Consider the following 57671-nt stretch of genomic DNA (forward strand, 5'->3'; position numbering starts at 1 on the left):
CGAGCTTGTGCAACTTGGTCAAGTGCCCCGCACCCGTCGTGAGTCGATTCGCGACTGTCTGCCACAAAGATCGAGCCGATGGCAGCGCATAGTCATAGCCGCTATCGAAGAATCCCATTTCTACTAGCGGTGTCTTGTAGCGGCCGCTGACACCGAGCAAGTTCTGCCGGACGAGTATATGAGCCTTGGACTCATGGCTAAAGACCAGTCGAGGGTTACCCTCGCTCTCGTCCCACTTGCGACGGGCCTTGGAAATACCAAGAACGCCGCCAGTCTCCACGCCTGCCAATTCCTGCGCGTCCATGATGCAATATACGAACAGATTCTCTAGGTAGAGCAGACACGCTTGCTTAAAGGCCTGCGCATTCTTTCCTTTGCCTGCGTAGGCCTTTTCTCCGTGCAGGCCCTTGCCTAGCTGAACCGAGTCGTCGTCGACGATGCTCCTGATCACCCAATGATTGAACAAATTGAGTGTGTAGTTGCGAACATCGTTAGAGATGGAGCTGATGCGATTGCGAAATATCCTCTGGCCGTAGGCAGACCAAATAACTTGCACGCCAAGCGGGTCGAGGTTTAGTTCGCTACTGATGCGATCATCGAACTCCGTGAGGATGTCTCGCAGCAAGTCCGGCGGAGCCATATCGATAGTGCCTTTCCAATTTGAATTTTAATCAAAATGACTCGATCAATCTCAAGCGACGAAGTTACATGCCCCAGTCGCGGACATTGGTCTCGCCGGTCTGGTAAAACTTTCTAACCAGCTTGATGTATTCCACAAAGTCCCGATTCTCTTCCGCGAGCCGATTACACGTGTCCCAATCGACGTTTGGTCGCTCTCTCGCAGGAATTAGCACCTGGCTTGCGGAAACATCTGTCACATCTAACTGAATGACACCGATTCCGTGTGCAGTCGCCAAAAGCCGCAACTCCTTCATGATGTCAGGCCCTTCAATTTCGGCTGCAACCAAGTAACTAAAGTTTGCCCAAGAGGCGTTGGAGACGGTTTGGAAGAAGCTCCGGCGAACATTTGACCTGTTGAGCAGCAGCTTTACCTCGAACGCCCAGAGCTTCGTTCTGGTATCCGCATGTTCTCGCACGCAGGCTCGAATCTCGGGAGCCCATTCGGTGGAGAGATCCTCCATTCCAACCACATCCGGATGCAACCATTCATTGGCGCCCGACCCAACTCGGTTACTAGATCGCTTCTCATCGATCCGCATGGAATGTACGTTGTGCTCGGTCCAGAGATACTCTGAGAGAAGGGGATACAGCGAATGCTCGGTCCGCTTTGCCCCCTGCACCGGGCTAACCGCCCCCTCCGCTTCGGCGACCTCCGTTTCGTCGTCTTTGGTCGACCAGAAGAAGCGGCGAGGCCGCCCCTCCGTGGTCTTCAACGAAGGATCTTGCCGTTGCCAGCTGCGCTGCGATCCATAGATCTCTGCGCGAAGCTGCGTCAGAAGCTGATCGTCAGTCTCCATCACGGTGCTGTTCGCAAGCTTTAAGGCGCACTCCTCAGGGTAGTTCGCCATGATCCATCGGCCAATCTCTGACGCCGTCAGCTTTTCACCATGAGCGGATTGCAGGCACTCCAAAACACGCTTTCGCAACTCGAGCTTCAAAATTCCCCCGTCGGTCATTGGTTCTGCTTGCCTGATTTTATCTCGACCATCTAGCACGGTGAAAGTCGTGTTCGTCTCGTCGCAGTCAATGCCATACGTGAAATCCTCCGCGCCCCCTTGCAGATCTCCCACTACAACTCGACGACCACGCCGGGATCGAACTGCGGATTAAGGTGTCGCGGCGAGTACCCGCGCGGATTACAAATGACGCGCGTCCCACGTACGGCGGCATCATCCTTCGGAGACTCGACGTAATCGAAGCTCGTATGCATATGCCCGTGAATCCATAGATCGACGGCAGGACCCATCAGATCAGATAGATTCGAAGCGTATGCTGGTGTCAGCGAGTCTCCATCGTACTCAGGATCAACCGACTGAATCGATGGTGCGTGGTGGCTAATGACGACAGTCTTGCCGTCGAACGGTTCGGCTAGTTTATTGCGCAGCCATGCGCGCGAGACCTCATGGCGACGGACAGTGTCTATTGGATAGAGCTTTCGAAACGAGGAGGTCGCTCGAATCAGGCGGAAGTCGCTCATCGAACTTTGAGCGTCTCGCATGCTTACCCCGGGAGACACTTCGCCTTCGTACAGCTTGAAATCGGTCCACAGCGTGCAACCGATCAACATCGTGCAGACGCAGATGATGAACGTTGAGTACACGGACAACAGCCACAACGATATCCGATATCACAAAGTCACGGCGATTGAGACTCGGGCACGTGAATACCGCCATATCTACGACATGTTCATGAGCGAAGAGACGCGCAGACGTCTGAACTTGCACTAGGCCATTCGCAGACCATTCGTAACGAGTGCGCACGTTGGCACGTAACGTTGAAGAGGATGAGCGGCCCCAAAGTGGCTTTGGTGCGATAGAGTCGTCAAATCCAATCGCGTTTGATAACGGAGGATTCTTCGATGGTTGACCCGCCCGAAGGGATGAAGCCTTTTCAGGCTGCGCTGCTGCGTGGCGAGATTCAAGTGAAGCCGGGGGCGGTGCACCCCGACTCGCAAGACGCAAAGTGCAATCCAGCCGAAGACGACGAAAGCGACGCCAACCGTGTGTTCGAGTTTCGCAGCGACGCGGTTACCAGAGCCTTCGAACGCGCAGTGGCACGCGCCCGCACGCTTTACGTCGATGAGTGCCGTGCGGCCAAACTTAAGCCAGATGGCAAGTTTCTGACCGACCTTCGCTTTCACGACTTACGGCACGAGGCGACTTCCCGCTTGGCGTCAATTTTCCCCATGCACTAACTGACAAAGATAACGGGCCACAAAGACCCACGTATGTTGATGCGTTACTACCATCCGCGAGCCGAGGATCTAGCAAAGAAACTGCCCTAACTCCAGGAGCAGCTTGCAGGGCGTCATGCCCCCAGATGCCCTCTCTTGGTGTTCACCTTGCCATCAAGGGCATCGGGAAAACCGTCAGTCGTTCCGCTTGGCTGCACGGCGGGCGCTTGGTGCTTACCGAAAATCCGATCTAGTGTCGCTGGTATCAGGGCGGTATTGGACTGACGGATGGCGGCGTGCTTGACCTTGAGAGCGCCGATACTCCCTTTCAGGTCGCGCAATTTTGTCTGCACCGGCATGGGAGGTACAGACATTTCATATTCGAGGAAAACCGAAGGTTGCAGACGGCGGCGGCGAATATTTGTGCCGCCGCTCAGAGCTGCAAGCTGCGGCCAGACCGACGGCGTGCGGAAATAAATGTCTAACACTTCAGGAAGGACTGCTTTGGTATTCACGGTGAAAACGGGAAATTCCGGCGAAACAACCATGCCATCGCACTCCGGTGGAACAACGCCGAGCGCGCCTTCCCAAGCCATCAATTTCGGATAGGTGAAATCGCCAGCCTTAACAGTACTCAATCGCTCGTAGGCGAAATCGCTGCCACTTTTCACCGCGCTGGTGAATACGCCGCGCCCGAAGGAATATACACCAGCGAAGCGGTATTCCCGTGTGTTGTCCACGGCCACATCGGTCGACCGCAACGACACCAACTCTGACATCTTCCGTTTTTCATAGCAATCCGCTTGTTCGCCAAACATGTAAGAGCGAATCAGCGCATCGGCATCTGCTTCTACCGCGTCCAGATGCGCGTTGAGTTGGGTCGTCTTGTTGCTCAACTCGCCCAGCTTGGCGACGATAGCGCGTTGTTCTGGCAGCGGTGGGAGTGGAATTTCGATTGCAAGGAATTCACCGGGCTTGATGCGATTCTTTCCGCTAGTACCTTGCGCCTTCTCGTCACACGCTCGCCAAAAACCACGCCACTTGGTGATCAGTCGCATCCACGCAGGCAAAATCCTCTCGCCATCGAGCGTATACGTTGGAAATTCCGTGCTGACGTAGCCGCCACAAAGTTCCGTCGTGGCAACTGCCACGCTGCCGTTCCGCGCCCAAATCTTGTTGACTATGAGGTCATCAGACTCGATCCGGTTGAAGTTGGAGTACTTCGTGTTCGCACCATCAATGCTTTCGCGTTCGTAAGCACCTTCACCCCACAACCGAACACCAATTTGTCGATAAATAGTTCCAGCCTGCGGCGCTTCAAACCGCAGCGCAGGCTGGCAAACATCCCCAAGCGGAACCAAAGGCCAGTCGCTCATGCTGTCACCTTGCCGACCAGCGTTTCGATTTCACCCAGCAGGCGCAACACCTCGACCTCGTGCTCACGCATCCGCGCCACCAGCTCCTCAGGCGCAATGTGCTCCAACTCCTGCTTGATATTCGGATTTTTCACATCGAGGTTGTAGCCGCGTGCAGCAACGTTGCTTGCGCTGACCTTCCACGCCTGCTGTGTTTCCTTTCGGTCGGCCCACCACGCTAGGCATTCAGCGAACTCCTCGAACTGCATGGGCGCAGTCTTGGAGTATTTCTTGCGGCCTTCCGGCAGCGGGATTTCGTAATACCAAATGTCCTGCGTCGGCTCGCCGCGCTGGAAGAACAGCAGGTTGGCCGGAATATCGGTGTATGGCGCGAACACGCCCTGCGGTAGCCGCACAACGGTGTGCAGGTTGAAATCCTTGAGCAATTGCTCCTTGATGACCGCCGCCACGCCATCGGCGAACAGGGTGCCATTGGGCACCACCACCGCCGCCCGACCGCCATGCTCGGCGCGGTGCGCCTTTATGTGTCCAAGCTTCGGCACCATCACATCCTTGAAGCGCAGCTTGCGCATGATGTATTGCAGGAACAGCAGCGCGGTTTCGCTGGTTTGCATGTTCGGCGGGAAGTTCGCCTTGATGCCCGCCTCTTCCTCACCGCCGAACGGCGGGTTGGTCAGGATCACGTCCACGCGCTCATTGTGGCCGATGTCGTTGAGCTTGATGTCCAGAGTGTTGCCGTACCCGATTTGCGGCGTTTCCAGCCCGTGCAGCAGCAGGTTCATTTCAGCCAGCATGTACGGCAGCGGCTTGGCTTCCTTGCCGTACAGCGTGTCGTTCTGCAACATCGCGCGCAGCTTCAGGTCCTTGCCGACCTGCGTGCGCAGATGTTCGTAGGCTTCAACCAGAAAGCCGCCCGTGCCGCACGCCGGGTCGAGCACAGCTTCGCCCAAGCGCGGATCGGTCACTTGCACCATGAAACGCACAACCGGACGCGGCGTGTAGAACTCGCCGGAATCGCCTGCCGCGTCGCGCATCTCGCGCAACATGGATTCGTACAGGTGCGAGAGGGTGTGGATTTCCTCGCTGGAGGTGAAGTGGATGGCGTTGATTTTGTTGAATACGTCACGCAGCAGGTAGCCACTGACCATGCGGTTCTGCACGCCCTTGAACACGTTAGCGATGACCCGGCGCTGGCCGTTGCGGTCGTCGCGGTCGCCCTGCCCGCGCAGATAGGCGAACAAGCCTCGCCCTCGCTTGCCATCCGGGCGCACGGCTTCGTCGTTGCTCAGGAACGCGAGCAGTTCATCTCCATTGATGCCATCGGGCTTGGCCGCCCAATCGCGCCAGCGATATGGCGCTTCGATGAGCGGTTCGTAGTCTTCGCCATCGAGCGCGGCGGCGTCTTCGCGTGCTTGCTCAAGGTCATCCAGGAACTTCAGGAACATCACCCACGTCAGCAGAGGCAGACGGTCGGCATCGCCGTTCAGGCCCTTGTCCTTGCGCAAAATCTGACGCACGGACTTGATGAGGGCGGAAAGCTGTTGCGCTGTGGTTTGCGCAGGTTTTTCGGTTTTTGCTTTACGAGCCATAATTTCTTTCGTTTACTGATACAAAGCCGACTGCAAACTGCCAAATGCCGCGCGCAGTGCTTTCGGGCCACCAAAATAAGCGGCGATTTCAGAAGGTTTGCCGAAGCTGTCGAAGGGCTCCACCGCCAGCAATTCGGAAGGTTTTTCGAACTTGGCAAGGCCGCGCTCGATATATCGATCAACTACCAGGCCAAGGATTTCGCGCGCGATGTCACCGTATTGCGCGAACAAGTTGGGATGCAGCCTCCTCGCGCGCTCGGCCCGCTCGCGGCGGGTCAACAGAGGTGCATTCCATGCCAGATGACACAGCAAGTCCAGCGGATCGGCATCGGGTTGGCCGGTCGCGGCGATGAGCTCATCGAAACTGATGTGACGCTCAGCCAGTTCGTGCAGCACTTCGGCACGGGTGTCCGGCGTCGCCCATGCGCTTTCCAGTTCCTCGCGGGTGGGGAACAGCGAACGCACAGAGCGCGCAGTGTATTCGGTATAGCGCACCACTTGCAGCTTCTTGCCGTCTGCGTCGAGGTCATAAACCAGATGGCCGATGACTTCGACGTCGCCACCATCGACGTAATATTTGCGCGGTTCGGTCGGCTCGTCGACGCCGCCGATTTCGCCGCCTTCGCCTGTTTCGGATTCCTCATCGGCGCTATCGGCCGCAGGAATGTCCAACTGCTCCGGCTCGCTACTTTCGGTGACGTTGCCGTCATCGTCTACTGTCTGTTCTTCCAATAGCGCCGGGAAGCCGTCGAAATCCGGGTCGGCGAAGTGCTGGGTTGCCGTGCCGGTGTAGTCGATGATATTAAAAAACTCTTTGCCGTAGTCAACACGCAAGCGCGTCCCTCGCCCGATGATCTGCTTGAACTCAGATTGCGAACCAACGACGCGGGCGAGCACCACGTTCTTCACCGTGGCCGCGTCCACGCCAGTCGTGAGCATTTGCGAACTCGTCAGGATGGTCGGGGTCGGCTTGTCTAGGTCCTGAAAATTAGCGAGGTAGGCGAGGCCTATGTCACCCTCGTCACTGGTAACACGGCACACATAGTCCGGGTACTCCTTCACCAAGTCGGCGTTGATGTTCACCAACTCCTGCCGCATTTCGGAAGCATGTTCCTGATCGACACAGAACACGATGGTCTTCGCGAAGCGGTCGCTACCACGCATGAAGCCAGTCAGGTGCTTGGCGATAGCCTTGGTGCGAGCACGTAAAGCGACGACGCGCTCGAAGTCCTTGGTTTGGTACTCGTCGTCGGGAATGGCTCTGCCATACCGATCAACCTCGCCTCGGGTCGGTCGCCAGCCTGCGGCGTCGGCGTTAGTGATAATGCGATGCACACGATACGGTGCGAGAAAACCGTCCTCGATACCTTGCTTCAGGCTGTATAGGTAAACCGGATTACCAAAGTAATCGTAGGTGTCCCGAGACTCGTCGCGCAACGGCGTGGCGGTCATGCCGAAGTGGGCTGCGTCGGAAAAGTAGTCCAGCACTCTTCGCCATGTGCTCTCGTCGCGGGCTGCGCCGCGATGGCACTCGTCGATGATGACGAGGTCGAAGAAATCAGGACGATATTGGCGGAAAACGTCCTCATTCGCTGTCGTCAGTGCCTGATAGATACCAAAATACATGTCGCGCGCCTGGCTGGCATCGCCGCTACTGATCTTATGGCGCGCATCGCCGAAGTGGATGAAGTCCTTGTCCTTCGGGTCGTCCACCAGAATGTTGCGGTCAGCGAGAAACAGGATTTTCGGGCGGCGATATTCACCATTGCGATTCCACCGGCTGTTCCAGAGTTTCCAGCACACCTGAAAGGCGACACTGGTTTTACCTGTGCCGGTGGCGAGCGTCGCCAGCACGCGCTTCTTTCCAGACAGGATGGCCTCGACCACGGAGCGGATGGTCGCGTCTTGGTAGTAGCGTGGCGTCTTGCCGGAGACGAGGTTGTACGGCTCCAACAGAGTTTGCTGTGCGGTTTCCGTAAGCCCTGTGGATTGATTCAAGCGCGTCCATAGCTCTTCGGGCGTAGGGTAACGTTCAACTTCGCGTTCAGTACCTTTGGTGTAGTCGATCTCGATGATGCGCTGACCGTTGGTGGCATAGGCGAAGCGCAGATTCATCATTTGCGCGTATTCGCGAGCCTGCTGCACGCCATTCTCGGCAGGCAACCCGGTTTCCTTGGCCTCGACCACCGCAACTGGGAAATCGCGGCGGTAGTAGAGGATGTAGTCCGGCTTGCGCACCTTCGCCCGCCGCGCCTTGCCACCGATCAGCAGGATGCGCCCATCTGTAATCGACCTCTGCTCGCCAATGGCATAGGGAGCGTCGCCCCAGCCTGCATCTTGCAAAGCAAGGGTGACGTACTCGCGGCATGTGTCGGCTTCGGTCAATGCCGCTCCCCTAGCTTTGTTTATATCGATGTCAGCGCTAATCTTGGTACTTGTCGCTCGATTTTTCTCCATATGTTGTCGAGCAGTTTCGACTCTTAATTTGTCTGCTGCTGTCTTAGCCAGCAAATATGCCTCTTCCGCCATTTTTCCCGCGAGCTCTAAAGATGCGTCCGACTTCGTGTCGTCGAGCAGATCCTTTTCCGGCGCTTGGAGAAGTTCGTCGATATAAAGGTCCGCAATCAGCCTGATTTTGCTATGGGGGTCCGTTGGCTTAATCGTCATCACACATTCTCCCCAAGGTTCAGCTTGTCTAGCCGGCGCCGGATCAACCGCAACACGCTTGCATATTGCACCGGTCCGAGTCCTGTCATCGACTGGATTTCGTGAGGAGTCAGGCCGTCCGCCTGTCCCGACAAGACTACCTGGGCCATCTTGTGGTCACCGAACATTTTGTCGATCGCAACCAGCGTCTGATTTGCAAGCAAAATTTCGTCGGGCGTCGCCTTGTCGTGTTGGTGGACCAGAAGTTGTGCCTGCGCTTCATCGTCGGCATCGACGATGACGGCCTGTGCAAGTACATCTCTACCCCGTGCCTTAAGAATCGCATCCTGATGGCTCCGCATCGCATTAACAAGAAAAACCATCACGGGAACGCTACGGGGGCAGCGCCGCTTGCCTGCCAAGGCGCGGGTAAGTGTCTCTTGCAGCAGGTCTTTCCCTTCGAGAGCCAATCCCCAGCATAGAGCGTCAGCGGCCCTGCCGAGCTTGATCCAGTCTCCCGGCAAAAAAGTATCAAGCGCACTTTTCAGCTCATCCGTCGAAAAGACGCCTTCTTGTACGTCAGTCATCCGGCCCCTCTATATATCTAGGCTCTCCCGTTAGCCCGTACAGACATCCGAAAGAATATTTTGATCGGAATGTCTGCGGCCACTTTTTTTGCAGCCATCACTAGTGAGGACGTCGTTTTCGCTTCCTCACAACACCGGAATTTAACATTAAGGAAATCGCTATGGCAGACGTCCAGATCACCTGCATCACCAAATCCGTTCCGCATGGAAGTCATGAACACATTACTCACGTGGGTAATCGCGCGGGTAACTGGAAATGGCCCGTCGAGAAAGTAATCAACAGCATCGACAATAAGACCAATACATTCTTCGTTCAGGATCCGCGCTCGGGCAAGCGCGCGACCGTTGGCGTGATACGTCCCACCGGCCAGCGACCGTACCTGCGGACCTATGCTGACGGGGTGTGGAATGACAACCTCCTCGCCCAGTCGCAATGCGTCTAGCAGGCTACGAGCTGCTTACCATGAGCAAGGCGGTATCGCCATCTTGCAATCATCTTTACAAGGACGGCATATGCCACGCTATCGAGTTGCTCACGTTCGGGAACAGGGGATTGACCTGATTATCATCCCGTTGGCCAGCGATTTTGGCCATAAGGGAGGTGCGGTACAGCAAGAAATCATGGCAGAACTGCAGGTCCGCGCTCGAGCTGCCGGTCTGGCCGGAACGGTAGTGCCAGTATGGAATTCCGGTGGCCGGTCGAACTTCATCGCGCCAACAAACTGGCATCCATTTTTCCGAACCCTGAGCCCGGCAACAATTGAAGCCAGCGTTAACAAGGAGATTTACTGGTGATCTGGCAGCTGCACCCATCGCGCTGATCGGCGCAGATCCACTAGACGCGGATCCGCGCCACCTCATCACAGCTGGTGTCGTCTCGATGCTTGATAGAGCCGCGTGGCGTGCTTCTAGGAGTGGTTCGCCATCGCAGCACATTCTCGAAGATATCTCCCGTTTTTCAGGTAGGCCATTGCGCGAAACGTGCGATGACCGGGTTTTCGTGCCGTGTACCGCCCACCTTTTTGTAAGCGCACCGCAGCCGCCTATTCTCGAAATAGACTTCCTCAACCTTCCGTCATCTTCGCCGTTGATCGCAGATTGTCCTTGCCATCGGGGCCACGCGAAAAAAAGCCCGCTCGAGGCGGGCTTCCAACAGGTCACGGCGAAAGACAACGTCTTGACAACTCGGTCATCTTTTTTGACTACGAACAATGTAGGGCAGTCGTACCAACTTTGTCGTACAGTCGCAAAACTGTGGCGCCAGTCGCACATACTCTGGCGCCCTACGGGCACACCATCAATCAAACATCAATATTCCCAGCACGCAGCGCATTAGACTCGATGAACGCGCGACGCGGTTCTACGTCGTCACCCATCAGCGTGGTGAAGATGCCGTCCGCCGCGATCGCGTCTTCGATCTGTACACGCAGCAGGCGGCGCACCGCCGGGTCCATCGTGGTTTCCCACAACTGCTCCGCGTTCATTTCGCCCAGCCCCTTGTAGCGCTGCTTCGAGACCTTGCTTTCCGCATCGGCCATCAGCCACTTCATCGCCGACTTGAAGTTCGTCACCGGTTGCGAACGCTCGCCGCGCTTGATCATCGCACCTTCGCCAATCAGGCCCTTGAACGTCTCGGCTGTCTTCTGCAACTGCGCATAGTCCGCCGTCTGCAGGAAGTCCTGATCGATGACCGTCACCTTCACGTTGCCATGATGACGGCGCTCCACGCGCAGCGACGGCGCCGGTTCGGCATTCTCCACGTCTTCCATCACCGCCGTGATCGTGATCTCCGGAGCGAGCGGATCGTTGCTCAATGCCGCCTCCAGCGCCTTGGCCGAGGCCTGTGCCGACGCTTCGCTACCGAGATCGATCTCGACACCTTCGGTCACTGCCGTGAGTACCGACGACTCGTAAATGCGGCTCAGACGCTCGATCACGCCATCAGACAACTGGTAGCTGCGCGTCAGCTCGCCCAGTGCGTCGCCCGTAATCGGCGCAGCGCCCGTCGTCGGCATCAGCTCGGCATTGTTCAACGCAAGCTTGAGCATGTACTGTCCCAGCTCGCTTTCGTCCTTGATGTAACGTTCGTCCTTGTTGTGCTTGATCTTGTACAACGGCGGTTGCGCGATATACACATAACCGCGCTCGATCAGCTCCGGCACCTGACGATACAAGAACGTCAGCAGCAGCGTACGGATGTGCGCGCCGTCCACGTCAGCATCGGTCATGATGATGATGCGGTGATAACGCAACTTGTCGATGTTGTAGTCGTCTTTGCCAATACCGCAACCCAGCGCGGTAATCAGCGTCACGATCTGTTCGCTCGAAATCAACTTGTCGAAACGCGCCTTCTCGACGTTCAGCACCTTGCCGCGCAGCGGCAAAATCGCCTGGAACTTACGGTCGCGACCCTGCTTCGCCGAGCCGCCCGCCGAGTCGCCCTCGACCACGTAGATCTCGCACAGCGCCGGATCCTTCTCCTGACAATCCGCCAGCTTGCCCGGCAGACCCACGCCGTCGAGCACGCCCTTACGACGCGTCATCTCACGCGCCTTACGTGCAGCATCGCGCGCACGCGCCGCCTCAACGATCTTCCCGCAGATGATCTTCGCGTCGTTCGGCGTTTCCTGCAGGAACTCTTCCAGCGCCTTCGCCACGTACTCTTCCACCGGCGCACGCACTTCCGACGACACCAGCTTGTCCTTCGTCTGCGACGAGAACTTCGGCTCAGGCACCTTCACCGACAGCACGCACGTCAACCCTTCGCGCATGTCGTCACCGGTCGTCTCGACCTTGGCCTTCTTCGCCAGTTCGTTCTCGTCGATGTACTTGTTGATGATGCGCGTCATCGCCGCGCGCAACCCCGTCAAGTGCGCGCCACCATCACGCTGCGGAATGTTGTTCGTGAAGCACAGCACCGTCTCGTTGTAGCTGTCGTTCCACTGCATGGCGACTTCCACGCCGATACCGTCGCGCTCGCCCGTCACATGGAAGATCGTCGGGTGCAGCACCGACTTCGACTTGTTGATGTACTCGACGAAGCCCTTCACACCACCGCCAAACGCGAAATCGTCTTCCTTGCCCGTGCGTTGATCCGTCAGACGAATCCGCACGCCGTTGTTCAGGAAGGACAGCTCGCGCATACGCTTGGCGAGAATGTCGTAGTGGAATTCGACCTTGCCGAAAATCGTCTCGTCAGCCAGGAAGTGCACTTCCGTGCCGCGCTTGTCCGTGTCGCCCAGGAACTTCAGCGGCGACGTCTCGATACCGTCGACGACTTCCAACTCGCGGTTCTGCGGCACACCACGGTGGAACTCCATGAAATGCTTCTTGCCATCGCGACGCACGGTCAGCTTCAGGTACGTGGAGAGTGCGTTCACGCACGACACACCCACGCCGTGCAGACCACCCGACACCTTGTAGCTGTTCTGGTCGAACTTGCCGCCAGCGTGCAACTCGGTCATCACGATTTCCGCAGCGCTACGCTTCGGCTCGTGCTTGTCGTCGAACTTGATGCCCGTGGGAATGCCGCGACCGTTGTCCGTCACGGAAATGGAATTGTCCGCGTGAATGATCACGTGGATGTCGTCGCAGTAACCCGCAAGCGCCTCGTCGATCGAGTTGTCCAGCACCTCGAATACCAAGTGATGCAGGCCCGTGCCGTCCGACGTGTCGCCAATGTACATGCCGGGACGCTTGCGCACAGCCTCCAGACCTTCAAGGATCTGGATGGAGGCTGCACCATAGCCGCTGTCGGCCTGCTTTTGCTGTTCGCTCATGACAATCTTCCGGTTACTGCGTCATTAACTGACGAATTACTGCTTCATGACCCGCCACCCCCGCGTGCTTTTGGCGCCGCGAAGGCAGGCTTATCCCGCAAAAGGATAATTCTCTAGAAACGCCAAAGGGGCGCTCGGCCCCTTCGCGCATATGACGGCGCGTATGGCGGAATATCCGCTCAAATGCGCATCGGCATGACGACGTATTTGAATTCGTCGTTGTCCGGCAAGGTAATCAAGGCGCTCGAGTTGGCGTCGCCCAGACTCACCTTTACCTGTTCGACCTTGAGGTTCGACAACACGTCGAGCAGGTACGTCACGTTAAAGCCGATATCCACCGACTCGCCCGTGTAATCGATCTCGAGTTCTTCCTGCGCTTCTTCGGTTTCCGCGTTGCTCGCGCTGATCTTCAGCAGGTTCTCGCTCACCAGGAAACGCACGCCCTTGAACTTGTCCGACGTCACGATGGCCGCACGCTGCAACGAGCGATGCAACTCTTCGCGGCTGATGACGAAGCTCTTGTTGTAACCCTTCGGGATCACACGGTTGAAGTCGGGGAACTTACCCTCGACCAGCTTCGAAACCAACTCGACATTCGCGAAGGTGAACTTGACCTGGCTCGGCGCCACATCGATCTTCACCTTGTCGTCGATGTCCTCAAGCAGACGCTGCAACTCGAGAATCGTCTTGCGCGGGATGATGACTTCCTGACGCGCGAAATTCTGACCCTCGATCGTGGTGTTGCAGTACGCCAGACGGTGACCGTCCGTTGCCACCGCTTCGATCTTCTCGCCCTCGACCACCAGCAGCATGCCGTTCAGGTAGTAACGGATGTCCTGCTGCGCCATGGCGAAATGCACCATGCCCAGCAATTGACGCAGCGCACGCTGCGGCAGCTCGAAGCTCGCGGCATAGTCCTTCGCTGCGGCCACGGTCGGGAAATCTTCGGCCGCCAGCGTCAGCAACTGGAATCGGCTCTTGCCGGCCTGCACCGTCAGACGCTTGTCCGACAGCGACAGCGCCACTTCGGCATCCGGCATGTTGCGCAGAATGTCGAGCAGCTTGCGCGCCGCCACGGTCGTCGCCACATCATCGGCGCCGGCACCGCAATCGGCGGTGGTCGTGATCTGCAACTCAAGATCGGTCGACAGGAAGGAAATGTCCTGTCCGTGCTTGCGAATGAGCAAATTGGCCAGAATCGGCAACGTATGGCGACGCTCGACGATGCCACTCACAATTTGCAGCGGCCGCAGCAGATTGTCTCGTTGAGTTTTGACCAATTGCATATTTATCCTTCGTAGTAACTGTTAACGGGTATCAGTTTCTGCTGAAAACCCGAAGATTCCCTTATCAATCAATCGCTTGTGGAAGGGATAACAGGGCGGAAAACACTGTGGACGAACAGGGGACGCATTGTGCGCCGATCCGCTATTGTGCCCGAAAACGCCAGTTCCCCCCAAACCACACCCAGCTTATCCACAGGGACGCGGACAACCCCGCCCGCCATCCCGCGTATCCGCCGGTTTTTACCCCTTGAGCGTCTGCTCCAGCACGTGCAACTCGTGATTGAGCTGCGCGTCCTTGCCCCGCTCTTCCGCAATCTTGCGTACCGCGTGAAGCACCGTCGTATGGTCGCGTCCGCCAAACAGTTCGCCGATTTCCGGCAAGCTCTTCTGCGTCAGTTCCTTTGCCAGATACATCGCAATTTGCCGCGGCCGTGCAATATTGGCAGGCCGTTTTTTCGAATACATGTCGGCGACCTTGATATTGTAAAAATCGGCCACCGTCTTTTGAATGTTTTCGACAGAAATCTGACGATTCTGAACCGTCAGCAGATCTTTCAGCGCTTCCTTCGTCAGTTCGATCGTGATCTCGCGACCATGGAACTTCGAGTACGCGAGAATCTTGCGCAGCGCACCTTCCAGCTCACGCACGTTCGAGCGCAAATGCTTGCCGACGAAGAACGCTACGTCCTCCGACAAGCCCACGCCCTCGGCCTGCGCCTTCTTGATAAGAATTGCCACGCGCATTTCCAGCTCGGGCGGCTCGATGGCCACCGTCAGGCCGGAATCGAAACGTGAAATCAGGCGATCGTCGATCCCGGTGATCTCCTTCGGGTACGTGTCGCTCGTGATGATCACCTGCGCACGGTTCGCGATGAGCGCCTCGAACGCATAGAAGAATTCTTCCTGCGTACGGCTCTTGCCCGAGAAGAATTGAATATCGTCGATCAGCAGCAAATCGAGCGAGTGGTAATAGCGCTTGAATTCGTCGAATGCCTTGCGCTGGTATGCCTTGACCACGTCGGACACGTACTGCTCGGCGTGGATGTACCGAATGCGCGGATTCTGCTTTTCCGCCAGCAACTGGTTGCCGATGGCGTGGATCAAGTGGGTCTTACCCAGACCGACGCCGCCGTACAGGAACAACGGGTTATACGACGTGCCAGGATTATTCGCGACCTGAATCGCCGCGGCGCGGGCGAGCTGGTTCGATTTACCCGTCACGAAATTGTCGAACGTCAGCACGGGGTTGAGCTTCGAGCGCTCATAGATCGACTCGACCTCCCCAACCTGCGCCGGCTCTTGCGGCGTGACCCGCCAATTGCGGCGCACCGCCTCGGCTTCGCTGGCTTCGAGATCGGGACGCTCGCCGTCGAGCGACGCCGTATCGTTGCCATGTCCACCGGCCACCGCAACCTGTGCCGCAGCGGGCGCCGGATTCGCACGCGCCACGCCGGCCGGCACCGCCGCAGGTGCGGCGCTCGGCGCAGGTGCCGGGGGCGGCGCGGGCGTCGACGACGGCACGCGCATGCCTGCCTTCGGATCGAGCACGAATGTGACCTCGATCGGTGCATTCCAATAATCTGCCGCCATGCTCTGGATCCGCCCGGAGAACTGGCTCTTCACCCAATCCAGCTTGAAGCGGTTGGGGGCGCCGATCTTGAGCGTGCGCGCCTGTTCATCGAAGTCGAGCGGCGCCAGCGGTTTGATCCAGGTGCGGAATTGCTGGGGCGTCAGCTCTTGTTCGAGTCGAGTCGCACAGTGTTGCCAGAAATCATTCATGCAGCGTGTGTCCAGGTGGCGCGGAACCTATCCGACTGCTTCGGTTGGCGCTCTTGCCGTCCACTATCCGTCACACCAGATATGGGGGCAGAACGTCGCAAACCAAGCCGGTAACCCCCGTCCCCAAACAGGGTTCAGATAGGCAACCGGCCGAGGTCGAGTCAGACCGGCGGCGCATTGCAGACGTCCGGAAACACACGAACCATGGCGCTGCGTTCGGATTTTGCCTCGCGCGGTGCGGCCGGCTTCGGCGCGCGCAGACGACAAAACCCGGCGCGCTATCCACATGGCGGCGTCACCGGTACTCTGCTGGGAAAAAATAGATGGAGGATTTTAACGCCAAAGCGTCGGCAAAGCGAGTTATCCACAGGAATGCCCACAGCACAGGCATCTCCGGGCGGGCGTGCCGCGTTAACCCGCCTGACTTTGCGCGCATGCTGCGCAAATGCCCAGCAATTGCGACGATTTGCCGCGACCGCCGGGATATCTCCCTCGCCAGACATTTATCCACCGACGGAAACTGATGCCGGAGGCAATTTCTGCCATTATCCACAGCCGGAAGGCCGCCGGGTGGTGAATCCAGGACATCAACAACACCGCCGGCGCGCGAGCGCGCTGCGGGCGATGGCTAACCTATTGACACACAACGGAAAAGCCGATTAAATAGCGGGTTCGTTAGAAAGACAACCGGATTCTTATCCAACTCCCGACGGCTGGGCCGCGCGTGAAAGTCCTTGAATTTGCAGGTTTTCACGGTGTCCATGTGGCGTTTCACGATGCTGCTGCGCGGGAATTTTTCACACAGTGAGTGCATCATGAAACGTACTTTTCAGCCTTCCGTGACGCGCCGCAAGCGCACCCATGGCTTCCTGGTTCGCATGAAGACCCGTGGTGGCCGCAAGGTCATCGCCGCTCGTCGCGCCAAGGGCCGTAAGCGCCTGGCCGTTTAATCGCGGATCTCGGTCGTACCGCGGTTTGCGCGTCAAATCCGCAAGGCGCGAAGTCCCGGCAATGGGGTTTCCCAAAGCTGCGCGACTTCTCAAAACGGATGAGTTTTCATCCGTTTTTAGTTTGCGCCCCCTGCGTCGCAGCGCGCACTTCGTGTTGTACATGCGCCGGCGTGAAACTGCGCCGGACACCCCTGTCGATGCCACGTCTGATGAAGGCCGCATCGGCATTGTCGTCGGCAAGAAGCACGCGCCCCGCGCGGTCACTCGCAACCTGATCAAACGTCAGGCACGCGAGATGTTCCGCCAGCGCCGCGCGGCTTTGGCTGGCTGGGACTTCGTACTGCGACTGACCCGGCGCTTCGACAAGGGGACGTACACTGCGGCGGCGGCACCGGTGTTGAACACACTGGTTCAGGCCGAATTCGCGCAGCTCTTCGATGCGGCCGAAAAAGCCGCCCGCAAGCGCCGCACGACCGACGACAAGACGGAAGGTAGTTAGTCCCCAAACGGTAGCGCCCGAACCTGGGCATGCGCCGCCCACCCGGCCACCTCGGCCGGACTGACAGGCGGAATCGAGATGCGAAGCGTGCTGTTGTTGCTCCTGCGCGGTTACAAGCTGGTGATCAGTCCCTGGCTGGGGAACCGTTGCCGCTTTCATCCGAGCTGCTCCGACTACGCGCGCGAGGCCATCGTCGAGCACGGTGCCGGTTACGGCACTTATCTCGCGGCCCGGCGTCTATGCCGCTGTCATCCGTTTCATCCCGGCGGTTTCGATCCCGTACCGCCGGCTCGACACGTCTGCAACGCTCCCGATCCTACCGCCGAAGGCGCCGAGAAGGCCGCCGGAAGCGACACGTCGCGAACCAAGCAGGCGGTCTCGTCCGGGCCCGCGGCCGCATCGGCAGTTACGCGCCGCGCGCCGGGCCATTCCTGAGTTTCGTCCACCACGAGTTACCGCATGGACATCAAACGCACCGTACTCTGGGTCATTTTCGCGCTGTCTGTCGTGATGCTTTTCGACAACTGGCAACGCAGCAATGGCCATTCGTCGTTGTTCTTCCCGTCGCCGGAGGTGTCCACCCCGGCCGCCACGGGTAGCAATCAGACGCCGGCCAACGACCTGCCTCAAGCTGCCAACGCCGCTGCCGCTGCGGGTAGCGCACCGGGCAATGCGCCCGCCGCTGCCACTGCGCAGAAGGTGCGCATCACGACGGATGTCTTTGAGGCCGACATCAGCACGCAGGGCGGCACGCTGTCGTTCCTCGCACTCACCAAGTGGCCTGACGCCGACGAAGCCGACAAGCATGTCGTGCTGTTCGACAACACGCCGAGCCATCAGTACTTCGCTCGCACGGGTCTGATCGGCGGCGACTACCCGAACCACAACGACATCTTCACGCAAGTGCCGGGTCCGACCACGCTGACCGGCGACTCGCTGACCGTGAAGTTCGAATCGCCGGTCAAGGGCGGCCTGCAGTTGGTGCGTGCTTACACGTTCCATCGCGGCAGCTACGTGATCGACGTGTCGAACACGATCGTCAACAAGACCGACGCCGCGATCAAGCCGACGCTGTACATGGAACTCGTGCGTGACGGCCGTGAAATCAGCGGCGCGAAGTTCTCGCACACGTTCACGGGCCCGACGGTCTACAGCAGCGACGAGAAATTCCAGAAGATCACGTTCAGCGACATCGACAAGGACAAGGCGAAATACGTCAAGCAGTCGAGCGATGGCTGGATCGGCATGGTGCAGCATTACTTCGCCACGGCCTGGATTCCGAAGGAAGGCGCGACGCGCGACAACTACATCGGCAAGCTGGACAACGGCCTCTATCGCGTGGGCGTGAAAGAGCCGCTCGCGAGCATTCCGGCAGGCGGCACCGAGACCGTGGATGCGCGTCTGTTCGCCGGTCCGCAGGAAGAGCACATGCTCGAGCAGATTGCGCCGGGCCTGGAGCTGACGAAGGACTACGGTTACTTCACGATCCTCGCCAAGCCGCTGTTCTGGTTGCTCTCGAAGTTGCACGGACTGATCGGCAACTGGGGTTGGGCGATCATCGCCGTGACCGTCATCATCAAGCTGGTGTTCTTCCCGCTGTCGGCCGCAAGCTACAAGTCGATGGCGCGCATGAAGGAAATCACGCCGCGGATGCAGGCACTGCGTGAGCGCTACAAGAGCGATCCCCAGAAGATGAACGCAGCGCTCATGGAGCTGTACAAGACCGAGAAGGTCAATCCGTTCGGCGGCTGTATCCCGATCGTGATTCAGATTCCGGTGTTCATTGCGCTGTACTGGGTGTTGCTGTCGTCGGTGGAAATGCGCGGCGCGCCGTGGCTGGGCTGGATTCACGACCTCTCGACGCAGGATCCGTATTACATCCTGCCGGTGCTGATGGCCGTGTCGATGTTCATCCAGACCAAGCTGAACCCGACGCCGCCGGACCCGATGCAGGCCAAGATGATGATGTTCATGCCGCTGATTTTCTCGGTCATGTTCCTCTTCCTGCCTTCGGGCCTGGTGCTGTACTACGTGGTCAACAACACGTTGTCGATCGCGCAGCAATGGTCGATCAACCGGATGCTCGGTACCAAGAAGAAAGAAAAGGCGGCCTGACGATTCAGGTCCGACCGTCTGACTGACACTGCCGCCCGCGAGTCTCTCGCGGGCGGTTTTGTTTGGTGCATGTCAAAATAAGCCTCTGTTTTTCAAAGAATCGTTCCATGAGCGCCACCGTCTCGACTGTCCCGATCGCCGCCGTTGCCACCGCCCCCGGACGCGGCGGGATAGGCGTAGTGCGCGTGTCCTTCGGCAAGCACCGCGGCGACGCCGTGCAGCGCGTGATCGCGCGTCTGGTCGGGCAGCCGCTCAAGCCGCGACACGCGTCGTATCTGCCGTTTCTCGACGCCAGCGGCGAGGCATTGGATCGCGGCATTGCGCTGTACTTCCCTGGTCCGAATTCCTACACCGGCGAGGACGTGCTCGAACTTCAGGGCCACGGCGGGCCTATCGTGCTGCAATTGTTGTTGCAACGTTGCATCGACGAAGGCGCGGCACTGGGGGTTCGTCTGGCGGAGCCGGGCGAATTCACCCATCGCGCGTTTCTGAACGACAAGCTCGATCTGGCGCAGGCCGAGGCCGTGGCCGATCTGATCGAAGCGAGCACCGAAGCGGCGGCGCGCTCGGCAAGCCGCTCGCTGGACGGGGCGTTCTCGCGCGAGATTCATTCGCTGGTGGATCTGGTGATTCATCTGCGCATGCTGGTGGAAGCGACGCTCGACTTCCCGGAAGAGGAAATCGATTTTCTGGAGGCGGCCGACGCCTTCGGGCAACTCGAGCGGATTCGCGCGCAACTGGCGCATGTGCTGTCGCAGGCGAAGCAGGGCGCATTGCTGCGCGAAGGGATCAACGTGGTGCTGGCCGGGCAGCCCAACGTAGGCAAGTCGTCCTTGCTCAACGCACTGGCCGGTGCAGAACTGGCTATCGTCACGCCCGTCGCCGGCACCACCCGCGACAAGGTGCAGCAGACGATTCAGATCGACGGCATTCCGCTTCACATCATCGACACGGCGGGTCTGCGAGAAACGGAAGACGAAGTCGAACGTATCGGCATCGCGCGTAGCTGGAGCGAGATCGCCAAGGCGGACGCCGTGCTGCATCTGCTCGACGCGCGTTCGGGAATGACACCGGAAGACGAAGACATCGCGAAGCAGTTGCCCAAGCACGTGCCCATCGTGCGCGTGTACAACAAGACCGATCTGGCGGGCGAACCCGCGACCGTGTTGCCGAAGGAGGGCACAGCACCGCTTGGCGTGCGATTGTCGGCGAAAGGCGGGCAGGGGATCGATCTGCTACGCGCAGAGCTGCTCAAGATTGCCGGCTGGCAAGCGGGGAACGAAGGCGTGTTTCTTGCGCGCGAACGGCATTTGTCGGCGCTGCGTGCAGCCCGCGATCATATCGAGATGGCGGATGCACATGCGCGGCAGAATGCGAATGCGCTCGATCTCTTTGCCGAGGAATTGCGGCTCGCGCAGGAACAACTCAGCACGATCACCGGCGAGTTCACGTCGGATGATTTGCTCGGGGTGATTTTCAGCCGATTCTGTATCGGGAAATAGCCGGTTTTGAAGCCGGGTCTGGCAAAGCCGGGAAAGCAGTCCATCGCTACCGTTCGGCGGACTTCGGGCACATCACCCATTTTTCTCGAAAATTCCCGTAAAAAACGTAATGCTTTGAAACACTTCTAACACGTACCGTCATTGCTCCGGGAGGGGTACGGGCCTAGACTCGGAAGCGTCAGCTCCAGGGCGGCGTTGCGGCACATTTGGGGACATCCACCTCCTTGCGACGCGCGTACGCGAGGCGGAATCCACCGTGCCCGGAGTTTGTTCTTCGAGGTCCGTGTCGTGAAACGTCTTCCGGTTGTCATCGGCTTCGTTGCCGTGGCGGCTGCCCTGGTCAGTGGCAGCGCCTTTGCCTGGCGAGGTGGCGTACGTGTCTGGGTCGGTCCCGGCTACTACCCCTATCCCTACGCCTACCCGTACTACGGGCCCAGCTATTACGCGCCCCCGGTCGTCGTCGTGCCCAGCCAGCCTCAGCAATACATCGAGCAGCCTCAGCCCGGCGCCCAGAACGCTCAGCCCGGCGCAAACAGCGACACCTGGTACTACTGCGACAAGGCCGGTGCTTACTATCCCTACGTGAAGACGTGTCCGAGCGGATGGCGCGAAGTGCCCGCGCAGCCGGTGAACTGATCTGGAGACGCGCCATGTCATTTGAATCGCCCCTCGTCTCCCAACCCCGCAAACCGTCGACGGCCATCGCGGGTGCCGCACACCACGTACGCGCCACCCGGCGTCTCGCTGTGCCCTTGACCATCGTCGCCGCCGCCGCCACACTCGCCGGTTGTGCCGTGGCACCTGCCGGCCCAAGCCTCATGGCATTGCCGGGCACCAACAAATCTTTCGATCAGTTCCGTCAGGACGATTTCAACTGCCGCCAATATGCCTCGGGCATGAATGGCGGTCTGGATAGCGCGACCGCCGCCAACAACAGTGCCGTCGGCAGCGCCGTAGTCGGCACGGCCATCGGCGCCGCAGCCGGTGCCGCCTTCGGAGGTGGCTCCGGGGCGGCGATCGGGGCCGGTGCAGGCCTGCTCGCCGGCAGCGCCGTGGGTATGGGCAACGCCCAGTCGTCTGCATATATGACGCAAAGCCGCTATGATCAGGCCTACGTTCAGTGCATGTATGCGTCCGGCAATCGCGTCCCCGTTCGCGGCGACATGGTATTGCCGCAGCCGGCGCAGCGCTATGCGCCGCCGCCGCCTCCGCCCCCGGGCTGGAAGCCGCCTCCCGGCACCTACTGATCCCACATAAGACGTGACGCCGGCATCGCCCCCACAAGGTGACGATGCCGGCGAAATTGCGTCGCTTCGCCGAGACACCCAATGACCCACGATTCGATTGCCCGCGCCGTTCGCAACATTTCCCCCCTGCGCAAATGGGGCTGGGGAATGCTGCCCGGCGCTATCGCCGCCGTGCTTGTGCTCACGCCGCATGCCCACGCGCAGAACACGCCTGCGCAGGCGAACCAGGCCGCGCCGGGGAGTGGGGCAGGAACGGCAGGCGCCACAGGCTCGGGCACCTTCAATCCGAGTGCCGACATCTCGCGCGCGGTCTCTCGCGACACGACCGACACGGCCATTCAGAACAACTGGAACAGCATCATGCGCCCGCCCGTGAAAGACAACCCCGAAGACAAACCGGTAGCGACGCCGCGCCGCGGTCGCGGCATCACACCGGGTATCTCGACAAACTGACACGAGCGGCATGCCACCCGCTGCGTAGCGTCCGCTCCCGCGGGTGACACCCGCCAAAGGGGTCCACACGACACCCCGCCCCCCTCGGGGCCCGGCTGGCATTCGCCCAATCGCCCGACTACTATGAGAATCATCAGCAGGACCCAACCTTTGGTGTTCTCATGCGACTTTTCCTTGCCCTATGGCCCGGGCCGGGTGTACGCGAGCAGCTTCACGCATGGGCCGTCTCGGCTCATGCGGAATGCGGCGGACGTGTGCTGCGCGCCCAGACTTTGCACCTGACGCTGGCGTTTCTCGACGAGGTCGATCCCGCCCGTCTCCCGGTACTGCTTGCGCTCATGCAACGCACACCGCTCGTTCCGCTCACGCTCACCTTCGATCATCTTGGCTACTGGTCCGATCGCAAGATCGTCTGGGCCGGTGCGCCCGCAGTTCCCGACAGCCTCATCGCCACCCGCGACACGCTGCTGTCTCAATGGCGTGCGACGGGTGCCCGAGTGGTGACGCAGTCGTTTCGCCCGCATGTCTCTCTCCTGCGCCATGCGCGTCGCGCGCCGTCGGATCCGTATCCGCGTCCGCTGATCTGGCATTGCGACGGCTACGTTCTCGTGCACTCGGTACGCACGCCGCGCGGGCCGCACTACCGCGTGCTCGCGGAGCATCGCGGCACCTTGCCCGATGGATTTTTCTTAACGTCGACGGAGAAATCGGCGATAGCCACAACGCAATACGGTATATTCGGATGACGATGCGCCGACCGGTTGGCGCGTCGGTTTTTCGTCATTCGCAGGAGGCTCAAGTGCAAGTCGGATCGATCGTCAAATCCAATCACATCGCAGTGCCGCGTGGTGCCATTGGCATCGTCACCCGCATGCTGGGAGACATGGCGATGGTGTGCTGGTACTCCGGCCAGCCCGGTGCATCGAAACAACTCAACACAGAACCGTTTTTCATTGTCGACCTGATCGAAACAGGCGATGTGATGCCCGTCGGGGGAAGCCCCATCCTGCACTGAATAGTGTGTTGCGCCGAGAGGCGCTCGGATAAGAAAACGCCGGCCCGTCTTTCGATGGGCCGGCGTTTCGTTTGTCAGGGAAACGGAACGGGATTCACACCTGGTCCGCGCGCTGGCGCATGAGCGCATCGAGTCGCGCCGCCATCCGCTCGCGCCGCTTGCGCGATGTGCGATGCAGCAGCACGCCCATGGCAAGCAACACCACACACGCAATCAAGAAGACGCCGTAGGGCAGCATATCGCCATGCAGACGCATGCTGACTTGCACGGGCGTCGCGGCCGTGCAGATGATCGTGCCCGCGCGCATGCCCGTGTAGTGCATGCCACACACGGCCACCGCCATGACCAAGGACGCCAGCCCGCGTTGCAGCGTCGTCTCCAGATGGAACGCCAGCCACAGCGCGACACTCGCCGCCACAATCGCAATGAGCACCGACAGCGCAACGATCGTCGCGTCCCATTCGAAGTACGCCTGCGTGCGCATGGCGCTCATGCCCAGGTAATGCATGCCGGCCACGCCCAATCCGCCCGCCACGCCGGCGATCGTGCATTGCAGGCCATTGCGATACGGTGCGCGGGCGACATACCAGAGCGCCGCCCCCGAGACCACGACCGCCAGCAACAGACTGCCCAGCGTCGGCCAGAGGGAATACGCCACGGGGAAGGGCATGCGTTGCGCAGCCATGCCGATGAAGTGCATACCCCAGATGCCAATGCCTCCGAGGGCCAGAGCCGACACCACGAGATAACCCAGACTGATGCGTCCGTCGTCGTCGCGAATACGCGATGCGGCCACCAGCGCGACATAGGCCCCCAGCGCCGATATCACGAAGGAAAGCAGAACAAGAAGCTCGCTGTATTGAAGGGGAACGACGCTGCCTGGCTGCATGGGCTTATCCTGTGGTTTCGCTGTCGCCCCGGCGCCGGAAGCGCGGGAGAGAGAGAACTTTATTGAGCCTGCACACACGCCCAGGGGACTGCGACGTGGCATCGTGCACGTCGGGCGTCAGCGCCGATTCAATCTTGCTCGCCCACTCGCGTCAAGGGATAAAAGCGTCTTGCGTTCGCAAGACGAAGGCGATTTGCCGCACCCGGCTGACGCGCGATGAAACGGCCCCGCTGGAAACCCTTACGGGACGCGTGATTCGCGCAACGCCGGCGGATTCGAGTGGCCGACGGGCGGGTTTCCTGACGATTTAGAGCACGGTTTCCAAACTCACGTCGCACACGATTGCCGTTCTGCGGCACCATCCGGTGAAAGATTTCGGTCGCGGTCCATCACGACGCGGCCGTCATTTCAGGGAGACGATGCATATGGCAGACGCCGCCACGGCAAGCGCCACCGCCGCGCCGCAAGGGGCGCCGCTGACCGGTGCGCGACTGGCGATCCTCACGATAGGCCTCGCACTGGGCACCTTCATGGAAGTGCTCGACACATCCATCGCCAACGTTGCCGTGCCGACCATCGCGGGAAGCGTAGGCGTGTCGAACAGTCAGGGCACCTGGGTCATCAGCTCGTACGCGGTGGCCGCAGCTATCGCGGTGCCGCTCACCGGTTGGCTGGCACGACGCGTGGGCGAAGCAAGGTTGTTCGTGTCGTCGGTCACGGCCTTCACGGTGGCGTCGATGCTCTGCGGTCTGGCGCCCAACATGGAAACGCTCGTCTTCTTCCGTTTGTTGCAGGGCCTTGTGTCCGGCCCGATGGTACCGCTCTCGCAGACCATTTTGCTGCGCAGCTTCCCCGAGAAAAAGCGGGGTCTCGCGCTCGGGCTGTGGGCCATGACCGTGATCGTCGCGCCAATCTTCGGTCCCGTCGTGGGCGGGTGGATCACAGACAATTACACATGGCCGTGGATCTTCTACATCAATGTGCCCGTCGGCATCTTCTCGGCGGCGTCCTGTTTCCTCCTGTTACGCGGGCACGAAACAAAGACGCAGAAGCTGCCCATCGATCTGATCGGCCTGGCGTTGCTGGCCATCGGCGTGGGGTCTTTGCAGATGATGCTCGACCTCGGCAAGGACCGCGACTGGTTCAACAACAGCCTGATCGTCACGCTCGCGCTCTCCGCCGCGATCTGCCTGTCGTTCCTGATCCTGTGGGAGCTGACATCCGATAAGCCCATCGTCGACCTGACACTGTTCAAGGATCGCAACTTCGCGTTAGGCGTGGTGGTGATTTCGTTCGGCTTCATGACGTTCTTCGCCTCGGTGGTCATCTTCCCGCTGTGGCTGCAAACGGTCATGGGCTACACGCCGGGCAAAGCCGGGCTGGCGACGGCGCCTGTTGGCCTGCTGGCGCTAGTGCTCTCACCGCTCATCGGGCAGAACATGAATCGGCTGAACCTGCGGGCAGTCGCCTCGTTCGCGTTCGTCGTGTTCGCCGGGGTGTCCTTCTGGAATTCGCACTTTGCGCTGAATCTGTCGTTCGCGAAGGTCATCGAGCCCCGGCTCGTTCAGGGCATCGGTATCGCATGCTTCTTCGTGCCTGTGACGACCATCACGCTTTCGAGCATTTCAGACGATCGCCTCGCCGCGGCCTCCGGGCTGTCGAACTTCTTCCGCACCCTGTCGGGCGCCATCGGCACCGCCGTGAGTACGACCCTGTGGGAAGACCGGGCGATCTACCATCACGCAAGGCTCGCCGAGAGCATCACCCCCTATTCCGACGCCACGACGAGCTATCTCGACCAGTTGCGCCAAGGGTTGGGGCTCGCAAACGGGGCCGACTTCGGCATGCTCAACGATCTCGTCACCCGGCAGTCTTTCATGCTGGCTACGAACGACGTCTTTCACCTCTCGGGATATGTCTTTCTCGTCATGGCGGCGCTCGTCTGGCTAACCCGCCCCAAGCGGGGCACCCAGGCTGCGATGGGTCACTGACATCCGCTTTCCTCCGGCCCGCACCGGCGATCGTTCCGGAAAAGCAACAATACGTTCCGGCATCCTGGCTTCTGGCCGTCACGCCCGGGCGCTAACATGCGATATTGCGCTCATTCGCCAACAGGTACCCGGCATGCTGTTCGATCTGATCGCCCGCTACGGGCTCTGGCTGGTCTTTCTGAATATCTTCGGACAAGCGCTGGGGCTGCCGCTGCCGGCTTATCCCACGCTCATCGTCACGGCGTCGACGTCGCTCTTCCCGGCGGCGTTGATTGTCGCCCTCGCGGTTTTCGCTGCGCTGCTGGGCGACACCCTCTGGTTCCTCGCCGGACGACGCTATGGCCACCACATCCTGCGGCTGATGTGCCGGCTGTCGATCTCTCCTGATACGTGCGTGAGCCGCACGGAGGGTGCGATGGGACGCCATGGCGTGCGAGTGCTGATGTTCGCCCGCTTCGTGCCGGGACTCTCGGCCCTGTCGGTGCCGATGGCCGGCGCGCTCGGCGTGTCCTGGCGCACGTTCCTGATGTACGACGCCATCGGTGCGGTGCTCTGGTCGGGTGTCGCCGTAGCCCTCGGGTTCGGCTTCGCGTCGCGCATCGTGGCCGTACTCGACGCCTTCGATACGCTCGGCCGTGGCGTGCTGTGGCTGGTCGCGCTGGTCTTCGTGCTTTATCTGCTCAATCGATGGCTCAACCGTTACCGCCTGCTGCGCTCGCTGCGCATGGCGCGTATCGGCGTTCAAACGCTTGAGGCGTGGATGAACGACGAAGTGACGCCGGTCGTGATCGACGTGCGCTCAGCCGCTCGCCGGGCGATCGATCCGTTCACGATTCCCGGTTCGATCGCGATCGAGCCAGACGAAATCGCCGAGAAACTGCGGGATATTCCGCGCGATCGCCGGATTGTGGTGTTTTGCGCTTGTCCGAACGAGGTGACGGCGGCCCGTCTGGCGCAGCAACTGCGTGCGCAGGGCTTTGCCGAAGTGCGTCCGTTGCTTGGCGGCCTCGACGCCTGGCGAGATGCCGGCTACACCGTCGAGAAGATCGACGGCATCGACATGCTCGTCCCGGCACATTGATATTCCGCCGCTAGCGCAATGCATTGCGCACCACTGAATGACGCGCGCTTATCCGCAAGGAAGCGCGCGTCTTGCTTTGCATCACGCTTCGTTGAGGACTTCGCGAAGTTGGAGAAGCAGGGTTCGCAAGGTCTTCTGCGCCGCATCGGATTGCCCGGTGACAGCCTGCACCTGTGCAGGCACCAAACGCGCCTCTCGACGTAGGTTCACACCTCTCGGTGTCAGGTCGATGAACACCTGACGTTCGTCGGCCTCTCCACGGCGACGCGTCAAAAGCCCCATGGTTTCCAGTCGTTTCAGCAATGGCGTGAGTGTGCCGGAGTCGAGTCCGAGACGTGCGCCAAGCTGATTGACGGCGAGATCGTCTTGCTCCCAAAGCACCGTCATCACAAGATACTGCGAGTACGTCAGACCCAATCTATCGAGCATCGGCTTGTGTGCTTTTGTCATGGCAAGCGATGCCGAGTACAAGGCGAAACCCAACTGCTCTTCGAGACGCACGGGCGATTTTTGTGCGGCTTTTTTGCTCACTGCCATTCCGGTATGACTTCTCAGTTCCAATTCGATTGCGCGCCATTCTATTTCACCGCGTGGAATGTGACCAGTTCGAAAGACGAACCGAATGACGCGCTTCTCGAGAAATTTCAAGGGAAGTCCATGCGGCCTGCGCGCGCGGCATACGAAGCGATGACACCGGGTCGGGAGGGATGGCGGTAAGGGGCAGGGCGGTGCTTTCGTGCCGGCACGCCAACACCGGCGGTGAAACTGGCCCCGGAACACAGTGAAGAAAAGTGTCCTAACCTTGCGCCAAGCGCTCGGAATTTACCTTTATCTGAATAACGTTCAGAAAATCCCCACGGAGGTGGCTATCGCTGGCACCCAAAGCGGCGAAAACGCGGGAAGCGGGTCAAACGCTCGCCGCATCGCAGTCGCTCGAAGCGTGTGGCGGACCGCAATCGACAGGGCTTAAAAACACCTTATCTGAGCATGCCTCAGTTTTTCCGATGGAATCGGCGGTGTCGATGGCATTCACGGCGTTCGCAGCGCAATGCTGAGACAGGCGCCGAATTCCGGTTAGCGGATGGTCATCTATGAAATCGCTTCGTCACTTGGCAATTCACGACGGAATCCCACCAACATCCAGCGGCACAAACCTGCTTCGGCGAGGAAAATATCGTCAAAAAGACGTTACCTGAGCACAGCTCAGTTTTGAGGCCGAAAATCGCCCGCCGGTCGTGCGCTTTCAAAAAAAGGCGCCGGTCGATACCATGGGACCCAATTTCGATCACGCACCGTCTTCTATCCGTGTCAGCAGTGTCCGCCTGGGCAAAATTGCCCATCGTTGTGTGGGTGCGGCGCCAATTCGCACCGAACACTCTGCAAATCACGCTGCTGCTTGCCGGCATCGTTGGTCTGCTGGGGGCGTTAGCAACCGTGGCGTTTCGCGAAGCGCTCTCGGGCCTGCAATTCCTGCTCGCCGGACACCGCAGCGGCATGGTCGAACTCGCGCAGAACCTGAACTGGTGGCAGCGACTGCTGCTGCCCACCGCCGGCGGACTGATCGCCGGGCTAATCCTGCAATACGCCACGTTGTGGGTGCCGAAGAAGGGCGCCGACGACTACATGGAAGCGATTGCCATCGGCACAGGCGTGCTTAGCCTGCGCCAGACACTCGTCAAAAGCCTGTCGTCGCTGTGCTCGGTGGCTTCGGGGGCGTCGATCGGGCGGGAAGGGCCGATGGTGCAGCTCGCCGCGATGTTCGCGTCGCTCGTCGGCCGTATTCTCGCGTTTCCACCGGAGCGTCTGCGTTTGCTCGTCGCCTGCGGCGCGACGGCCGGGATCACGTCGGCTTATAACGCCCCGATCGCGGGTGCACTGTTCATTTCCGAGATCGTCTACGGCTCGATTTCAACGGCAACGCTCGGCCCGCTGGTCGTGGCCTCGGTCATCGCGAACATCGTCATCCGCCAGTTCCTCGGCTACGAAGCGGTCTATCAGATGCCGCGCTTCGACTTCGTTTCCGGCTGGGAAGTCTTCTTCTACGTGGGCCTCGGCGTACTCGCGGGTGTGCTCGCGCCGCTGTTCCTGCGTCTGCTCGACACCGCCAAGGCACGCTTCGGCGCATTGCCCGTGCCGCTGTTCCTGCGTCTGACGCTGGGCGGTCTCGTCGTGGGCGTGCTGTCGCTGCAAGTGCCGCAGGTCTGGGGCAACGGATACAGCGTGGTCAACTCGATCCTGCACACCCACTGGGCCTGGCAGGCGCTGGCGATGGTGCTGGTATTCAAAGTGCTGGCAACCGCATCGTCGGCGGGTTCCGGCGCGGTGGGCGGTGTGTTTACACCCACGCTCTTCGTCGGCGCTGCACTCGGTAGCCTTTACGGTCTGGCGATGAACGCGCTCGCCCCAGCGACAGCCTCGGTGGCCAGCAGCTACGCGGTGGTCGGCATGGGCGCGTTTCTGGCGGCGACGACCTATGCACCGCTCATGTCGATCCTGATGATCTTTGAGATGACGCTGAGTTATCAGGTGGTGCTGCCTCTGATGTTGGCATGCGTGACGGCCTATCTCACCGCGCAGACACTGCGCGCCGACTCCGTGTACGCGAAGTCGCTGCGGCGCAATCGGGTTGCCGGCCGGTGGTTGTCGATGAGCAGCGAGGGCAGCGCGATGCGTCTGTCGTCGCTTGCGGTGGACAACGACGCCGTAGTGAGCGCCGCCGATCACTCGGAGAGCATCGGAGAGCGCTTTATCGCGACCGGCTATCGCAACCTCGTGGTGCGTGCACCGGACGGGCGCCTCGCCGGCACGCTGGACGCCGCGAACTGGTGGAAGCGTCAGGCCACCGGCAAGCCGGAACTGTGGACAGACGCGGTCACGCCATGCGAAGCACTCGACGGCGAAATGGCGTTAGTCGGCGCCCTGCGCGCGGTCGGCACGATGCACGCCGACTGGGTACCCGTGACGGATGGGGAAGGCAAGTGGCTGGGCGTCGTTTCGCTGCCGGGACTCATCGACATCGTGACCGAAGAGCGGGGGCGCGAATGAGCCATCGACCGGGCCCGAGCCGCATCCAGCCGGCAGAACCGGCAACCGCCACAGACGGCACGCCTTACTCGAGGGTGTTCGACGACGTCTATCACAGCGTCAACGGAGCGCTGGGGCAGGCACGGCACGTCTTTCTCGGTGGCAACGATCTTCCCGAGCGCTGGCGCGGCCGCGAGCAATTCGTGATCGTCGAGACCGGCTTCGGTCTGGGCCTGAATTTCCTCGCAACGTGGGCCGCGTGGCGAGACGATCCGCAGCGGCCCAAGCGGCTGCATTTCGTATCGGTAGAGAAGTTTCCGTTCCGCGCGCAGGATCTGCGCCGCGTTCTCGAGTCGATGCTCGTGCTGCCCGGCATGACCGAACTGGCGCCGCTCGTGCAGCGGCTGTGCGACGTCTGGCCGTCTCCGGTGGCGGGTTGGCACCGGCTGGAAGTGGCGCCCGGCGTGGTGCTGAGCGTCGGCTTCGGCGATTTTTTCGATCTGATGCCTTCGCTGCGGGCGGGTGCCGATGCCTTCTATCTCGACGGCTTCTCCCCGGCCAAGAATCCCGACTTGTGGACGGCCAACATCTTCAAGACGCTCAGCCGCCTGGCGCGCGACGGCGCGACGCTGTCCACCTACACGTCTGCCGGACAGGTGCGGCGCGATCTGATCGCCACCGGCTTCGCCATGGCACGGCGGCCTGGTTATGGCTACAAGCGCGACATGCTCGCGGGCCACTACGCGCCACCGTACCGGATGCGCCGGTACGATCCGCCCGTGGCCCCGCCGCCGCGAGCCCGAGAGGCCATCGTCGTCGGTGCCGGAATGGCGGGCGCGGCGATGGCGCGGCGGCTCATCGCGCGCGGCTGGCGGGTGCGTCTGTTCGAACGGGCACAGGCACCGGGCACTGCCGCATCGGGCAATCCGGCGGGCGTCTTTCATCCGCAACTCTCCGCGGACGACAATGTGTTGTCGCGCCTCACTCGCGCAGGGTTTCTGTACGCGCTCTCGCAATGGAGAACATTGCCGGGCGGGCTGCCCGGACGGGCCGACGGCTTGTTGCAGGTCGCCATGACCGACGTGGAAGCGCAGGCCATGCAGCAGCTCGCTGCCGTACACGGATATCCGGAAACGTACGCGAAGTGGGTCGACAAGACCCAGGCCTCGGCGCTTGCCGGGGAAACGCTGGCACACGGCGGTATCTGGTATCCGGAAGGCGGCTGGCTCGCACCGGCCATGCTGTGCCGCGCGGAGCTGGTCGCGGCCGGCCCGTCGCTTGACGCGCGCTACGGCGTGAACGTGCAACGGCTCGAACCGGGCAATGGCCGCTGGACCGCGATCGACGAGACGGGACGCGTGCTCGCCGAGGCCGACGTCGCGGTCGTGACGGCCGCCGATGTCTCACAGAAACTGCTCGCCCCGTATCTCGCGCCGGAGTTCCTGCCCGTCAAACGGGTGCGCGGGCAGTTGACCTTTCTGCCGCCCGACACGTTACCTGAGTTGCGCGTGCCGGTCTGCGGCGACGGCTATGTCGCACCATCGCCGCTCGGCGGCGCCGGGCCGGTCACAGGCGCGACATACGGCTTCGACGATCCGGCAGAGGAAGTGCGCGTGGCCGACCATCAAGCCAATTTGCGCCGTCTTGCCGCGCTACTGCCGGCCCGTGCCGACGTGTTCGGCGATGCAGGACTGGCCAGCGAAAGCGCCGCCGCCGAGCTTGGCGGACGCACGGCATTCCGCTCGTTGATGCCCGACAGGCTGCCGATGGCCGGGCAACTGCCGGATATGGCCGCCATCGAGCCGCTACGGCGACGGTTGACCGGTGGGCACCTGCGGGACCTGCCGCGTCTGGAAGGCCTGTACGCGAGCTTTGCGTTCGGTTCACGGGGACTGGTGTTCGCGTCGCTGTGTGCGGAACTGGTCGCCAGCCAAATCGAAGGCGAGCCGTGGCCCATCGGTGCGGATCTGGCCGACGCCATCGACCCGGCTCGCTATGTGATGCACGCGCTGCGCAAAGGCTGACAGCCCGCGTGCGGGCGTGTCACCTCACACCACCGCTCGCCGCCAGGTTTCCGTTTGTTCCGGATCGCAAGCCGACGCCCACGCATATCCGCTCGCCGCGTCCCTTACGCCTGCGTGTGACAGCGACTAAAGTGTTTTTCTCCGAAAATCGGCGCTGCGCCAATAAATCGAATCTGACCCTATAGGGGTAAAAAGCCCGCCCCATGCGGGGCCGACGCGCCTACGGCGCTTGCCCCGTACCTTCCCGCGCTCGCCCGATGTTCGTCCCGCAAGCCTGACATTCCCCTTGTTCGGCAGGGTGAGGAAACGCAACCGTCCGAACGTCCTCGTGCGACGGGCCGACGGTCAACGTGACGGCCGTTTGAAATCGGCAGAAACCGAGTGTGGCAAAATGAACCCAACCCTTCGGGTTCGTCGCGCATTTGTCCTTCATCTGCAACCCCGCGCGCGACTTCTTTCCTTTTCACCACTTGATGCGCCGTCAAGCGGCGCAAAGCGAGCATTAATGACGTCGGAACTGTCCCTTTTTCCGGGCTGGCCGCCGGCGCCCGATCCCGTTTTCTTCGCCGGGCTGGCATTGGTATTTGCCGGACTCGCCGGGGAGATCTGTTTCCGGAAATTGCGCCTGCCGCGCATTACCGGTTACGCCGTGGTCGGGCTAGCCGGTGGCACCCTGGGTCTTTCCTCGATGCTGGACGCGCAGACAAGCGCGGCCATCCGGCTGCTGATCGACCTGGCACTGGGCCTGCTGTTGTTCGAACTGGGCAGCCGCCTCAACCTGAAATGGATGCGGGCGAATCCCTGGATCATCGTCACCAGTGCGCTGGAAGCCTTGCTCACCTTCGTGGCCGTCTATGCGGTGCTGCGCGTCTTCGGTGTATCGCCGCTGACGGCTGTCCTCATCGGCGCCATCAGCATGGCGACCTCGCCTGCCGTGGTCATCCAGCTCAAGAACGAACTGAGGGCCGAAGGTCAGGTGACGGAGCGTTTGCTGGCGCTGGCGGCGCTCAACAGCGTGTACGCCGTCGTCGCAGTCAAGCTTGTCTACGGCTGGATGCACCAGGCTTATCACTCCAGCTTCTGGGTGGTGCTGTTTCACCCGTTGTACCTGCTCATCGGCTCGATCGTGCTGGCATTCGTCCTTGCGAAAGCCTGCAATCTCGTCTTCCGCAAATTCGGCAGTCAGGACCATCACGCCTTCGTGGTGCTCATCGGTCTGATCATGTTGATGGTCGCGCTCGTGCATATGCTCAAGCTGCCGAATTCGCTCACGCTGCTGCTTGCCGGGATCATTTTCCGGAACGTCGAGGAGCGTCCGCAGCTTTGGCCCGCATATTTCGGCACGGCGGGCTGGCTGCTCGCGGTTGTGCTCTTCGTTCTGACATCGCTGGCGTTCCAGTGGCAATACGTCGTGATCGGCGGGTTGGCGGCACTGGCGATCATCGTCGTGCGCTCGCTCGCCAAGGTGGTGGGCACGGTTGCCTTCGCCCATCAGGCAGGAATCAGCTACAAGCAGGCCATCGCGCTCGGGTTGTCGTTGTGCCCGATGGCCAGTCTCGCGTTCGTACTCGTTGCCGATACGTACGACATCTACCCGCAGTTCGACCCGATGCTCAAGGCCGTGGTGATGTGTGCCATTGCCCTGCTGCAACTGCTTGGGCCGTTGGCAGTCTATTGGGCATTGGCCCTTGTCGGTGAACGGAAGGATTAAGCCATGTCATTAGAAGAATTCATTCCCTCGAAGCCGTGCACTTTCGGCGTGGAGCTGGAGATGCAACTCGTCAATCGTCACGATTACGATCTGACGAAGGCCGCTGCCGATCTGATGCGGCTCGTGGCCAAGGAGACACATCCGGGCGAGATCAAGCCGGAAATGACCGAAAGCATGATCGAGTTGTCGACGGACATCTGCCATCAGCACAGCGATGCCGTGAAGCAACTCCGGCGGGTCCGCGATGTGCTGGTGGCCGCGAGCGAGCAACTTAACGTCGGCTTGTGCGGCGGCGGCACGCATGCCTTCCAGCGCTGGAGCGAACGCACGATCTACGACTCGCCGCGTTTTCACTTCCTCTCCGAGCTTTACGGCTACCTCGCCAAGCAGTTCACGGTGTTCGGTCAGCACGTCCATATCGGCTGTCCGGACCCCGACAGCGCGCTATACCTGCTTCACGCCATGTCGCGTTATATCCCGCACTTTATCGCGCTCTCGGCATCGTCGCCGTACGTGCAGGGGGTCGACACGGGCTTCCATTCGGCGCGCCTGAATTCGGTATTCGCGTTTCCACTCTCGGGCCGTGCGCCGTTCGTTCTGAAGTGGGAGGACTTCGAGACGTACTTCGACAAGATGGTGAAAACCGGGGTTGTCGAGAGCATGAAGGACTTCTACTGGGATATCCGTCCTAAACCGGGTTTTGGGACGATCGAAGTGCGAGTCATGGATACCCCCTTGTCGGTCGACCGCGCGGCCGCCATCGCCTGTTATATCCAATCTCTGGCCCGTTATCTGCTCGAGGAACGTCCGTTCGTCCTGAGCGAAGACGATTACCTCGTCTACACGTTCAATCGCTTCGAGGCCTGCCGTTTCGGTCTGGACGGCGCCTACGTGGACCCGCAGACGGGCGAGCGCACCACACTGGGGCAGCACGTTGCACAGACGCTGGAGGTCATCAAGCCGCACGCAGCGGCGCTGGAGGCCGAAGCTGCCTGTGAAGAAATCCGTCAGCTCGTTGCCTCGGGAAAGAACGACGCCGTTTGGTTGCGCGAAGTGTACGCCGACGCGAAATCGCTCAACGAAATGGTTCGCCAGCAATGCTTGCGATGGGCGGCATGACCTGATGCCGCGGGAAACGGCGCCGTTTCCCGACCGTTTGTCTTTGGCAACACCCGTCGTTATGCGATCGGTGTGACGAAACCCCGCCTTGGCGGGGTTTTTTATTGCCTGCCGGGTTTGCGGCACACGGAATCTGCGGCACTGGACAGGACGAGCCTCCAGGGTGTGCCGCTAACGGGGCAGAACGTGTTGGCAAGGCCGGATCACGCACCGCGAGCGCTGCGTTTTCCACTGTCCGGGCTGAGCGGGTTTTGCGGTTTTCGCGTCGCTCGTAGTCAGTTTTTAAGGTTTTAATAGGTTTACTGTATGTATACATAGTAGTAGTTAACAAAGGCAGCTCACTCCTGTGGATAACCACAGTTAACGCCGTGTAAACAGAAAGTTGCCCGAATGAGAACTGGATGGACAAACAGCGGGTATCCCAAGGACAACTCGGAACAGTTTTTGCCCCCTGTGGAAAGATTCGCAAGTTATCCCGAACCCATGCACATCTAGTCCGATAAGTTATCCATAAAGTTATCCACAGGCGCCTAAATTTTGTGCAAGACACCCCCGAAAACGGGGTTTTGTGGATAATTTTGATGTTCTTGCGTTGGCCGGCCGGTTCGCGGATACAATCTCGCCACTTCGTTTTTTCGACTTGCCGCGCGTGGTGTAAGAAGTGATTGATGTTGGTTTTGCTGGCGGTAACGAGCGAAATCGCCGGTACTGTCAAATTCTTCGATTCGCATGTCCAGAACGTGTTACCTGCGGGCACGCCGAGTCCTTATTTCCCCACTTTTCTGCGGAACCTTGCCGCCGCCGACTGGCGACTGGCAGTCGTGTTTCAAATAATTTGCGTTCTGTCCGAAACGCGGGACGGCGATTTCGTGCGCATGAAAAGCCTGCGGCGGCCGGAAATTTCTTGAGGATCGGGGAGAGTCTCCGATGGCTGACAAAGCAAACCGGAGATGAGCGGCAAGTAGCGACACGGCCCGCAAGCCATAGCCGGCGTGGCTTTGCGGGGAAAAATAAAAAAGATGCGGGATGCGACGCGGTTCGACAGACGGTTGTGCGTTACACCTATTCAGCAATCGATGAAATTCGCATGGGATGCGAAACATTTTTCGACAGAAAACGCTTCGCACCACGAGTGCGCAGGACACCAATATTTTGTAAACATCGTGAGTAGGATTTGGGAGATCAGTACAAGAACTGATACGCCAAAATTCAACTCAGAACACACAATGGAATCGTGGTGGGGCGGCGAGTTCAACAGCGACTTGCCGTCGCGTATCGACACGGAAGTGGCTTAGGGTTTCCCCCGGGCGGGGCGCCGAAATGAAGAAATTGCAATGTTTAGACGTGTGATGCACCGCCCGTGGGTTCATTTGACAAGCTGTATTACCGACGTATAGTTTTTAGAAATCCTAACGAAAATCATGGCTACTCCGACCCCACTAGATGAAGCGCTGTCCAAGCGCGTAACGGCAGGTTTGTTGCGCATGGGAACCGCGTTACGGAGCCACGCCTGGGAGGGCGCGGCAATGGCTGGATTGACGCCGACGCAGGGCGAGATTCTTACGCTTCTGCTCATGCGCGGCGTGCCGATGCGATTAGGCGAGATTGCGGAGGATGCCGCACTCACATCGGCCACGGTCAGCGAGGCCGTGAGTACATTGGAAAGCAAAGGGCTTGTCGAGAAACGGCGTGATGCCAACGATGGTCGTGCTCTCGCGCTTCGTCTGACGGCGCGCGGCAAGACGGCCGCCAAAAAGGCGTCGCAATGGCCGAACTTCCTGACCTCGGCGTCTGACTCGCTCGCCGACAAGGAATGTACCCAGCTCTACCGGACACTCGTCAAACTGATCTTCACGATGCAGGAGCGTGGCGACATGCCGCCGCAGCGCATGTGTCTGACGTGCAGCCACTTCGCGGTGTTGGAACGCGGCAAAGGGCAATACCACTGCAATCACTTCAATGCGAATTACGACGATTCGCACCTGCCGCTCGACTGCAACGCGCACGAGCTTGCCGACATCGCTGCGCAGCGCAAAGTCTGGAAGCTGTACAACAAGACCTGATCGGCAGACCGTCGTTCGTCATGCACAAGTGGCGTGAACGAAGGGGGAAAACGTCATTCGGTACCGGATGACGTTTTTTTTCGTCATGCGTTGTCACGCACACGATCGCCGCCTGCCTGTACACTGCGCTTTTTTGTATCCACGAAACCTCGTCGCATAGAGATGGCAGCCAAGCGCAGAATCGAAGTCAGGAAGTCCGGCGTCCACGGTAAGGGGGTGTACGCGGTCAAGCGTCTCAAGAAAGGGGATCGCGTGATCGAGTACAAGGGCGAGATCATTTCGTGGCGTGAGGCCTTGCGCCGCCATCCTCATGATCCGGCGCACCCGACACATACCTTCTATTTCAGTCTGGAAGACGGTCGCTGCATCGACGGCAAGGTCGACGGTAACAATGCCCGCTGGATCAACCACGCCTGCTCGCCGAACTGCGAAGCGCGCGAAGAGGGCGAACATGTCTATATCTACGCCACGCGCGAGATCGAGCCGGGCGAAGAACTTTTCTACGATTACGGTCTGGTGATCGACGCGCGCTACACGGCAAAACTCAAACGTGAATACGCCTGCCACTGTGGCAGCAAGGCGTGCCGCGGCACATTGCTCGCGCCGAAGCGCTGAGTGCGTCGGGCATGACCGGCGGTACGACACGCCGAGTCTGCGGGGGAAGCATTGCGGCATCGGTGCGGATCGGGCCGTGGTGAGGTGGCTGGCCGCGATGCCGTCCGATGCTGAGGGAAATGCCCCTAATGCGGTGACGGGGGGCAAAGAAACTTCAGGCGGGTGAGTTAACTCGAGGCGCGATCACCGGCGAACTGATCGATGGCCAGCGCCAGATCGACGTCGCGTTGCGTCAATCCGTCGGCGTCGTGCGTCGAGAGGGTGATGTCCACGCGGTTGTAGACGTTGAACCACTCCGGATGATGATTCATCTTCTCGGCTTTGAGCGCGACCTGTGCCATGAAGCCGAAGGCCTCGTTGAAGTCGTGAAACGTGAAACTGCGTTGGATGGCGTCGCGTCCGACCACCTGGTGCCACTCGGGCAGCACTTCGGTCAGACTGGCGCGTGCCTCGGATGAGAGTCGTGTTGTCATGGCATTCCTTTCAAAGCGTTCAGTGCAAATCGGGCAGATTCGAGTTCACCGGGGCCGGCTAGGCGTCAGGAGGATTGTCGGCTGAGCCGGACGCAGTGCCCATGAATCGGCAGGCTTGCCGGTTCATTCGGGCTATTGTTCCACAGGCGGGCGTCGCGTGTGCGTGAGCCGCGTCTGAAAGCGCGACGTGTAAAGGACTAATCGCAGGAATCCGGGGCTGTGACAGGCACTAGGGAAGACCGGCCCGGAACGCACCGGGCCATGCCATCATGCCGGCAACAGGATTTGCGTGTCTTCGGGACGACGGGCGTTGGCCTCGAAAGCCTGCTGCTCGGCGAACGTCTTGAACAGCGCCGGCAGGTCGGCGCGCATGGCGTCGAACAGTTGGGCAAAATCATCGATCACGAAGTACGTCTGCTGGAAGGTGTCGATGCGGTATTGCGTGCGCAGCACCCGTTCGAGCGAAAATCCGAGGCGATTGGGCTCGCGCGACGTCAGCGAGAACTCGGTTTCGCCACGGCTCGAGACGATACCGGCGCCATAGATGCGCAGACCGTCGCCGTCACGCATCAGACCGAATTCGACCGTGTACCAATACAGACGCGCGAGCAGCGGCAGTGCCCCCAGCGATTGCGCGACCTTGCCGGCCTTGCCGTAGGCTTGCATGAAGTCGGCGAACACCGGATTCGCGAGCAACGGCACGTGACCGAAGACGTCGTGGAAGCAATCGGGTTCTTGCAGGTAGTCGAGCTGATCGGGACGACGCATCCACCAAGTGGCCGGGAAACGGCGATTGGCGAGATGATCGAAGAAGACGTCGTCCGGCACGAGGCCGGGCACGGCCACGACTTGCCAGCCGGTTGCCGCCATCAGTTTTTCGTTCAGGCGAGCGAACTCGGGCACGCGACGCGCGTCCATGTCGAGAGCGCGAACGCCGTCCATGAAGGCGTCGCAGACGCGGCCCGGAAGCATGGCCGTTTGACGCGCGTAAAGTTGCTGCCATACCGCGTGATCGATCGCGCCGTATTGTTCGACGGGCTGATCGATGGTGAAGTCGGGCCGGGTCGTGAGACCGGCATCGAATTGCTCCTGGAGCATGGCGGTAATGGACATGATACGAACGACTCAATCAAGCAGTTGCAATGATTAAAAGTGTAGTGCGCATCGCATGCGAAATGGGCGCATAATGCGCCTGTGGTGAAAGTCGTTTGCATAAATCTCGCATAAAAATGTACTTTGTTGCGGAGAATCGTCATGCTTGATCTGGATCAATTCGATTTGGCTCTTCTGGACGCGTTGCAGAGGAACGGTCGGGAAACGCATCATCAATTGGCGGAGCGCGTGGCGCTCTCGCCGTCGCAGATCGGTCGTCGCCTGCAAAAGCTCGAGTCGGACGGGATTATCGAGGGGTATCGCGTGGTACTGCGCCCCGAGGCGTTGGGCCTGACGGTGACGGCGTTCACGTCGCTGCGGCTGAAACATCACGGCGACAAGCCCATCGAGAACTTTCAGAAGCAGATAGAACTATTGCCGGAAGTGCTCGAATGCCACGCGGTGGTTGGCGAAGCCGATTACCTGCTGCGCATCGTGGTGCCGGATCTGAACGCCCTGTCGACGTTCGTGATGAAACGGCTCATGCAGGTGCCCGGTGTGGAGAATGTGCGCTCGAACATCGTGCTGAGCGCGTTCAAGCGCAGCAATGCGTTACCGCTGCACTACGTGGTCACCAAACAAACGCAACGCTAAGCGGGCGCGGCGTCATGCCGCTTCGCTTTGCCGCATTCCCCGGACTGGCCCGGCTTGCCGGCGCTATTTCGCTGGCCTGACCGATGCAAAGCGCGGCCAGCCGGCGGCGCTTTGGCCCGTCCCGGCTGCCCGTTCGCATCAGTCGGCGGGCATCAGCCATGGCTTCACGTAGCGTCCATAGATCAACGACTGGACAAGCGCGACGGTGGAGCCGACCAACACTTCGATGACGCGCAGCACGGCGAGGCTCGGCTCTTCATACAGGCCCCGCCCCCAATCCCGGCTGATTCCGATGCAGCCACGCCGCCATTCCGAAATATCGTGCCCCGTCGCAGATCTGAGGGGGAACGGTTCGAATTGCCAAAGATCGCGGGTTAGAATCGCCTGACAAGAATTCGGGAGGAGTCCGGCATGCATCGTCGAACGCAACGCGTCTGGCTGACCGCGCCGATGGCGTGGGCGGCACTGTGTCTTGGAATGTTCGTGACGTCGCCGGCTCAGGCGGCGCGTGTCGCGAGCGTGAGTCCGCAGGGCGAGGTCGCCAGCGTAGACCAGGTGGTCGTCAAATTCGACGAAGCCATCGTGCCGGCGGGTGATCCGCGCGCTCAGGCACCGGCCACCGTGAGGTGCTCTGATACCTCGCTCACCGGCGAGGGCCATTGGCTCGAACCGAAGATCTGGGTTTACGACTTCCGACAACCGCTCCCGCCTGGCGCGAAGTGTTCGGTCGAGATGCGCAGCGGCTTGTCCGCCGTCTCAGGTGCCGCGCTATCGGGCACCACGCGCTATGCATTCAACACCGGCGGCCCGGCCGTCACGTCCATCCGTCCGTCGTACGGCGCCATCGACGAAAACCAGATATTCATCCTCACGCTTAACGGTGCGGCAACCCCTGCCAGCGTGCGCCAGAACGCCTGGTGCGAAACCGAGGGCGTTGGCGAGCGCATCGGCGTGAAGTGGATCGAGGGCGATACGCGAAGCGCGCTGATCAAACGCTTCAATCTCGATAAGCAGGCTGCGCGCGTGGTTATGCTGCAATGCAACCGCACGCTCGCGGCAGGTTCGAAGATGCATCTGGTTTGGGGGGCGGGCATCAGCACGCCGTCGGGGGTGCCGACCAAGCAGGCTCGACGCTTCGAATACGACGTGCGCGAGCCGTTTACCGCCAGCTTCAGTTGTGAGCGTGAGAACGCGAACGCACCGTGCACGCCGTTGCGCCCGCTGCGTCTGACGTTCAACTCGCCGGTCGCTCGCGATATGGCGGCCAAAATCCGCCTGCAAGGCGCGGGCGCGGAGCGCTCACCGAAGTTCACTGATTCGGATCGCTCTTCGAGCGTGAACGAGGTGACGTTCGATGCGCCTTTCCCTGAGAAAGCCGAACTGACCGTCACGCTCCCGAAGGGATTTACGGACGACAGTGGTCGCGTGCTCGATAACGCCGGCGAATTTCCGCTGAAAACGAAAACCGCGACGATGCCGCCGCTCGCCAAGTTCGCTGCCGCACCGTTCGGGATCGTAGAGCGTTTTGCCGAGCCCGGCATGCCGCCGATGTTGCCGGTCACGCTGCGCAAGGTCGAGCCCGTGCTGCAGATCAATGGGCTCGGTGTTGCCGGAGAGGCCGCCAAAGCGAATGAGGGCGGCCGCACCCTGCAGTTGCGCGTGGACGACGATGCCGAAGTCATGAACTGGATGTCGCGCGTGCGTCGCTTCGATGAGACGACGATGACGCGCAAGCAGATTGCGCAGGAGATGCCGTCGATTCTGACTGCCCCGGCGGCGAAAGACGCTTTCGGCCCGAACGCGGCGGTGATCGTCGAGGACAAGGTCACGCGTTACGACACGCGTAGCCTGTCGTTGCTGTCGGGATTGCAGGGGGTTCAGGCGTTGACCTTGCCCGTGCCCAAGGAGAAGGACCTACGCCCGTTCGAGGTGGTGGGCATTCCGTTCCAGAAGCCCGGCTTCTATGTCGTGGAGTTGGCTTCGCCGTCGCTCGGGGCGGCGCTGCTCGGCAAGTCGTTGCCGATGTACGTGCGTACCACCGTGCTTGTCACGAATCTCGGTGTGCATTTCAAGATGGGCCGCGAGAACGCCGTTGCATGGGTGACGACGCTTGACAAAGGCCAGCCGGTCGCCAACGCGAAGGTGCGGGTGCTCGATTGCGATGGTACGGAAGTCGCCAGCGCTGTCACGGACAAGACGGGGGTAGCGAAGATCGACAAATCGCTCGAGCGATACCGGTATTGCGAGAAGACCATGCGCTCGGGGTACTTTGTCGTCGCGCGCACGCAAGGGAACGATCCCGACATGGCGTTTGTATCGTCCGACTGGGATCGCGGCATCGAGCCGTGGCGCTTCCATGTGCCGACCGATGGTGGCAGCAGTCCGACCGTGCGCGCACAGACGGTCTTCGACCGCATGCTGTTCCGTGTCGGCGAAACGGTGTCGATGAAGCACTTCATCCGCCAGGAAACCATGCAGGGGCTGGCATTGCCGGCGAGTCTGCCGTCTCAACTGACGATCACGCACCAAGGCTCAGGACAAACCTACACACAGCCTATCAAGTGGCGCAACGGGCGGTTGGCCGAGAACACCTTCCAGATTCCGCAAGGCGCGAAACTCGGGGAGTATGCGGTAACGCTCGACTATACGGATACCGATTCGCGCCCGAAGTCGTATCCCTCGTCGCTCGACGCAGGACACTTCCGCGTGGAGGCCTTCCGTCTGCCGGTGCTCGCGGGCTCGATTGGCGTGCGCGACGCGGGGAAGGCTCCACTCGTCAACAAGACGGAAGCGCCGGTCAACGTACAGGTGAATTACGTCGCGGGGGGACCCGCCGGTAATTTGCCCGTGCGCGTCTCCGCGCTGTTGCGCGTGCGTGACCTGACGTTCGACGGATACGACGATTTCAGCTTCATGCCCTATCGTCCGCCGTCGGCTCAGTCGGGGGCCGACGATGACGACCAGGGCAACGACGAGAGTTCGGGGTCGAGCGATCAGAAGCTGGTGGCCGACAAACAACGGCTGGTGCTGGATCGAAACGGTGCTGGCAGTCTGACGCTCAAGGATCTGCCGAAGGTCGATCGTCCGAGCGATCTGGTGCTTGAAGCGAGTTTTGCAGACCCGAACGGCGAGATTCAGACGCTTCGCGGTAACGCCACGCTTTGGCCCGCGAATCTGATCACCGGCGTGCGCAGCGAGAGTTGGGTATCCGTGACGAACAAGCTGCCGGTGAAGGCACTCGCGCTCGATCTGCAAGGCAAGCCGAAGGCCGGGGTTGCGATGGATGTGCGTGCCGAGGCGCGAATTACCACCAGCAGCCGCAAGCGAATGGTGGGGGGCTTCTACGCCTACGACAACCGCATCGAGGTCAAGGATCTCGGAACCGTGTGCAGCGGGAAGACGGACGAGCGCGGTTTGCTGTCGTGCGACGTATCTCTCTCTCAGCCGGGCGAGATCACGCTCGTTGCACAGGCCAAGGACGACAAGGGTAATTTAAGCACCTCGACGACGAGTGTATGGGTGACGGGACGCGGCGAGGTCTGGTTCGGTGGCGACAACACCGACCGCATGGACGTGCTGCCTGAGCGCCGCGCCTATGAGCCGGGCGAGACGGCCAAACTGCAGGTGCGCATGCCATTCCGCTCTGCGACGGCGCTTGTGGCGATCGAGCGCGAAGGGGTGATGGAGACGCGCACGATGGAGATCTCGGGCAAGGACCCGAACATCTCCCTCAAGGTCGATCCGTCCTGGGGCCCGAACGTCTATGTGTCGGTGTTGGCGGTGCGCGGTCGCATCCATGAGGTGCCCTGGTACTCATTCTTCCAATGGGGTTGGAAGCAGCCAATAGAGTGGTTTCGTGCCTTCTGGTACGAAGGCCGGGAGTATCAGGCGCCGACGGGGCTGGTGGATCTGGGCAAGCCGGCTTATCGCTTCGGGCTGACCGAGTTGCGCGTGGGCACGGCGGGACAACGTCTCGGCGTGGAGGTGAAGCCCGATGCGGCGACCTATCCGGTGCGAGGTCACGCCAAGGTGCGCATCAAGGTCACGCAGCCGGACGGCAAGCCGGTGGCGGCGGGATCGGAGGTTGCCGTTGCTGCGGTTGACGAAGCACTGCTCGAACTGGCGCCGAACACGAGTTGGCGTTTGCTCGACGCCATGTGGCAACGGCGCAGCTATAGCGTGACGACCGCCACCGCGCAGATGGAGATCATCGGACGCCGGCATTATGGCCGCAAGGCGGTACCGGCAGGCGGGGGCGGGGGCAAGAGTCCGACGCGCGAGCTGTTCGACACGCTATTGCTCTGGCAGCCGCGTGTAGTGCTCGACGACAAGGGCGAGGCGAGCGTGGACGTACCGCTCAACGACTCGTTGTCCAGCTTCCGCATCGTGGCCGTTGCCGACGATGGCAAGCCCGGTGCGCAGGCGCTTGGCTGGTTCGGCACGGGGACGGCGACCATTCGCACCACGCAGGATCTGCAACTGATCTCGGGATTGCCGCCGCTGGTGCGCGAAGGTGACAACTATCGTGCCCAGTTCACCGTGCGCAATACGACGCAGCACCCCATGCAGGTGCAGTTGAGTGCACGGGCGACCCAACTGACGCTGGCACCGCAACGCGTTGACGTGCCGGCCGGTGAGTCGCGTGAAGTGGCTTGGGAAGTCACGGCGCCTGCCGGGCTGGCCGACACGCGTGCCCAACGATTGCTGTGGGAGGTGAGTGCTCAGGCTCCGGCGGCAGGTGGGGCTCCCGCGGCGAGCGACACGATCAAGGTCGGGCAGGACATTCAGCCATCGTTGCCTGCGAGCGTTCAGCAGTCGGTGCTCACGCAGGTCGAAGGCAGTCTGACGTTACCGATGGCGCCGCCGTCGGGCGCTGTGGCGGACAGCACCGGCAAGCTGCGCGGCGGCGTGCGCATCAGCATGCAGCCGCGTCTGTCGCAGGGATTGCCCGGCGTAAAGCGCTGGTTCGAGCTGTATCCGTATGCCTGTCTGGAGCAGCAGGCGTCGAAGGCGCTCGGCTTGCGTGACGTCGCCCAGTGGAAGCGGGTGATGGGTATGCTGCCGTCGTATCTCGATGAAGACGGGCTGGCGAGCTACTTCCCGCCGCAGGAGGGCTTCGCCAATCAGGGCAGCGATACGCTTACCGCTTATCTGCTGGCCGTGAGCAGCGAAGCGAAGGCGCTCGACCCGGCGTACGTTCTGCCGGACGACGCGCTGGCTCGCATGGAGGACGGCCTGACGGCGTTCGTGGAAGGACGCCTCACGCGTCGCTTCTGGGCACCGCGCGACGATCTGACACTGCGCAAGCTCACCGCGATCGAGGCGCTGTCCCGGTATGGACGGGCAAACGCGCGCATGCTGAGTTCGCTCGCCATTGCGCCGAACGATTGGCCGACGTCGGCAGTCATCGATTGGTATGCCATCCTGCAACGCTTGCCCGATGCGCCGCAGCGTGCCGAGCGTTTGGCGCAGGCCGAGCAGATCCTGCGCGCGCGCCTGTCGTATCAGGGCACGCGGGTGGGCTTCTCGACACAGGCGAGCGACGGGCTCTGGTGGCTGATGGTTGGCCCGGAGACCAACGCCGCGCGTCTGGCGTTACTGATGAACGCGAACCCGGCCTGGAAGGACGAAATGCCCCGTCTCGTAATCGGGCTGCTGGGGCTGCAATCGCGCGGTGCCTGGTCGACGACAACGGCCAACGTGTGGGGCGGATTGGCGGTGGATCGCTTCTCGGCACGCTTCGAGCGCGACACGCCGACCGGGCAAACCGCCATTCAGTGGCAGCGCGACAACCAGACGAGCGGCGCCGTGCAAACCGTCGACTGGGCCAAGCTCAAGGCGGGCACCGTGCCACCCACGGTCTCGCTGCCGTGGCTGAGCCACGCCGCCGCCGGCACGGACAGCGCGCGCGATGTGTTGCGTCTCGAGCAGACGGGGGCGGGTAAGCCATGGGCGACGATCCAGAGCTTGGCTGCCGTTCCGCTCAAAGCGCCGTTCGCGGCCGGCTACCGCGTGACGCGCAGCGTTCAGGTGCAAGACGCTGCGGATCGCTCGGGTGACAGCTTCGTGCGGGGTGCCGTGCTGCGTGTGCGGCTGGATATCGACGCACAGGCCGATATGCGCTGGGTCGTGGTGAGCGATCCGCTGCCCGGCGGGGCGACGGTGCTCGGCGGCGGGTTGGGACGAGATTCGGCTATCGCTACGCAAGGGGAGAAGAGTGAAGGCGCGATGCCGGCGTTCGAGGAAAGAGCGCAGGACGCTTATCGTGCGTATTACGACTACCTGCCAAAGGGCCAGCATCGGATTGAGTACACGGTGCGTCTGAACAACGTGGGCAAGTTCGCCACGCCGCCGACGCGTGTCGAAGCAATGTACGAGCCTGCGATGTACGGCGAGACGCCCAACGCGCCCGTGCAAGTGGTGCCTGCGAAACCGTGACGAATGGGAGCCGGGCAGACATGACGTCGAACTTCTTTGCACCGGCGGCGGCGCTGCCCCGCGACGCACGCCGCTTCTGGTGGCTGGCCGCTGTCGCGGGAGCCGCCTATGCGCTGTCGTTGCGTGGGGCACCGTACGCCGATCAGGCGGTCGCGAAGGCGCTGTTGTGCGCGTTGCTCCTGTTCGCCGCCTTGCACCACCGAATGCCGCGCGAGCGGGTGTGGTTGTGTGCAGCCTTGTTCTTTTCCGGCGCGGGCGATGTCCTGCTCGCGTTGCCGACGTTGGCACAGGGCTTCGTGCTGGGGCTCGCTGCCTTCCTGCTGGCTCATCTCGCTTATTTCGCGCTCTTCTGGCGTTTGCGGCGACCCTGGACGCAGGTGCCCGGCTGGCATCGCGTCGCGATCGTGCTGGTGTGGGTGACGGCGGCGCTCGCGTACGCGATGTACTGGCCCGGCATGGGGGAACTCAAGGCGCCTGTGGCGTGTTACGTGATTGTGCTGGCGATGATGGCGTCGGCGGCGCTGCTCGCCGACGTCCGCGGAGAGTGGGCCGCCGTCGGCGCGTTGCTCTTCACGATCTCGGATGCGCTTATTGGCGCCACGCGCTTTGTTGGCACGATTCCGGCGCAGGAGTACGCCATCTGGATTCTCTACGCGCTTGCGCAACTGCTGCTGACCGCCGGCATCATGGCAGTGCGCGTGCCGCGACTGGCGCAAGAGGGCGAGGAGCATGCGCCCAGTGTCTGACGTTCTTCATGGTTGGGGTGTTGCGCGTCGTGTCGTATTGAGCGTCGGGTTGGCGCTTGGGTTGTTGCAGGTGTCGGCACCGGCAAGCGCGGTGCCGTCGTTTGACGAGGTGCGGCAGGACTGGCGCGCTTCCGACTGGATTCTGCTGGATCGCCGGGGTGAACCGCTGCAACGCCTGCGGGCCGACATGCAGGCGCAACGCGGCGATTGGGTGACGCTCGCCGAGGTATCTCCGGCCTTTCGTCAGGCGTTGATCGCCTCTGAAGACAAGCGCTTTTATGAGCACAGCGGCGTCGACTGGCGAGGCGTGGCCGCCGCCGCGTGGGGTAACCTCTGGCACTCGCGCACGCGCGGCGCGTCCACGCTGACGATGCAGTTGGCGGGGCTGCTCGACGACGATCTGCGCCCGAGTGCGCGCAATCGATCCGTCACTCAGAAGATCGGTCAGGCGGCGACGGCGGTATGGCTGGAGCAGCGTTGGCGCAAGGATCAGATTCTCGAGGCGTATTTGAACCTCGTGCCGTTTCGCGGCGAACTTGTTGGCATCTCGGCTGTGTCGCAAACGCTCTTCGGCAAGCTGCCCATCGGTCTTGATGCTCGCGAGTCGGCGCTGGCCGTTGCGTTGCTGCGTGCGCCGAATGCGGCCGTCTCGCGCGTGGCGCAGCGCGCTTGCGGCATCCTGCGCGACATGGGGCAGGCCACCGATTGCAACGGACTGGACGGCTACGCGCAACTCGTGTTCTCGAGACCGGCAAACGTGATGACGACGCGCGACGCCGTCAACCTCGCGCCGCATTTCGCGCGTCGCATCTTCAGCGCGAGCCGCCCGCCGGCGGGCACGCGCATCACCAGCACGCTGGATGCGAACCTCCAGCGCATGGCCGTCACCACCTTGCAGCAGACCCTGCGCGAGTTGGGCACGCCGGGTCGCTCACGCAACGTGCAGGACGGGGCGATTGTCGTCATCGACAACGCAAGTGGCGACATTCTTGCCTGGGTGGGATCGTCGGGCGTCTTGTCTTCCGCCGCACAGGTCGACGGTGTCACGTCGTTACGGCAGGCCGGTTCGACACTCAAACCATTTCTCTACGCGCAGGCGATTGCCGAGCAGCGCCTGACGGCGGCGTCGCTCCTGGACGATTCACCCATCGATCTGCCCACGGGCGGCGGCCTGTACATTCCGCAGAACTACGACCGGCATTTCAAGGGATGGGTGAGCGCACGCACTGCGCTGGGTTCGTCGCTGAACGTGCCTGCCGTGCGCACGCTCGTGATGGTCACACCGCGCCGGTTCGCCCAGACGCTCGTCGCGCTCGGCCTGCCGCTCACGCAGAGCGGCGACTACTACGGTTACCGTCTTGCCCTCGGCAGCGCCGACGTTACGCTGCTTTCGCTGACGAACGCCTATCGTGCACTGGCCAACGGCGGTGCTGCCAGCGGTGTGAAGGAACGTATGCCCGAGACGGCCCGCACGCGCGGCGACAACGCCAGGGGAACGGTCCGGTCCGAGGGACATACGGCTGTCTTTTCCCCGCAGGTGAGTTTCATCGTGTCGGACATGATTGCGGACCGGCAGGCGCGCACCCGCACGTTCGGCCTCGATAGTCCGCTCTCCACGCGTTACTGGACCGCCGTGAAGACCGGCACCAGCAAGGACATGCGCGACAACTGGGCCGTCGGGTACTCGCGGCGCTATACCGTCGGCGTTTGGGTCGGTAACGCCGATGGTGCGCCGATGTGGGACGTCTCCGGGGTGTCGGGTGCGGCGCCCATCTGGCATCGCATGATGGACTATCTGCATCGCCGGACGGCAAGCCTGCCGCCAGCGCCGCCGCCGGGTCTCGAGCATGTCGCAGTGCAATACGCGGAGCACGTTGAACCTACACGCGAAGAGTGGTTTCTTCCCGGTACTTCGCAAAGCACGATTGCCCTTTCGTCACTCGCGACCAAAGCGCCCGGCGGGCCGCTCTGGCGAATTGCCGGGCCGGCCGACGGCACCATCGTGGCACTGGACCCCGACATCCCGCCCGCCAACCAGCGACTGTGGTTTCAGGTGGCGGCCGCTTGGCCCAAAGGGGCCGCGTGGCGGCTCGACGGCAAGCCGCTTGCGGGGGGCGCGCGCACGGGCTGGCTGCCGTGGCCCGGGCGTCACACGCTCGAGCTTGTCGACGCTGCCGGCGTCGTTCGCGACAGCATACGTTTCGAGGTACGCGGTGCGACATTGACCGATGGCAAGCGCATGCGCAATGCGAGTCGCTGAGCGCATGTGCGCTCGATGGGATTTGTCAGGATTAATTTTTGATGTGGCAGACGCGTCCACGCGATGCACGCTACACTGAAACGAGACTGTCAATGCGTGACGCGATGTGAAGGCGACGAGTTCAGGTCCTGCCGCCGACGGCGCACGCCCCGGAGCGGAGACATATCGATGATCACGCTTGACGCGCGCCAAACCGCGCAGTTGCTGCCTTATCCTCAGTTGGCCGACGGTATCGAGGCCATGCTCATGGAGATGCGCTCGGGCACCGCGCGCGCGCCTGAGCGTCTGCATTTTTCCCTGACCGAACCGGAACGCGGCCGCCGAGGTGGCGTGCTGCTGGTGATGCCTGCCACCAATCGCGATGTGGCGATGACCAAGCACATCACCATTCATCCCGAGAATTGCCGTGCGGGCAAACCGTCCATCATCGGTGAGGTGATGGTGTTCGATCCGCATACGGGCGAACGTCTCATGTTGCTCGATGGACCGACCATTACGGGGCGTCGCACCGCCGCCGTGACGCTGTTCGCTGCCCGCAAATTTGCGCCCCGCCCGAAGGGGCCGGTGCTGATCGTTGGCGCCGGCGTGCAGGCTCGTGCGCATCTCGAGGCCTTTGCCGCAGGGATGGGTACGCGTCATTTCATGATCTTCTCGCGCAGCCCGGAACGCGCGCATGCGCTCGCGGATCACGCCGCCACCCTCGGCGTGGAAGCGACGGTCATCGACGCCGTCGAGCCGGTGCTGAATTCCGTGAGCATCGTGATTGCCGCGACAACCAGCAACGAGCCTGTGCTGCCGGATAGCGACGTGCATCGCTGGCGCGATGACATCTTCGTTGCCGGTGTGGGGTCGTTCCGCCCCGACATGCGGGAGTTGCCGCCGCAGTTGTGCCGCGATGCCGCCGTGCGCGGCACGCTCGTCGTCGACACCTGGGAAGTCAAGCACGAAGCCGGCGATCTGCTGCATGCCGCCATTGACTGGGGCCGTGCCGCGCCGCTACTCGACGCGATCATCACGCCCGATCGCTTCCGGTCGAGCGGGCCCGTGCTTTTCAAGAGCGTGGGTTACGCGTTGTGGGATCTTGCTGCCGTGCTGTGCGCGCGCGCCAATCTCGCGAAGGACGGTGTGCCGGTGTCGTAAGGCCACGCCTACGCCGTGCAGCGATGCAGTGGCGAGATGGTGAGATGGTGAGATGGTGAGATGGTGAGATGGTGAGATGGTGAGACGCGGATCACGCCGAAGCGCGATCGCGTCGCGGATTTAGGCCGGAAGCGCGAAGGGTACGCCTGCCGAAGCACCGGCGAGCCCCGGATAGCCCGGCGACATCTGCGGCGTAATGACGTGGACCGGAAGACCCAGCGTTGTCTCGATGAGGTCGGCGCGCATCACTTCGCGCGGTGTGCCGGTGGCGAGAATGCGTCCGTCGGCGAGCAACGCCATGCGGTCGGCATGACGCGCCGCAAGGTTGACGTCGTGCACGATGGCCATCGCGCCAAATCCCCAAGTACCGGCAAGTTCACGCGTCAGCGAGAGCAGGTGATGCTGATGGGCGAGGTCGAGCGCCGCTGTCGGTTCGTCAAGCAACAGATAGCGCGGTACAGACGGTGTCAACGCATCGTCGTCGTGCGGCCAAAGCTGCGCCAGCACACGCGCGAACTGCACGCGCGCCCATTCGCCACCCGAAAGCGTCGTCACGTCGCGATGCAGCAACGGCAGTGCGCCAACGCGCTCCAGCGCGAGCGTCGCGATTTCCGTGTCGCTCTTCACGATCTTGCTTGCCGCCCCACGTCCGCGCGATCTTGGGAAGGGCAAACGTCCCATCGTGACGATTTCGAGTGCGCTGAACGGAAACGACAACTGAGCCGTTTGCGGCAGCACTGCACGCAGACGCGCCAGCGCCGCCGTCGAATACTGTGAGAGCGGCGCGCCGCCCAGCGTAATGGTGCCGCTCAGATGCGCGCGCGGTGGCAGCGGTTCCCCCGCGAGCGCCTTGAGCAACGTGCTCTTGCCCGCGCCGTTCCGGCCGAGCAGTACGAGGAGTTCGCCGGGACGGATGTCGAGCGACAACCCGTCGAGCACGGGCGAATCGGTGTGAGCAATCGTCAGGTTGTGTGCACTGAGCATCGCGATGTCCTTTGTCGTCGGTCCGGTTTCATCACAGCCCGAACTGTGCGCGGCGCCGCCACAGCAGCATGAGGAAGAATGGGGCGCCGAGCAGTGCCGTGAGAATACCCAGCGGCAACTCGGCCGGCGCCACCCACGTACGCGCGACGAGATCGGCGAGCAGCGTCAGGATCGCGCCGAAGAGCGCTGCCGCTGGCAGTACCGCACGCGGATCGGGACCGACCACCAGACGCACGATATGCGGAGCAATCAGGCCGATGAACCCGATCATGCCGCTCGACGCCACAAGCGCACCGACACAAAGCGCGCACGCCACCATCACGCGGCGCTTGACCGACTGCACGGCAACACCGAGATGCAGCGCTTCCGCTTCGCCCAACAACAGCGCGTTCAGCGAACGGCACTGCGTGGCAAGTGCAATGACGCCCAGCGCGACCGGCCACACGATCACCGCGAGCATCGACCATTGCGCGCCGCCGAGACTGCCGAGGGTCCAGAACGTGAGTGTGCGCAACTGCGTATCGTTGGCGAGATAGGTGAGCAGACCGATGACGGCTCCCGACACGGCATTGATGGCGATGCCCGCGAGCAACAACAGGGGCAAGGCGAGACGTCCGCGTCCCGCTGCCAGTCGATAAACGAGCGCTGTGACACCGAGCGCGCCGGAGAACGCTGCCACAGGCAGCAGCCACAGGCCGAGCGACGCGGCGAGCGCGGCGGGCAGCATGACACCGCCCAACACGATGACACCGGCCGCACCCAGCGCGGCGCCGCTGGCCACGCCGATCAGGCCGGGGTCGGCGAGCGGATTGCGAAAGAGGGCTTGCAGCGCAGCGCCAGCGGCACCGAATCCCGCACCGACGAGCATGCCAAGCACGATGCGCGGCAGCCGGATCTGCAGCATGACGTTGCGCGCCTGATCCTGCGCGAAGTCGCCTGTGGCCCCCCGGAACAACGCCATGACGGCTTCGCCCGGCGCAATGCGATAGGCGCCGCCGCACAGGGCGGCGAGCACGGCGGCGGCGAGCAAGCCGGCGAGCACCGCCATGACGATCCACTGCGCCGGGCGGCGACGCGCGGCGTTGGTTTGCGCCAAAGCAGAGGCGGTGGCCGAGGCCGGCGTCGTCTCAGCGCTGCGGGACGGCAATGGCTTCGGAATCGGAGGAGCGGCTGACATGTCTTCGTTCACTGGCGATTGGCGGATTTTTGGATGGCCCTGGCGTGCAGGGCCAAACCGTGCATAGCGACGCACCGGGTCACATTCATGTGGCGTGCACGCGCTGCGCGAGATCGGCCACCGCCTGTGGCAGACGCGGGCCGAAGCCGAGCAGGTACAACGCGTCGAAACTCACCACGCGTTTGGCGCGTCCGGCGGGTGTGTTCGCCAGCCCCGGCTGTGCGAGCAACGCTGCCGCAGGATCGGCGGACGATGGCCCGGTCGTCGTCGTGAGCAGCACATCGGGCTGCGCTGCAACCGCCGCTTCGGCGGTGAGCGGCCGGTATCCGTTGAAGCCGCGCAGCGCGTTCTCGGCACCTGCATACGTGAGCATGGCGTCGGCGGCGGTGTCCTGCCCGGCGACCATCACCTGATTGCCCGTGTGACCGAGGATGAACAGCACGCGCGGGCGTCGCGCAATGCCGTATCGCTGCTCGATCTGGTCACGAATACGCAGCCAGTCCGATGTGAAGCGGCCCGCCACGCGAAGCCCCGCGTCGTTCATTCGCAGGGCGGCGGCGATGTCACGAATGTTGTCGCGCACCAATTCGGCGGTGTAGCCGTGCGCGAAGCGTTTGACCGGGACCCCTGCCGCCGCGATTTGCGACAGCACGTTGGGCGGGCCTGCTTCCGCGCCCGCCAGCAGCAGGTCGGGATGCAGCGAGAGCACGCCCTCGGCCGACAGCGTGCGCAGATAGCCGATCTTGGGCAGCCTGGTGGCCGCTTCCGGATACAGGCTGGTCAGATCGTTGGCGATCACGCGGTCTTGCGCGCCGAGTGCGTAGACGATCTCGGTGAGCGCGCCGCCAGCGACCACGACGCGCTTGGGTCCACCGTCACCCGGCGCGGCGGGCGAGGCCGCGCTGGCGCGCGTTGCGGACACGAGCGTGCCCAGCCACGCACCGGCGACGAGCGTAGCGCCCCCGGTCAGCAGTGCGCGCCGCGAGGTGCCGCGCGCGTCGATTGACTCGTTCACTTCGATGCCTCCGCTACGCTTTGCGAACCTGCGGCACCCTCCACGCGCACCAGCGTCTCGCGCCAGTCTTCGCGCTCGGCCTGACCCGGCTTGCGCTCGCCGAAGAACATGGCGATGACCATGCCCGAAGCGTCGAGCAATTCGAGCGACGAGACGATGCCGTCCGACGTCGGCTTGCGCACGAGCCACGCCGTGTCGACAAGGTCTTCGCGCAAGTGCAGGTTGAAGCCCGGATCAAGCACGTTGACCCACGGGCCCATCACGCGAATGTGCTTCACGGGGCCGGTGTGAATCTGGATCATGCCCGCATTGCCGACGAACACCATGATCGGCAGATCGGTGCCTGCGGCGTCTTCGAGCAGTGTTCGGACCGAAGCGGCGTGCACCTTCTGCGCATGACCGTCCGGGGCCAGACGCAGCGCCTGTGCGCGCGATACGCCGTGACGCTTGAGCAAGTCGAAGAACTGGTGCGTGTCGGTCATGGCGAGCCAGTCGCGTTGGAAGGCCGCCACATCGATATCGGCGTCGGGCGTTTCGGCCTTCGGTGCGTCGGCGGCGACGACGTGCTGGCCGGGCGTCTGGTCGTCGGCGCGAAAGCGCGCGACAAGGGCCTCGAACGCGGCTACATCGCTGTGATCGCGCAGGAACATCTTGTGCACGGCAGTGCCGGCCTTATCGAAGAACTGGAGCGAGCGACGCGGACCGTTTTCCGCAGGCGTCTCGACGGCGTATCCGAAGGCCCACTGGTGATAGAAGATGCGCAGGTCGAGGTCCTTGCCGAGACCGAGGCCGATGGTGCCCGTGTGCGAGAGCTTCTCGTACTGACCGTCCTTTTCGTGCACGGCGGCGTTGTTGCGCGTGAGCGCCATCACGCGGCCCAGTGCGGGCAGCGCTTCGATAATCTCGGTGAATTCGGGGCGCAGACGCACGACGTGCTCACCGACGAAAGCGGCGACCGTCTCGCCTTCGGACACGCCCAGTGCGGCCGCGGCGTCGCGATCGCGCAGGTTCTGTTCGGTCTTCACACGTTGGAATTCGCTGCGCAGACGGGTGACGTCGGCGAGCGCGGGGAACGCCGGACGGGCGGCGGGGATAGCGTTTTGAGCGTTCATCATGGCGAGTCCTTTGTTGCGGGTTGGCTGGCAATGGCTGGCATGCGCCGACGGGCGTCGAACCAACGAAGTGCGGGCGCGCCGGCGCGGTGCTGAGGTCGATCTGCGGAATCAGTACTGGAGCTTCAGGCTCACAGCCACGCTGCGGCCCGGTGCCGAATACGCGTCCTTGACGGTCGAGTTATCGGCGATGTTGCGCACGTCCGACCAGTTCCAGTACTTGCGGTCGAACACGTTGTAGACGCCCGCATAGAGCGTGGCGTTTTTGTTGATGTGATAACCGCCCGACAGATCGAGCACGATCGACGACGGCGGTGCCCAGCAATTCTGGTTCTGCTGCGCGCCCGATGTGCAGGTCTTCGCGATCTGGCTTTGCGACTTGGCGGCCTGGAAGAGCAGGTCGGCTTGTGCGAACCACGTGCTGTTCGGCTCGTAACGCACGCCGAGCACCATCGAGAACGGGTTGACGGTGTTCAGCGGTTGATTGGCGGCACCGTTGTCTTCGGTCGTGCCATGCGTGTAGGCCATGGCGGTGCGCACCGTCACGCCGCCCTTGAGCGCCCACGTGGCACGGCCTTCCCAACCCTGAATGCGCGCGCGGCTGAAGTTCACGTACTGGTAGATGAGCGGATCGTTCGGACGGCCCGAGCCGCTGATGCTCCGCTGCGAGATGAAGTTGCGATAGTTGCCCGCAAAGACCGCGGTGCTGTACGTGACCGGGCCGAGCGTGGTAGCGAGACGTCCGCGCAAACCCAGCTCGAACGTGTCGCTTGTTTCGGGCTTGAGGTTCGGATTCGCGATCGACATGTAGCCGAAGATCGGATTCGAGAAGCCATTGTTGACCTGATCCGGGGTCGGTGTGCGGAAGCCGCGTGCGTATTGCACATACGGAATCAGCGACGGCGCGATCTCGTACATGATCGCCAGACGCGGCGAGAACGCGGAATCGTTCGACGACGTCGGTTGCACACGTGCGCCCGAAGACGTTTGCGAAACGTACAGCGGGTCGTTCTGCTTCGGCGAGAGCCAATAGGCGTCGTAGCGAATGCCCGGCGTGACGGTGAGCGCACCGTATCGGATCTCGTCCTGCAAATACGCGCCGAAGAGCGTGTAATCCGTGTCCGGGAACGCTTTGTTCGGGAACGACTCGCCCACGCCCGGCAGCGTACCGTTGCGATAGCTGGTGATGTACGCGAGGCTCGCGTCGGTGCCGTACACGAGCTTGTGCGTGAGCGGGCCGGTCGCGAAGTTGCTCTGCGCTTGCAGCGAGCCGCCGACGGTGCGCTCCTTGTATGTGTTGTCGCGCGTGCGATCGCCCGCCGTGCGCTTCTCGTACGCGTACTGGCTGTTCTTCGCATCCTGGAAGTACAGCAGCGCGTGGACGTTCTGGACGTATGCCTGCGAGGCGTCGTTGAAGTCGTAATCGAGGCTCACGCGATTACGCTCGAGACGGTCGCTCGTGTTCAGGCCGAGTGTCGCCGGCGGATTGACGGCCGACAGAACATTCGAGTCCACACGGCGGCGCACGGTCTCGCCCGTGAGCTTGAATGTCGAGCTTGGCGTGGCTTTGAAGACCAGCTTGCCGAGTACGGAGTCGCCGTTGGCGTCCTGCGGGTTGGCGCTCGTGCGTGACGTGCTGGCCGAGTTGTTGGTGCCCTTGCCGTCGAGTTCGTGCCCCTTGTTGCCGTCGACGATCACCATGCCCTGCCACTGCTCGCCCCCCCACGCGGCCTGCGCGGTGGTGCCGAAGCTGCGGTCCATCGAGTTGTAGTACGGACGCAGCGAGAAGTAGGTCGACTTGCCGAATACGTCGAGCAGGTCTTGCGGATCTTTGGTGAGGAAGTTGACGACGCCGGTCAGGCCGTCGCTGCCGTACAGCGACGATGCCGGGCCGCGCAGGATTTCGATGCGGCGCAGCAGGTCCATGCTCATGTAGTCGCCACGGCCGGCTTCGAGCGGGCCGAACGAGTAAGAGGAGGGCATGCGGATGCCGTCTTCGAAGAGCGCCACACGGTTACCTTCGAGACCCCGGATGTTGATGCTCGAATTGCCGTCGCGACCGCCGCCGGCCGCTGCCGATGCGGGACGATACGGCGCGCGGCGTACCGTGACACCTGGCTCGTAGCGCAGTGCTTCCTTGATGTCCTGCGCTTGCTGTTCTTCGAGATCCTGATCGGTGATGACCGAGATGGACGCGGGAGTGCGTTCCGCTTCGGTCGGTGTGCGCGTTGCTGTCACGTTCACTTCTCGCAGATTGGCGTCGGCGAGTTGCAACGGCGCGTTGGACGATGCTTGCGCGAGCTGAATCGTCTGGGCCGGACCGGCTGGCTGAGTCGCACCCTCGGACGTGGCTTGTTGTGCGAAAGCGGCAGGCAACCAGAACGCG

The 57671-nt window shown here is 61.8% G+C and carries 47 protein-coding genes and 1 pseudogene (2 of these 48 only partly in view); 28 read left to right on the forward strand and 20 right to left on the reverse strand.

Annotated elements, in window-relative coordinates; translation table 11 throughout:
* From PCO31110_RS04940 to PCO31110_RS04950, 3 genes are all read right to left on the reverse strand, one after another.
* Positions 1 to 640, reverse strand: partial view of a hypothetical protein gene (locus PCO31110_RS04940; protein WP_150689764.1) — the beginning only. It extends 770 nt beyond the left edge of the window; 640 of the gene's 1410 nt are visible here — the first part of the coding sequence; its start codon is at positions 638 to 640; its stop codon lies beyond the left edge, outside the window.
* A 64-nt stretch (positions 641 to 704) separates the two neighbouring features.
* Entirely contained in the window at positions 705 to 1619 is a 915-nt protein-coding gene (locus PCO31110_RS04945; protein WP_036664681.1) for a COG2958 family protein, read from the reverse strand.
* Between the two features lie 131 nt (positions 1620 to 1750).
* Positions 1751 to 2296, reverse strand: a complete 546-nt coding sequence (locus PCO31110_RS04950; RefSeq protein WP_174979321.1) for a metallophosphoesterase family protein — start codon at positions 2294 to 2296, stop codon at positions 1751 to 1753.
* Positions 2297 to 2680: 384 nt separating this feature from the next.
* Between PCO31110_RS04950 and PCO31110_RS04960 the strand changes: the two are divergent.
* Positions 2681 to 2965 (forward strand): annotated as a pseudogene (locus PCO31110_RS04960) (tyrosine-type recombinase/integrase); the annotation flags it as partial.
* Between the two features lie 23 nt (positions 2966 to 2988).
* Here PCO31110_RS04960 and PCO31110_RS04965 read toward each other — a convergent pair.
* From PCO31110_RS04965 to PCO31110_RS04980, 4 genes are all read right to left on the reverse strand, one after another.
* Positions 2989 to 4230 carry a restriction endonuclease subunit S gene (locus PCO31110_RS04965; protein ID WP_246189725.1) on the reverse strand — a complete coding sequence of 414 codons (1242 nt, stop codon included), beginning with the start codon at positions 4228 to 4230 and terminating at the stop codon, positions 2989 to 2991.
* Positions 4227 to 5819: a class I SAM-dependent DNA methyltransferase gene (locus PCO31110_RS04970; RefSeq protein ID WP_150689767.1), complete on the reverse strand. Its 1593-nt coding sequence runs from the start codon at positions 5817 to 5819 to the stop codon at positions 4227 to 4229. Before PCO31110_RS04970 ends, PCO31110_RS04965 begins: the two co-directional genes overlap by 4 nt.
* A 12-nt stretch (positions 5820 to 5831) precedes the next feature.
* Entirely contained in the window at positions 5832 to 8276 is a 2445-nt protein-coding gene (gene hsdR, locus PCO31110_RS04975; RefSeq protein WP_370855813.1) for an EcoAI/FtnUII family type I restriction enzme subunit R, read from the reverse strand.
* 209 nt (positions 8277 to 8485) lie between these two features.
* On the reverse strand, positions 8486 to 9052 hold the full coding sequence (locus PCO31110_RS04980) for a sigma-70 family RNA polymerase sigma factor (protein ID WP_150689768.1): 567 nt from the start codon (positions 9050 to 9052) through the stop codon (positions 8486 to 8488).
* Between the two features lie 161 nt (positions 9053 to 9213).
* On the opposite strand from PCO31110_RS04980, the gene PCO31110_RS04985 reads away from it, so the two are divergent.
* Together PCO31110_RS04985 and PCO31110_RS04990 are read left to right on the forward strand one after the other, a co-directional pair.
* Positions 9214 to 9495 (forward strand): DUF3892 domain-containing protein, encoded by a 282-nt coding sequence (locus PCO31110_RS04985; RefSeq protein ID WP_150689769.1) that lies wholly within the window; start codon positions 9214 to 9216, stop codon positions 9493 to 9495.
* Positions 9496 to 9565: 70 nt separating this feature from the next.
* A complete protein-coding gene (locus PCO31110_RS04990; RefSeq protein WP_150689770.1) occupies positions 9566 to 9847 on the forward strand; it encodes a hypothetical protein in 282 nt (93 codons plus the stop codon).
* A 506-nt stretch (positions 9848 to 10353) separates the two neighbouring features.
* Here PCO31110_RS04990 and gyrB read toward each other — a convergent pair.
* From gyrB to dnaA, 3 genes are all read right to left on the reverse strand, one after another.
* Positions 10354 to 12831, reverse strand: coding sequence for a DNA topoisomerase (ATP-hydrolyzing) subunit B (gyrB, locus tag PCO31110_RS04995; RefSeq protein WP_150689771.1), 2478 nt, complete (start codon positions 12829 to 12831; stop codon positions 10354 to 10356).
* Positions 12832 to 13010: 179 nt separating this feature from the next.
* The gene (gene dnaN, locus PCO31110_RS05000) at positions 13011 to 14117 is read right to left on the reverse strand and encodes a DNA polymerase III subunit beta (RefSeq protein WP_010806666.1); all 1107 of its coding nucleotides are present in this window, start codon (positions 14115 to 14117) and stop codon (positions 13011 to 13013) included.
* 240 nt (positions 14118 to 14357) lie between these two features.
* Positions 14358 to 15896, reverse strand: a complete 1539-nt coding sequence (gene dnaA, locus PCO31110_RS05005; RefSeq protein ID WP_150689772.1) for a chromosomal replication initiator protein DnaA — start codon at positions 15894 to 15896, stop codon at positions 14358 to 14360.
* 204 nt (positions 15897 to 16100) lie between these two features.
* On the opposite strand from dnaA, the gene PCO31110_RS05010 reads away from it, so the two are divergent.
* The 11 genes from PCO31110_RS05010 to PCO31110_RS05060 all read left to right on the forward strand — a co-directional run bounded on the left by PCO31110_RS05010 (position 16101) and on the right by PCO31110_RS05060 (position 23677).
* Entirely contained in the window at positions 16101 to 16559 is a 459-nt protein-coding gene (locus PCO31110_RS05010; RefSeq protein WP_150689773.1) for a hypothetical protein, read from the forward strand.
* A gap of 152 nt (positions 16560 to 16711) precedes the next feature.
* Positions 16712 to 16846, forward strand: a complete 135-nt coding sequence (rpmH, locus tag PCO31110_RS05015; RefSeq protein ID WP_010806664.1) for a 50S ribosomal protein L34 — start codon at positions 16712 to 16714, stop codon at positions 16844 to 16846.
* Positions 16847 to 16907: 61 nt separating this feature from the next.
* Complete coding sequence (gene rnpA, locus PCO31110_RS05020) at positions 16908 to 17345, forward strand: ribonuclease P protein component (protein ID WP_051126575.1); 438 nt, start codon at positions 16908 to 16910, stop codon at positions 17343 to 17345.
* Positions 17346 to 17423: 78 nt separating this feature from the next.
* Positions 17424 to 17780 carry a membrane protein insertion efficiency factor YidD gene (gene yidD, locus PCO31110_RS05025; RefSeq protein ID WP_036664670.1) on the forward strand — a complete coding sequence of 119 codons (357 nt, stop codon included), beginning with the start codon at positions 17424 to 17426 and terminating at the stop codon, positions 17778 to 17780.
* A gap of 24 nt (positions 17781 to 17804) precedes the next feature.
* Complete coding sequence (gene yidC / locus PCO31110_RS05030; RefSeq protein WP_010806661.1) at positions 17805 to 19460, forward strand: membrane protein insertase YidC; 1656 nt, start codon at positions 17805 to 17807, stop codon at positions 19458 to 19460.
* A gap of 107 nt (positions 19461 to 19567) precedes the next feature.
* On the forward strand, positions 19568 to 20962 hold the full coding sequence (mnmE, locus tag PCO31110_RS05035; RefSeq protein ID WP_150689774.1) for a tRNA uridine-5-carboxymethylaminomethyl(34) synthesis GTPase MnmE: 1395 nt from the start codon (positions 19568 to 19570) through the stop codon (positions 20960 to 20962).
* 288 nt (positions 20963 to 21250) lie between these two features.
* Positions 21251 to 21598: a hypothetical protein gene (locus PCO31110_RS05040; RefSeq protein WP_150689775.1), complete on the forward strand. Its 348-nt coding sequence runs from the start codon at positions 21251 to 21253 to the stop codon at positions 21596 to 21598.
* Positions 21599 to 21612: 14 nt separating this feature from the next.
* The gene (locus PCO31110_RS05045; protein WP_306439143.1) at positions 21613 to 22209 is read left to right on the forward strand and encodes a YMGG-like glycine zipper-containing protein; all 597 of its coding nucleotides are present in this window, start codon (positions 21613 to 21615) and stop codon (positions 22207 to 22209) included.
* An 81-nt stretch (positions 22210 to 22290) separates the two neighbouring features.
* The gene (locus PCO31110_RS05050; protein WP_150689776.1) at positions 22291 to 22662 is read left to right on the forward strand and encodes a hypothetical protein; all 372 of its coding nucleotides are present in this window, start codon (positions 22291 to 22293) and stop codon (positions 22660 to 22662) included.
* Positions 22663 to 22823: 161 nt separating this feature from the next.
* The gene (thpR, locus tag PCO31110_RS05055; RefSeq protein WP_010806656.1) at positions 22824 to 23408 is read left to right on the forward strand and encodes an RNA 2',3'-cyclic phosphodiesterase; all 585 of its coding nucleotides are present in this window, start codon (positions 22824 to 22826) and stop codon (positions 23406 to 23408) included.
* Between the two features lie 53 nt (positions 23409 to 23461).
* Complete coding sequence (locus PCO31110_RS05060; RefSeq protein ID WP_010806655.1) at positions 23462 to 23677, forward strand: hypothetical protein; 216 nt, start codon at positions 23462 to 23464, stop codon at positions 23675 to 23677.
* Positions 23678 to 23771: 94 nt separating this feature from the next.
* On the opposite strand, the gene PCO31110_RS05065 is transcribed toward PCO31110_RS05060, so the two are convergent.
* Positions 23772 to 24566 (reverse strand): MHYT domain-containing protein, encoded by a 795-nt coding sequence (locus PCO31110_RS05065; RefSeq protein WP_150689777.1) that lies wholly within the window; start codon positions 24564 to 24566, stop codon positions 23772 to 23774.
* 425 nt (positions 24567 to 24991) lie between these two features.
* Between PCO31110_RS05065 and PCO31110_RS05070 the strand changes: the two genes are divergently transcribed.
* Together PCO31110_RS05070 and PCO31110_RS05075 are read left to right on the forward strand one after the other, a co-directional pair.
* Positions 24992 to 26557: a DHA2 family efflux MFS transporter permease subunit gene (locus tag PCO31110_RS05070; protein WP_150689778.1), complete on the forward strand. Its 1566-nt coding sequence runs from the start codon at positions 24992 to 24994 to the stop codon at positions 26555 to 26557.
* Between the two features lie 133 nt (positions 26558 to 26690).
* On the forward strand, positions 26691 to 27638 hold the full coding sequence (locus PCO31110_RS05075) for a DedA family protein/thiosulfate sulfurtransferase GlpE (protein ID WP_150689779.1): 948 nt from the start codon (positions 26691 to 26693) through the stop codon (positions 27636 to 27638).
* An 81-nt stretch (positions 27639 to 27719) separates the two neighbouring features.
* On the opposite strand, the gene PCO31110_RS05080 is transcribed toward PCO31110_RS05075, so the two are convergent.
* A complete protein-coding gene (locus PCO31110_RS05080; RefSeq protein ID WP_306439144.1) occupies positions 27720 to 28286 on the reverse strand; it encodes a MarR family winged helix-turn-helix transcriptional regulator in 567 nt (188 codons plus the stop codon).
* A gap of 696 nt (positions 28287 to 28982) precedes the next feature.
* Here PCO31110_RS05080 and PCO31110_RS05085 point away from each other — a divergent pair.
* From PCO31110_RS05085 to PCO31110_RS05115, 7 genes are all read left to right on the forward strand, one after another.
* Entirely contained in the window at positions 28983 to 30683 is a 1701-nt protein-coding gene (locus tag PCO31110_RS05085) for a ClcB-like voltage-gated chloride channel protein (RefSeq protein WP_036664654.1), read from the forward strand.
* On the forward strand, positions 30680 to 32686 hold the full coding sequence (mnmC, locus tag PCO31110_RS05090; RefSeq protein ID WP_150689780.1) for a bifunctional tRNA (5-methylaminomethyl-2-thiouridine)(34)-methyltransferase MnmC2/FAD-dependent 5-carboxymethylaminomethyl-2-thiouridine(34) oxidoreductase MnmC1: 2007 nt from the start codon (positions 30680 to 30682) through the stop codon (positions 32684 to 32686). The genes PCO31110_RS05085 and mnmC overlap by 4 nt, the downstream gene beginning before the upstream one ends.
* A gap of 505 nt (positions 32687 to 33191) precedes the next feature.
* Positions 33192 to 34397, forward strand: coding sequence for a cation:proton antiporter (locus PCO31110_RS05095; protein WP_010806648.1), 1206 nt, complete (start codon positions 33192 to 33194; stop codon positions 34395 to 34397).
* 3 nt (positions 34398 to 34400) lie between these two features.
* A complete protein-coding gene (locus tag PCO31110_RS05100) occupies positions 34401 to 35516 on the forward strand; it encodes a YbdK family carboxylate-amine ligase (protein ID WP_010806647.1) in 1116 nt (371 codons plus the stop codon).
* Positions 35517 to 36184: 668 nt separating this feature from the next.
* Positions 36185 to 36424, forward strand: a complete 240-nt coding sequence (locus PCO31110_RS05105; protein ID WP_010806646.1) for a hypothetical protein — start codon at positions 36185 to 36187, stop codon at positions 36422 to 36424.
* 513 nt (positions 36425 to 36937) lie between these two features.
* Positions 36938 to 37579 carry a MarR family winged helix-turn-helix transcriptional regulator gene (locus PCO31110_RS05110; protein WP_036664609.1) on the forward strand — a complete coding sequence of 214 codons (642 nt, stop codon included), beginning with the start codon at positions 36938 to 36940 and terminating at the stop codon, positions 37577 to 37579.
* A 162-nt stretch (positions 37580 to 37741) separates the two neighbouring features.
* On the forward strand, positions 37742 to 38194 hold the full coding sequence (locus PCO31110_RS05115; protein ID WP_010806644.1) for an SET domain-containing protein: 453 nt from the start codon (positions 37742 to 37744) through the stop codon (positions 38192 to 38194).
* 167 nt (positions 38195 to 38361) lie between these two features.
* Here the strand turns inward: PCO31110_RS05115 and PCO31110_RS05120 are convergent, their stop codons facing one another.
* Together PCO31110_RS05120 and phhA are read right to left on the reverse strand one after the other, a co-directional pair.
* Positions 38362 to 38667 carry a 4a-hydroxytetrahydrobiopterin dehydratase gene (locus PCO31110_RS05120; RefSeq protein WP_010806643.1) on the reverse strand — a complete coding sequence of 102 codons (306 nt, stop codon included), beginning with the start codon at positions 38665 to 38667 and terminating at the stop codon, positions 38362 to 38364.
* 267 nt (positions 38668 to 38934) lie between these two features.
* On the reverse strand, positions 38935 to 39780 hold the full coding sequence (gene phhA, locus PCO31110_RS05125; protein ID WP_010806642.1) for a phenylalanine 4-monooxygenase: 846 nt from the start codon (positions 39778 to 39780) through the stop codon (positions 38935 to 38937).
* 141 nt (positions 39781 to 39921) lie between these two features.
* Here phhA and PCO31110_RS05130 point away from each other — a divergent pair, with 141 nt between their 5' ends.
* Positions 39922 to 40413: an Lrp/AsnC family transcriptional regulator gene (locus PCO31110_RS05130; RefSeq protein ID WP_010806641.1), complete on the forward strand. Its 492-nt coding sequence runs from the start codon at positions 39922 to 39924 to the stop codon at positions 40411 to 40413.
* Positions 40414 to 40551: 138 nt separating this feature from the next.
* On the opposite strand, the gene PCO31110_RS25595 is transcribed toward PCO31110_RS05130, so the two are convergent.
* The gene (locus PCO31110_RS25595; RefSeq protein WP_174979323.1) at positions 40552 to 40830 is read right to left on the reverse strand and encodes a hypothetical protein; all 279 of its coding nucleotides are present in this window, start codon (positions 40828 to 40830) and stop codon (positions 40552 to 40554) included.
* Here PCO31110_RS25595 and PCO31110_RS05140 point away from each other — a divergent pair.
* The 4 genes from PCO31110_RS05140 (at position 40825) to PCO31110_RS05155 (ending at position 50997) form a co-directional block, all read left to right on the forward strand.
* Positions 40825 to 46851 carry an alpha-2-macroglobulin family protein gene (locus tag PCO31110_RS05140; RefSeq protein ID WP_150689781.1) on the forward strand — a complete coding sequence of 2009 codons (6027 nt, stop codon included), beginning with the start codon at positions 40825 to 40827 and terminating at the stop codon, positions 46849 to 46851. The two genes, PCO31110_RS25595 and PCO31110_RS05140, sit on opposite strands and share 6 nt — an antisense overlap.
* A 20-nt stretch (positions 46852 to 46871) precedes the next feature.
* Positions 46872 to 47597: a lysoplasmalogenase gene (locus PCO31110_RS05145; RefSeq protein WP_010806638.1), complete on the forward strand. Its 726-nt coding sequence runs from the start codon at positions 46872 to 46874 to the stop codon at positions 47595 to 47597.
* On the forward strand, positions 47581 to 49857 hold the full coding sequence (gene pbpC / locus PCO31110_RS05150) for a penicillin-binding protein 1C (RefSeq protein WP_150689782.1): 2277 nt from the start codon (positions 47581 to 47583) through the stop codon (positions 49855 to 49857). The genes PCO31110_RS05145 and pbpC overlap by 17 nt, the downstream gene beginning before the upstream one ends.
* Before the next feature lie 168 nt (positions 49858 to 50025).
* Positions 50026 to 50997, forward strand: a complete 972-nt coding sequence (locus tag PCO31110_RS05155) for a delta(1)-pyrroline-2-carboxylate reductase family protein (RefSeq protein ID WP_150689783.1) — start codon at positions 50026 to 50028, stop codon at positions 50995 to 50997.
* Positions 50998 to 51117: 120 nt separating this feature from the next.
* On the opposite strand, the gene PCO31110_RS05160 is transcribed toward PCO31110_RS05155, so the two are convergent.
* From PCO31110_RS05160 to PCO31110_RS05180, 5 genes are all read right to left on the reverse strand, one after another.
* On the reverse strand, positions 51118 to 51981 hold the full coding sequence (locus tag PCO31110_RS05160; RefSeq protein WP_150689784.1) for a heme ABC transporter ATP-binding protein: 864 nt from the start codon (positions 51979 to 51981) through the stop codon (positions 51118 to 51120).
* 31 nt (positions 51982 to 52012) lie between these two features.
* Positions 52013 to 53158 (reverse strand): FecCD family ABC transporter permease, encoded by a 1146-nt coding sequence (locus tag PCO31110_RS05165; protein ID WP_174979326.1) that lies wholly within the window; start codon positions 53156 to 53158, stop codon positions 52013 to 52015.
* 85 nt (positions 53159 to 53243) lie between these two features.
* Positions 53244 to 54131: a heme/hemin ABC transporter substrate-binding protein gene (locus tag PCO31110_RS05170; RefSeq protein ID WP_370855815.1), complete on the reverse strand. Its 888-nt coding sequence runs from the start codon at positions 54129 to 54131 to the stop codon at positions 53244 to 53246.
* A gap of 38 nt (positions 54132 to 54169) precedes the next feature.
* A complete protein-coding gene (locus tag PCO31110_RS05175; protein ID WP_150689786.1) occupies positions 54170 to 55288 on the reverse strand; it encodes a hemin-degrading factor in 1119 nt (372 codons plus the stop codon).
* Positions 55289 to 55396: 108 nt separating this feature from the next.
* Positions 55397 to 57671 carry the 3' portion of a TonB-dependent hemoglobin/transferrin/lactoferrin family receptor gene (locus tag PCO31110_RS05180; RefSeq protein WP_081636421.1) on the reverse strand. Its footprint extends 140 nt past the window's final position, so the window shows 2275 of its 2415 coding nt (coding positions 141-2415); its start codon lies beyond the right edge, outside the window; it ends in the stop codon at positions 55397 to 55399.

The organism is Pandoraea communis (assembly GCF_902459745.1).
GTDB classification, from domain to species: domain Bacteria; phylum Pseudomonadota; class Gammaproteobacteria; order Burkholderiales; family Burkholderiaceae; genus Pandoraea; species Pandoraea communis.

Bases quoted from the DNA above. Each gene is read 5' to 3' on its own strand.
- PCO31110_RS05100 (WP_010806647.1), top strand. From the start codon at position 34,401: ATGTCATTAGAAGAATTCATTCCCTCGAAGCCGTGCACTTTCGGCGTG.
- PCO31110_RS05075 (WP_150689779.1), top strand. From the start codon at position 26,691: ATGCTGTTCGATCTGATCGCCCGCTACGGGCTCTGGCTGGTCTTTCTG.
- PCO31110_RS05165 (WP_174979326.1), bottom strand. From the start codon at position 53,158: ATGTCAGCCGCTCCTCCGATTCCGAAGCCATTGCCGTCCCGCAGCGCT.
- PCO31110_RS05160 (WP_150689784.1), bottom strand. From the start codon at position 51,981: ATGCTCAGTGCACACAACCTGACGATTGCTCACACCGATTCGCCCGTG.
- PCO31110_RS05175 (WP_150689786.1), bottom strand. From the start codon at position 55,288: ATGATGAACGCTCAAAACGCTATCCCCGCCGCCCGTCCGGCGTTCCCC.
- PCO31110_RS05105 (WP_010806646.1), top strand. From the start codon at position 36,185: ATGTTGGTTTTGCTGGCGGTAACGAGCGAAATCGCCGGTACTGTCAAA.
- hsdR (WP_370855813.1), bottom strand. From the start codon at position 8,276: ATGGAGAAAAATCGAGCGACAAGTACCAAGATTAGCGCTGACATCGAT.
- PCO31110_RS04990 (WP_150689770.1), top strand. From the start codon at position 9,566: ATGCCACGCTATCGAGTTGCTCACGTTCGGGAACAGGGGATTGACCTG.
- yidD (WP_036664670.1), top strand. From the start codon at position 17,424: ATGCGAAGCGTGCTGTTGTTGCTCCTGCGCGGTTACAAGCTGGTGATC.
- PCO31110_RS04980 (WP_150689768.1), bottom strand. From the start codon at position 9,052: ATGACTGACGTACAAGAAGGCGTCTTTTCGACGGATGAGCTGAAAAGT.
- PCO31110_RS05140 (WP_150689781.1), top strand. From the start codon at position 40,825: ATGCATCGTCGAACGCAACGCGTCTGGCTGACCGCGCCGATGGCGTGG.
- PCO31110_RS25595 (WP_174979323.1), bottom strand. From the start codon at position 40,830: ATGCATGCCGGACTCCTCCCGAATTCTTGTCAGGCGATTCTAACCCGC.
- phhA (WP_010806642.1), bottom strand. From the start codon at position 39,780: ATGTCCATTACCGCCATGCTCCAGGAGCAATTCGATGCCGGTCTCACG.
- gyrB (WP_150689771.1), bottom strand. From the start codon at position 12,831: ATGAGCGAACAGCAAAAGCAGGCCGACAGCGGCTATGGTGCAGCCTCC.
- PCO31110_RS05120 (WP_010806643.1), bottom strand. From the start codon at position 38,667: ATGACAACACGACTCTCATCCGAGGCACGCGCCAGTCTGACCGAAGTG.
- PCO31110_RS05045 (WP_306439143.1), top strand. From the start codon at position 21,613: ATGTCATTTGAATCGCCCCTCGTCTCCCAACCCCGCAAACCGTCGACG.
- PCO31110_RS05115 (WP_010806644.1), top strand. From the start codon at position 37,742: ATGGCAGCCAAGCGCAGAATCGAAGTCAGGAAGTCCGGCGTCCACGGT.
- yidC (WP_010806661.1), top strand. From the start codon at position 17,805: ATGGACATCAAACGCACCGTACTCTGGGTCATTTTCGCGCTGTCTGTC.
- PCO31110_RS05110 (WP_036664609.1), top strand. From the start codon at position 36,938: ATGGCTACTCCGACCCCACTAGATGAAGCGCTGTCCAAGCGCGTAACG.
- PCO31110_RS04965 (WP_246189725.1), bottom strand. From the start codon at position 4,230: ATGAGCGACTGGCCTTTGGTTCCGCTTGGGGATGTTTGCCAGCCTGCG.
- PCO31110_RS05130 (WP_010806641.1), top strand. From the start codon at position 39,922: ATGCTTGATCTGGATCAATTCGATTTGGCTCTTCTGGACGCGTTGCAG.
- PCO31110_RS05095 (WP_010806648.1), top strand. From the start codon at position 33,192: ATGACGTCGGAACTGTCCCTTTTTCCGGGCTGGCCGCCGGCGCCCGAT.
- PCO31110_RS04970 (WP_150689767.1), bottom strand. From the start codon at position 5,819: ATGGCTCGTAAAGCAAAAACCGAAAAACCTGCGCAAACCACAGCGCAA.
- rnpA (WP_051126575.1), top strand. From the start codon at position 16,908: ATGGGGTTTCCCAAAGCTGCGCGACTTCTCAAAACGGATGAGTTTTCA.
- pbpC (WP_150689782.1), top strand. From the start codon at position 47,581: ATGCGCCCAGTGTCTGACGTTCTTCATGGTTGGGGTGTTGCGCGTCGT.
- mnmC (WP_150689780.1), top strand. From the start codon at position 30,680: ATGAGCCATCGACCGGGCCCGAGCCGCATCCAGCCGGCAGAACCGGCA.
- PCO31110_RS05155 (WP_150689783.1), top strand. From the start codon at position 50,026: ATGATCACGCTTGACGCGCGCCAAACCGCGCAGTTGCTGCCTTATCCT.
- PCO31110_RS05010 (WP_150689773.1), top strand. From the start codon at position 16,101: ATGGCGCTGCGTTCGGATTTTGCCTCGCGCGGTGCGGCCGGCTTCGGC.
- mnmE (WP_150689774.1), top strand. From the start codon at position 19,568: ATGAGCGCCACCGTCTCGACTGTCCCGATCGCCGCCGTTGCCACCGCC.
- PCO31110_RS05145 (WP_010806638.1), top strand. From the start codon at position 46,872: ATGACGTCGAACTTCTTTGCACCGGCGGCGGCGCTGCCCCGCGACGCA.
- dnaA (WP_150689772.1), bottom strand. From the start codon at position 15,896: ATGAATGATTTCTGGCAACACTGTGCGACTCGACTCGAACAAGAGCTG.
- PCO31110_RS05065 (WP_150689777.1), bottom strand. From the start codon at position 24,566: ATGCAGCCAGGCAGCGTCGTTCCCCTTCAATACAGCGAGCTTCTTGTT.
- thpR (WP_010806656.1), top strand. From the start codon at position 22,824: ATGCGACTTTTCCTTGCCCTATGGCCCGGGCCGGGTGTACGCGAGCAG.
- PCO31110_RS05070 (WP_150689778.1), top strand. From the start codon at position 24,992: ATGGCAGACGCCGCCACGGCAAGCGCCACCGCCGCGCCGCAAGGGGCG.
- dnaN (WP_010806666.1), bottom strand. From the start codon at position 14,117: ATGCAATTGGTCAAAACTCAACGAGACAATCTGCTGCGGCCGCTGCAA.
- rpmH (WP_010806664.1), top strand. From the start codon at position 16,712: ATGAAACGTACTTTTCAGCCTTCCGTGACGCGCCGCAAGCGCACCCAT.
- PCO31110_RS04985 (WP_150689769.1), top strand. From the start codon at position 9,214: ATGGCAGACGTCCAGATCACCTGCATCACCAAATCCGTTCCGCATGGA.
- PCO31110_RS05050 (WP_150689776.1), top strand. From the start codon at position 22,291: ATGACCCACGATTCGATTGCCCGCGCCGTTCGCAACATTTCCCCCCTG.